At 60.9% G+C, this 54682-nt stretch carries 46 protein-coding genes, 1 pseudogene and 1 riboswitch; of the genes and pseudogenes, 10 read left to right on the top strand and 37 right to left on the bottom strand.

Annotation, left to right across the window (positions count from 1 at the left end):
- The 4 genes from mobQ to DV520_RS08085 all read right to left on the bottom strand — a co-directional run.
- Nucleotides 1–1209 (bottom strand): MobQ family relaxase (gene mobQ / locus DV520_RS08100; RefSeq protein WP_242984670.1); only part of this gene is annotated, 1209 nt, incomplete at its 3' end.
- Between the two features lie 2 nt (nucleotides 1210–1211).
- On the bottom strand, nucleotides 1212–1529 hold the full coding sequence (locus tag DV520_RS08095) for a DUF3847 domain-containing protein (protein ID WP_008816380.1): 318 nt from the start codon (nucleotides 1527–1529) through the stop codon (nucleotides 1212–1214).
- A gap of 286 nt (nucleotides 1530–1815) precedes the next feature.
- Entirely contained in the window at nucleotides 1816–2019 is a 204-nt protein-coding gene (locus DV520_RS12735; protein WP_004614949.1) for a hypothetical protein, read from the bottom strand.
- A gap of 147 nt (nucleotides 2020–2166) precedes the next feature.
- Nucleotides 2167–2391, bottom strand: a complete 225-nt coding sequence (locus DV520_RS08085; protein WP_005362423.1) for a helix-turn-helix domain-containing protein — start codon at nucleotides 2389–2391, stop codon at nucleotides 2167–2169.
- Nucleotides 2392–2693: 302 nt separating this feature from the next.
- On the opposite strand from DV520_RS08085, the gene DV520_RS08080 reads away from it, so the two are divergent.
- Nucleotides 2694–3734: a DUF6076 domain-containing protein gene (locus DV520_RS08080; protein WP_117142398.1), complete on the top strand. Its 1041-nt coding sequence runs from the start codon at nucleotides 2694–2696 to the stop codon at nucleotides 3732–3734.
- Between the two features lie 225 nt (nucleotides 3735–3959).
- Here the strand turns inward: DV520_RS08080 and DV520_RS08075 are convergent, their stop codons facing one another.
- From DV520_RS08075 to DV520_RS08030, 10 genes and pseudogenes are all read right to left on the bottom strand, one after another.
- Nucleotides 3960–6332, bottom strand: a complete 2373-nt coding sequence (locus tag DV520_RS08075; protein ID WP_117142397.1) for an ABC transporter permease — start codon at nucleotides 6330–6332, stop codon at nucleotides 3960–3962.
- Nucleotides 6333–6346: 14 nt separating this feature from the next.
- Nucleotides 6347–7012 carry an ABC transporter ATP-binding protein gene (locus DV520_RS08070; RefSeq protein WP_071422048.1) on the bottom strand — a complete coding sequence of 222 codons (666 nt, stop codon included), beginning with the start codon at nucleotides 7010–7012 and terminating at the stop codon, nucleotides 6347–6349.
- 5 nt (nucleotides 7013–7017) lie between these two features.
- Nucleotides 7018–7278 (bottom strand): hypothetical protein, encoded by a 261-nt coding sequence (locus tag DV520_RS08065; RefSeq protein ID WP_009244706.1) that lies wholly within the window; start codon nucleotides 7276–7278, stop codon nucleotides 7018–7020.
- Nucleotides 7279–7404: 126 nt separating this feature from the next.
- A complete protein-coding gene (locus DV520_RS08060; protein ID WP_117142396.1) occupies nucleotides 7405–9792 on the bottom strand; it encodes an ABC transporter permease in 2388 nt (795 codons plus the stop codon).
- 166 nt (nucleotides 9793–9958) lie between these two features.
- Nucleotides 9959–10990: a sensor histidine kinase gene (locus tag DV520_RS08055; protein WP_117142395.1), complete on the bottom strand. Its 1032-nt coding sequence runs from the start codon at nucleotides 10988–10990 to the stop codon at nucleotides 9959–9961.
- Nucleotides 10987–11679 (bottom strand): response regulator transcription factor, encoded by a 693-nt coding sequence (locus DV520_RS08050; protein ID WP_117142394.1) that lies wholly within the window; start codon nucleotides 11677–11679, stop codon nucleotides 10987–10989. The genes DV520_RS08055 and DV520_RS08050 overlap by 4 nt, the downstream gene beginning before the upstream one ends.
- A 217-nt stretch (nucleotides 11680–11896) precedes the next feature.
- Nucleotides 11897–12019: pseudogene (locus DV520_RS08045) on the bottom strand (helix-turn-helix domain-containing protein); the annotation flags it as partial.
- A gap of 792 nt (nucleotides 12020–12811) precedes the next feature.
- On the bottom strand, nucleotides 12812–14659 hold the full coding sequence (locus DV520_RS08040) for an ABC transporter ATP-binding protein (protein ID WP_117142392.1): 1848 nt from the start codon (nucleotides 14657–14659) through the stop codon (nucleotides 12812–12814).
- A complete protein-coding gene (locus DV520_RS08035; protein ID WP_117142391.1) occupies nucleotides 14659–16380 on the bottom strand; it encodes an ABC transporter ATP-binding protein in 1722 nt (573 codons plus the stop codon). The genes DV520_RS08040 and DV520_RS08035 overlap by 1 nt, the downstream gene beginning before the upstream one ends.
- A complete protein-coding gene (locus DV520_RS08030) occupies nucleotides 16377–16856 on the bottom strand; it encodes a MarR family winged helix-turn-helix transcriptional regulator (RefSeq protein WP_117142390.1) in 480 nt (159 codons plus the stop codon). Before DV520_RS08030 ends, DV520_RS08035 begins: the two co-directional genes overlap by 4 nt.
- 177 nt (nucleotides 16857–17033) lie before the next feature.
- Between DV520_RS08030 and ahpC the strand changes: the two genes are divergently transcribed.
- Both ahpC and DV520_RS08020 read left to right on the top strand, forming a co-directional pair.
- Nucleotides 17034–17597: an alkyl hydroperoxide reductase subunit C gene (ahpC, locus tag DV520_RS08025; RefSeq protein ID WP_021919730.1), complete on the top strand. Its 564-nt coding sequence runs from the start codon at nucleotides 17034–17036 to the stop codon at nucleotides 17595–17597.
- The gene (locus DV520_RS08020; protein ID WP_117142389.1) at nucleotides 17597–19219 is read left to right on the top strand and encodes an FAD-dependent oxidoreductase; all 1623 of its coding nucleotides are present in this window, start codon (nucleotides 17597–17599) and stop codon (nucleotides 19217–19219) included. Before ahpC ends, DV520_RS08020 begins: the two co-directional genes overlap by 1 nt.
- A gap of 61 nt (nucleotides 19220–19280) precedes the next feature.
- On the opposite strand, the gene DV520_RS08015 is transcribed toward DV520_RS08020, so the two are convergent.
- The 5 genes from DV520_RS08015 to DV520_RS12155 form a co-directional block, all read right to left on the bottom strand.
- Complete coding sequence (locus tag DV520_RS08015; protein WP_117142388.1) at nucleotides 19281–20240, bottom strand: DUF368 domain-containing protein; 960 nt, start codon at nucleotides 20238–20240, stop codon at nucleotides 19281–19283.
- A gap of 183 nt (nucleotides 20241–20423) precedes the next feature.
- Nucleotides 20424–22289: a heavy metal translocating P-type ATPase gene (locus DV520_RS08010; protein WP_117142387.1), complete on the bottom strand. Its 1866-nt coding sequence runs from the start codon at nucleotides 22287–22289 to the stop codon at nucleotides 20424–20426.
- Between the two features lie 154 nt (nucleotides 22290–22443).
- On the bottom strand, nucleotides 22444–22719 hold the full coding sequence (locus DV520_RS08005) for a metal-sensing transcriptional repressor (RefSeq protein WP_117142386.1): 276 nt from the start codon (nucleotides 22717–22719) through the stop codon (nucleotides 22444–22446).
- 61 nt (nucleotides 22720–22780) lie between these two features.
- Nucleotides 22781–26638 carry an EAL domain-containing protein gene (locus DV520_RS08000; RefSeq protein WP_165850072.1) on the bottom strand — a complete coding sequence of 1286 codons (3858 nt, stop codon included), beginning with the start codon at nucleotides 26636–26638 and terminating at the stop codon, nucleotides 22781–22783.
- Nucleotides 26639–26648: 10 nt separating this feature from the next.
- A complete protein-coding gene (locus tag DV520_RS12155) occupies nucleotides 26649–26882 on the bottom strand; it encodes a DUF6514 family protein (RefSeq protein WP_021919511.1) in 234 nt (77 codons plus the stop codon).
- 109 nt (nucleotides 26883–26991) lie between these two features.
- Nucleotides 26992–27082, bottom strand: a riboswitch (cyclic di-GMP riboswitch).
- A gap of 297 nt (nucleotides 27083–27379) precedes the next feature.
- Between DV520_RS12155 and DV520_RS07995 the strand changes: the two genes are divergently transcribed.
- Genes DV520_RS07995 through DV520_RS07985 form a run of 3 tightly spaced genes read left to right on the top strand, consistent with a single transcriptional unit; the run spans nucleotide 27380 to nucleotide 30346 of the window.
- The gene (locus DV520_RS07995; protein ID WP_117142384.1) at nucleotides 27380–28201 is read left to right on the top strand and encodes a transketolase; all 822 of its coding nucleotides are present in this window, start codon (nucleotides 27380–27382) and stop codon (nucleotides 28199–28201) included.
- Nucleotides 28198–29151 (top strand): transketolase family protein, encoded by a 954-nt coding sequence (locus DV520_RS07990; protein WP_205727607.1) that lies wholly within the window; start codon nucleotides 28198–28200, stop codon nucleotides 29149–29151. Before DV520_RS07995 ends, DV520_RS07990 begins: the two co-directional genes overlap by 4 nt.
- A gap of 7 nt (nucleotides 29152–29158) precedes the next feature.
- Complete coding sequence (locus DV520_RS07985; RefSeq protein WP_117142383.1) at nucleotides 29159–30346, top strand: transglutaminase domain-containing protein; 1188 nt, start codon at nucleotides 29159–29161, stop codon at nucleotides 30344–30346.
- A gap of 60 nt (nucleotides 30347–30406) precedes the next feature.
- Here the strand turns inward: DV520_RS07985 and DV520_RS07980 are convergent, their stop codons facing one another.
- A complete protein-coding gene (locus DV520_RS07980; RefSeq protein WP_021919515.1) occupies nucleotides 30407–31783 on the bottom strand; it encodes a TrpB-like pyridoxal phosphate-dependent enzyme in 1377 nt (458 codons plus the stop codon).
- A gap of 444 nt (nucleotides 31784–32227) precedes the next feature.
- Between DV520_RS07980 and DV520_RS07975 the strand changes: the two genes are divergently transcribed.
- Nucleotides 32228–32842 carry a GNAT family N-acetyltransferase gene (locus DV520_RS07975; protein ID WP_117142382.1) on the top strand — a complete coding sequence of 205 codons (615 nt, stop codon included), beginning with the start codon at nucleotides 32228–32230 and terminating at the stop codon, nucleotides 32840–32842.
- Here the strand turns inward: DV520_RS07975 and DV520_RS07970 are convergent.
- The 9 genes from DV520_RS07970 to DV520_RS07930 form a co-directional block, all read right to left on the bottom strand.
- On the bottom strand, nucleotides 32823–33473 hold the full coding sequence (locus DV520_RS07970) for a YczE/YyaS/YitT family protein (RefSeq protein WP_187422460.1): 651 nt from the start codon (nucleotides 33471–33473) through the stop codon (nucleotides 32823–32825). The genes DV520_RS07975 and DV520_RS07970 overlap by 20 nt on opposite strands.
- Nucleotides 33474–33554: 81 nt before the next feature.
- Entirely contained in the window at nucleotides 33555–34022 is a 468-nt protein-coding gene (locus DV520_RS12315; RefSeq protein WP_165850071.1) for a DUF4430 domain-containing protein, read from the bottom strand.
- Complete coding sequence (rnc, locus tag DV520_RS07960) at nucleotides 34019–34702, bottom strand: ribonuclease III (protein WP_117142380.1); 684 nt, start codon at nucleotides 34700–34702, stop codon at nucleotides 34019–34021. Before rnc ends, DV520_RS12315 begins: the two co-directional genes overlap by 4 nt.
- Before the next feature lie 65 nt (nucleotides 34703–34767).
- Nucleotides 34768–35004 (bottom strand): acyl carrier protein, encoded by a 237-nt coding sequence (gene acpP / locus DV520_RS07955; RefSeq protein ID WP_021919501.1) that lies wholly within the window; start codon nucleotides 35002–35004, stop codon nucleotides 34768–34770.
- A gap of 93 nt (nucleotides 35005–35097) precedes the next feature.
- On the bottom strand, nucleotides 35098–36135 hold the full coding sequence (gene plsX, locus DV520_RS07950) for a phosphate acyltransferase PlsX (RefSeq protein WP_117142379.1): 1038 nt from the start codon (nucleotides 36133–36135) through the stop codon (nucleotides 35098–35100).
- Nucleotides 36132–37463 (bottom strand): methylenetetrahydrofolate--tRNA-(uracil(54)-C(5))-methyltransferase (FADH(2)-oxidizing) TrmFO, encoded by a 1332-nt coding sequence (gene trmFO, locus DV520_RS07945; protein WP_117142378.1) that lies wholly within the window; start codon nucleotides 37461–37463, stop codon nucleotides 36132–36134. The genes plsX and trmFO overlap by 4 nt, the downstream gene beginning before the upstream one ends.
- Complete coding sequence (topA, locus tag DV520_RS07940; RefSeq protein WP_117142377.1) at nucleotides 37460–39850, bottom strand: type I DNA topoisomerase; 2391 nt, start codon at nucleotides 39848–39850, stop codon at nucleotides 37460–37462. The genes trmFO and topA overlap by 4 nt, the downstream gene beginning before the upstream one ends.
- 111 nt (nucleotides 39851–39961) lie before the next feature.
- Nucleotides 39962–41200, bottom strand: coding sequence for a DNA-processing protein DprA (dprA, locus tag DV520_RS07935; protein WP_117142376.1), 1239 nt, complete (start codon nucleotides 41198–41200; stop codon nucleotides 39962–39964).
- 36 nt (nucleotides 41201–41236) lie between these two features.
- Complete coding sequence (locus DV520_RS07930) at nucleotides 41237–42007, bottom strand: TrmH family RNA methyltransferase (RefSeq protein ID WP_117142375.1); 771 nt, start codon at nucleotides 42005–42007, stop codon at nucleotides 41237–41239.
- Nucleotides 42008–42642: 635 nt separating this feature from the next.
- Here DV520_RS07930 and DV520_RS07925 point away from each other — a divergent pair.
- The gene (locus DV520_RS07925) at nucleotides 42643–44445 is read left to right on the top strand and encodes an ABC transporter ATP-binding protein (protein WP_117142374.1); all 1803 of its coding nucleotides are present in this window, start codon (nucleotides 42643–42645) and stop codon (nucleotides 44443–44445) included.
- On the top strand, nucleotides 44445–46193 hold the full coding sequence (locus DV520_RS07920; protein WP_117142373.1) for an ABC transporter ATP-binding protein: 1749 nt from the start codon (nucleotides 44445–44447) through the stop codon (nucleotides 46191–46193). Before DV520_RS07925 ends, DV520_RS07920 begins: the two co-directional genes overlap by 1 nt.
- A 149-nt stretch (nucleotides 46194–46342) precedes the next feature.
- On the opposite strand, the gene lysS is transcribed toward DV520_RS07920, so the two are convergent.
- The 8 genes from lysS to DV520_RS07885 all read right to left on the bottom strand — a co-directional run bounded on the left by lysS (nucleotide 46343) and on the right by DV520_RS07885 (nucleotide 54064).
- Nucleotides 46343–48289 (bottom strand): lysine--tRNA ligase, encoded by a 1947-nt coding sequence (lysS, locus tag DV520_RS07915; RefSeq protein ID WP_117142372.1) that lies wholly within the window; start codon nucleotides 48287–48289, stop codon nucleotides 46343–46345.
- 31 nt (nucleotides 48290–48320) lie between these two features.
- Nucleotides 48321–48794, bottom strand: a complete 474-nt coding sequence (greA, locus tag DV520_RS07910) for a transcription elongation factor GreA (RefSeq protein WP_021919901.1) — start codon at nucleotides 48792–48794, stop codon at nucleotides 48321–48323.
- Between the two features lie 239 nt (nucleotides 48795–49033).
- On the bottom strand, nucleotides 49034–50200 hold the full coding sequence (locus DV520_RS07905; protein WP_117142371.1) for a S41 family peptidase: 1167 nt from the start codon (nucleotides 50198–50200) through the stop codon (nucleotides 49034–49036).
- A 104-nt stretch (nucleotides 50201–50304) separates the two neighbouring features.
- Complete coding sequence (locus DV520_RS12685) at nucleotides 50305–50430, bottom strand: hypothetical protein (RefSeq protein WP_021919903.1); 126 nt, start codon at nucleotides 50428–50430, stop codon at nucleotides 50305–50307.
- Nucleotides 50431–50457: 27 nt separating this feature from the next.
- Nucleotides 50458–51345 carry a permease-like cell division protein FtsX gene (gene ftsX / locus DV520_RS07900; RefSeq protein WP_021919904.1) on the bottom strand — a complete coding sequence of 296 codons (888 nt, stop codon included), beginning with the start codon at nucleotides 51343–51345 and terminating at the stop codon, nucleotides 50458–50460.
- Nucleotides 51335–52021, bottom strand: coding sequence for a cell division ATP-binding protein FtsE (gene ftsE / locus DV520_RS07895; protein WP_117142370.1), 687 nt, complete (start codon nucleotides 52019–52021; stop codon nucleotides 51335–51337). The genes ftsX and ftsE overlap by 11 nt, the downstream gene beginning before the upstream one ends.
- Before the next feature lie 76 nt (nucleotides 52022–52097).
- On the bottom strand, nucleotides 52098–53189 hold the full coding sequence (locus DV520_RS07890; RefSeq protein WP_021919204.1) for a PucR family transcriptional regulator: 1092 nt from the start codon (nucleotides 53187–53189) through the stop codon (nucleotides 52098–52100).
- A 173-nt stretch (nucleotides 53190–53362) separates the two neighbouring features.
- A complete protein-coding gene (locus DV520_RS07885) occupies nucleotides 53363–54064 on the bottom strand; it encodes a pseudouridine synthase (RefSeq protein ID WP_117142369.1) in 702 nt (233 codons plus the stop codon).
- A gap of 137 nt (nucleotides 54065–54201) precedes the next feature.
- On the opposite strand from DV520_RS07885, the gene DV520_RS07880 reads away from it, so the two are divergent.
- Nucleotides 54202–54682: DUF4830 domain-containing protein (locus tag DV520_RS07880; protein ID WP_117142368.1), on the top strand; the 481-nt coding region annotated here is incomplete at its 3' end.

Here is a 54682-nt window from a genome sequence, read left to right as displayed (position 1 = left end):
TGTTTCAAATTTCTCCCTCTGTTTCTTAAACTTGATATTGTTCAATTCCGTATGAACAGGTTTTAGCCGCTGGTAATTCTCGCCCTCCCGTATCAATTCCTGCAATTCCTTTATCCGGGCAGATTTCTTTTTCATGGAGTCGCTTAACGCTTCAAATTCTTCGTTGACAGAGGAAAGACGCTCCTGCAAATCCTCTAATGTGAGCAGCTTGTTTTCCGTCAGATAATTGACGGCTTCGGCAAACTGCTTTAAGTTTCCGATTCTGGCTTTATTGCTCCATGCCCCTGCGTTGCGCTGGTTATAATAAGCGATCAACAGGTCGGCAAGGCTCGGTGTCTGCGGTTTGGAAAGTTCTTCTTTTACCTCTGCCATCCAGACAAACAGGGCTTTGATCTTCTTCCTCACATCCTGCATGAGCCGGTTGGTGGCTTTAATCCAGCGGTTCAGTTCCCCTTTCTCGGTGCGGATGCCCTTTGCTTCCATCTGCCGGACATTAGCTCCCTCGTGGACAGTAGGTATCAGGTCAAGCCCCTGCCGCACATAGGAACGGTGGTCGATACGCACATCCAGCCCTTTTTCCTCAAATTTTGTATTAACGGCAGCCGCCCACTGCTCCCGCCAGTGTTCCAGCGTTTCCGGCTCATGCCAGTCTGTTGTATGGACAGCGTTAAACATATAATCGCCGTTTTTATCCCGGATTCGGTTTCCATCTTCATCAAGAAGATATTCCCGACGCTGTTTTTGTCCCCATGTGCCATCCGGGTTCAAAGGGCGCATGGTTGTCATCACATGAAAATGCGGGTTAGGGATGCCGCCGTCCTCTTTCTCCGGGCTGTGAAAAGCAAGGTCGGCAATCATGCCTTTTGTCACAAACTGCTCCTGTACGAACTTCCTCGCCAGCTCCATGTTTTCTTCCAGCGTCAATTCATTCTGCATGGCAATATCAAAGGAATAGGCAAGCTGTGCTTTTGGATGTTTCTCGCAGTTCTCCACAGCATTCCAGAGGGTCGCCCGGTCAAGATATATTTCCGGCGCATGGGGCGGCAGCATGATTTCCGAAGCGATCACGCCGCCCTTTTTGGTGTAGTCGCTGACTTCTCCATAGTAGCTGCTGTAAAGACGCTCCCCGGCTCGATAGGCTGCGCTGGCAATGGCGCTCTGACCGGCGCTGCGCTTGATCTGTGCGATTGAAAAATGATAAAGTGCTATCCTTAGTCACCGCCTTTCTCCTGCCCGGAAATACGGGCGTGGTTCTCTGTGGCAGACCGGATGAAATGCTCCGCCTGCGGCAGATTCAAAATGCTTTCCATGAGGGAATAAAATTCCGCTTCGGATAGCTCCTTTGTCTGTGGTGCAATGCTCTCAATAGCTGCCCCACGGGTAATCAGCCGGTGCGTCCTCTGTTTCCGGGAACCGCTTTCCAGATACGCCTGCCGGTTTTTCAAACGCTGCATTTTCCGTTTTTCCTGTTCCAGCAGGACAGTGGTTTTTTCATATTCCTGCTTCAACTGTTCCAAAGATTTTTCCATGTTCTCACATCCTTTGCTGATAAGATAAAGAAAGACCATCCGCAGACAGTCCGTGTGTCAGTGCTTCTATAAAACCCGATGAAAAGGGAAAACCGCAGAGCGGATTTCTCTTTGCGGCGGGTACACAGGGGATAGCCGCTTTAGCGGCGCAAGGGGGTGTAGCCACCTTGTCGGAGCGAAGCGAACGCAGACCTCGGATTGCTGATTTTATCAGCGGCAGAGGTAAGCTCCGCAGGACGCACGATACATGGTCTTTAGACTATGTATAGAAGTGCGCCCTTAGTTCCTAAGGGATTTTGCCGTTTCCGGCAGTCTTGTCCTTTTTCTTGGAACGCTTGGAAAGATACTTCGGGCAGTCAACCACAACCGCCCGGAAGCTCTGTTTACATTCGTGCTGGCATTTCCGGCACAGTTCGTTGTAAGTGATACGGCTGCGGTCATTTAAGAAGAAAGACCATTCCAACCGCCGCTTGTTACTCATTCTTGCCATAACCGGCTCCTTTCTCCGTTTCTATCTGATGTACGCAGATAGGCTGTTTTGATGTAGCGTCTCGGTATCATTTTTAAGTTTTTTTCCCTCTGTATGCCCCTTTGGAAAGTGCGGCAGTATTGCAAGTCAGGGAATGATACCTCACGCTTATTTGTCGCTTCCCGGTACGGTTTCGGAGCCTTTTGCCATCCATTCAAAGAAAGCAATTTTGCTGACCTTGATAAGTCTGCCCCTGCGGAACGCTGGAAAGCCGGGTGTGTGTACCAGCTCATAGGCGCTCGCTCTTGAAATTCCCATAATCCGCTGAATGTCCGCCACATCCAGAACCAGCGGTAAATCCTCGTAGCTGTTCAATCTCTTTTTATCGTTCATTCTGTTCCTCCCATAAATCAAATAGGTTAAAATGCTTCCTGTTGCCGTTCTCCCCAAAAGCCGTTTTCCTGCCCCATTCCTGCGGTGTTTCCCTGCATTGGTGCGCCGAATGCGTCACTTCTCCTGCCGGTCATATCCCTTTTGGACGGTCATTCACTTGTCAAGGTACTGTGCGGTACGAAATTACCAACCGCAATCATCATAGCGTACTATCCTTGACAAAACAATGATTCTGCGATACCATGAGTGTAACGGATATAACTAAATTATATAATTACCATAAACAAAGGCAGGGGATAGGGATGGAGAATCAGTTTATACGGCATGAGCCATGTTTTGAGAGGATTTTGTTTGTCCTGACGCTGGACAGGAAGAAAATGAAAGAGCGGATTTTGATTGGGGAAGAACAGCAGATCCGCTTCCGTCTGAACGGGAGCCAAAACGCAGAGGTGCTTTGTGATATGACACGCCCACTGGGAACTTTTTTGATAAACTTTGAGCGTGACACGGACAGAGACTGGAACTTATACGGGCTTTCTCCGCTGCGGCAAGCTCTCCACTCCAACCGATGGAAACAGCCGGAGCTGGAGCAGGCGGCAAGCGAATTTCTTTGGGAGAAATATCTTAGCAACGACCCTCTGAAAATGTATGTGGCGTTCCGTATCTGGAACAGCTATCTGCTTGCCAGAGAACCCCGTGACCGTAACGCTGCCTGTGACCGCTTCATGGATAAAATGAGCAGACTGACCGGGGTATTCCAAAACGAAACCATGAGCTTTGACAGGGAGACAGGAAAACCGAAACAATTTCAAGCTGGCAGCCTTTATTTCAAAGGCGCACCGTCAGAAGATACCCGGCTTGACCTCTGGTTCCCGGACAACCGGCGCACAGAAGAATGTGTGTCTGCCTATGCGTCCCTCTACCCGTTGATTACCTATTATCTGAACAGGCTGAATGACTGGGGGCTTTGCTTCCGGCGGTGCAAGGTCTGTGGAAAATATTTTCTGGCAAAGAGCCAGCGGTATGAGCTGTGCAGCGACAAGTGCCGAAAAGCACAGACGCTTCAAAACAAGCGGGAATTTGACGAGAGGTCAAGAGAAAATAACTATGACCTGCTTTATAAAAATGAATGCCAGAACTGGCGCAACAAAATAAACCGGGTAAAAAATACCGCAGGCTTTCCGGCTGACCGTCTGGAAAAAATACAGGCTTCCTTTTCCGACTTTAAGAAAGAAGCCTTACAGAGAAAAAAGGCTGTAAAAACAGGAACGGCCAGCCCGAAAGAATTTACGGACTGGCTGTATCAGCAGAGTAATGTAATTGTTGAGCTGACCGAGATATGAAAAACTTTCTATCGTCAATTTCGCATTATTGCAATAACAGATTGCTTCTTCCATGAATGGTAATATTATCATCAAACTTTTGGAAGAACTATAAATGTCCGAGGTGCCTTTGATTTCGACAAAAAAACAGGCTGAATTGTTACAACGCTCGGACATTTCAAAAATTTTTTTGAGAAATGGCGAAAAAAGCGGGGCAGCACACGCCGCCCCGCCGATCTCAAAGGGTTATTCCATCGCCCGCATTTGCTCAATCAGGGATTGTTTTTTCTGTCTGCGGATTGTCCATACAGATAAGATCAGCTCCATTCCGAACAATACCAGAATGAACAGACCCATTTCCAAAACCGGGAATTTGTAAGGCACTACTTTTCCGGCAAAAGCGCCTACACTAAATTTGCTACAAGCAAAGATGGAAGCCGGAAGCCCAACGATCAGCGTCGCCAATGTTGCAAAGAACGCATAGCACAGCCCCTCGCAGATATTCATTTTACATAGCTGCTTTTGGGTCAGACCGATGGAACGCAAAACACTGTTTTCCTGTTTTCTGGACATTTGATTAGAGAGGGTCGTGTTAATCAGGTTGATAACGCCAAAGAGGAATACCAGCCATGAAAGTACCTCCATACTGCCAAATACAAAAGAATTTATATTTTTTTCATACTCAATTATAGTGTCAATATTTTCTAACGCAATATCAGTATGAGTGGCTACAATATTTTTCAATTCAGACTCTACATTGTCCGCTTTTTTCGGATCACTTGCAATGTTCCATGAATAGTCAAACGAAGCTATTTCTGGATGTAATTCATGGAATAATGCTTCCGTTGCAAATTCAAGTGGAGAGTCAACTGGGACTGTTCCATGTCCATCAGTTGGTATGCTATCGTTGTCAAACACCCCTGATATAGTAACAGGAATAGTTGATTTCCCAGAGGTAACTTCAACCGTTTCTCCCACTCTTATATTATCACGATTACTTGTATGCGAATCAATTATGATGCTGTGTGCATCCGCTGGCATAGTTCCCTCTATCAATGCAGCTTCAACCGCAGAATAATTTTGTTCAGTTAGTATATCACACCAACCAGCCTCATCAATTCCGTTGGCACGATAATTTATATGAAGGCTTTGCCTTTTTGTAATCACATCGGTTACACCATCAATGGCCAAAATTTCCTGCTTCAATTTCTCATTCAATGGATTTCCCGCTGCCATAGCTTCTTCTACTGCCAACTCGGAATGTAAATAAATTTTATAGTCACCATACGGATAAATCTGCCTTGCAAGTGCCTCTGGGGAGCGCAGCAAAACCATGGAGGATACCACAAGCAGGATAATTCCGCCCAAACTCAAAGACGCTATAATAGAGATTGTCTTTTTGCGGTCACGCTTAAAATTCGCAATTCCCATTGAAACAGGATTGAGCTTGATATTCTTTTTCCGGCTGCGGATGTCCTTTTGCACCGGGGTAAAACGGACGGCTTCAATGGGGGAAATCCCTGCCGCGATTTTCACCGGCTTACGGATGGAAATAGACACCATGATCCAACTGCTTATGAGTGTCAGGGAAACCATAACGACATAGGAAACAGCGTTAAATCCCTTGGAAAACAGAAGAAAACCGCAGCATACGCCCAGCACTGTACCAACCAAAATTCCGATACTGCCGAGTTTGCGTCCCTCCCGCTTTACAATCCGCTTGATTTGCTTTGGCGTTGCACCAATCGTCCGAAGCTGTCCGTAGCTCCTGATTTTGTCATTGATGGAGATACGGAAGATACTCTGAATCACAATATAGCCGCCGATCAGAACAATAACAATCACACCAACAATCGGTAAAAAATCAAAGGATTTAGAAGCATAAGCAAAATACTTGTTGTTCATGCTGGGATTAGGAAGCTGATATTCCTCTGCAATCTCCCTGCAATAAGAGGTTATCAGTTCCTCGCCCAACTGGTCGCTGTTTTTGAAATGGACATAGGCGCGATACCCAGCCGGATCAAACCCTTTCCATTCTGTCAGGGCAGCTTTGGAAAGAATGATAGCGCAGGTATTCGCTTCTTTTTCATTTACGCTGTCCATAATGCCGGTAACGACATAATCACCATGAAAACTCTCGGTATCTAAGGTCACACTGTCCCCGATCTTGGCATTGTTTCCATAGGTGGAGAGAAAGTATTCGCTTACGACAACTTCATTTGCTTTTTGGGGCAGATTCCCCTCCAATAGCTTCATTTGGTCGCGCCCAATCTCCATCATTTCTGCGTCATTATATACATAAGAGGCATGATAGCCCTGTTCCGAAAGTTCCTCACCGAGCATATAGTAGCCGCCTACGCGCTCAAACTCCGGCAGTCCTTTCAGGGTTTCAATGTCGTTTTCCTCTACGCCCAGCCAGACCGCCTCATAAGTATCGACAACCTGATTGCGCTGCATTTGTGTCAGGGAAGTAGCTACAATTCCCGTAAAGCAGATCAGAAATGCCGCCAGCGCAACGGCGATCACTACCATCAGATTCCGGCGCTTCTCGCTTTGCAAACTTTTCTTTGCCAGCTTCTTTGTAATGGCGCTGGTATCATTTTCAAAAGGCCATGTCATAGCCTGCCACCTCCTTATTCCACAATCTTGCCATCCTCAATGCGGACAATCCGATCTGCAAGGCGGGCAATGTCGTTGTTGTGGGTAATCATCACAACAGTTTGCCGGAACTCCGCACTGGTACGCTTGATAAGCCCCAGCACCTCGGCGCTAGTCTTGCTGTCAAGGTTGCCAGTCGGCTCGTCGGCCAGCACAATAGCCGGTTTGGTAATCAGGGCGCGGGCAATCGCCACACGCTGCTGCTGTCCGCCGGAAAGATTGTTCGGCATATTTTTCAGTTTATCTTCCAGTCCCAGCAGGTGAACGATCTCGTCCAAAAACTTCTGATCCACCGTGTCCCCGTCCAGCTCCACCGGCAGGACAATGTTCTCATACACATTCAGAATGGGAACAAGGTTATAGTTCTGGAAGATAAAACCGATGTTGCGGCGGCGGAAGATGGTAAGCTGTTCGTCGTTCATTTTCGACAGCTCTTTGTCCCGGACAATCACATTGCCGGAAGTAGGGGTGTCCAGCCCGCCCATCATGTGAAGCAGGGTAGACTTGCCGCTGCCGGAGGTTCCCACAACGGCCACAAACTCGCCGTCATTTACGGAGAAGTTCACGCCGTCAAGGGCGCGGGTGATGTTCGGCTCTGTGCCGTAATACTTTTTCAGGTCGATAGTCTGTAAAATGCTCATAAAATTCAATCCTTTCTTTGTTTGTTGTAAATGTGGAACGCTGCTGCGCCGGTGGCCGCCAACTGCACCAGAATCAGCACAGCGAACAGACCGAAGCTCTCATAGTAGAACAATTCATCCCAAAATAGGAGAACATCACAGAGAGCAGTCAAGGCAACCGTCCAGCGGATGTGCCGGGCCAGCCATTGCCGGAACACCAGCACAAGGGCAACGGGCGGGACGATCAGCAGCGCCAGATTCAAAATCAAGGTCGGGGTCAGTTCCATTGCGTCGCCTCCTCACTTTTGTTGATAAGGGTATTGTAAAACCCAAATGTCCGCGAAATGTTACAGCGGCCAAAAATTTTCATTGAAAATCGGGGTGAAATGTTACAAAGCTCGGACATTTCAAAATCAGTTTGCCATTTTGATCCGTTCCACCAACGAATTTCTGCATTGAATTTTTAGACAGATAGCAGAAATTATAATAGGTGTTATTATTAAGCAGACACCGTAAATCAGTAATGGAATAAAAGGAAAAGCATATTGAAAATAAGTTAATCCATTCGCAGACAATATCCGTACTAACAAATAACCCATCAAGGTTCCTGCCACAACCGTAATAATCAAGCATGGAATAATCAGTAAGACACTTTCATGCAGCAGCATTTTCTTTATCTGTTTTTTTGTCATACCGATAGACTCTAATATTCCAAATTCTTTTCTCCTTGTACTGATACGACTAATCAAGGTGTTTGTCAGATTAAAAATGCTAAACATAATGACAAAGGCAGATACTCCATAAACTTGTACGCTGGTATTATGAATCGTATTTGCCGAAGATGCTTTTACCTCTTGTAAGGTTTCCATTACCAAATCAGGGTGTCGGGACAGTATTTTATTTAATTTGCTTTCTACTGATTTACCCACTTTTTCATATTCAGGTACGGACAAAGTTAAGGAAGCTGTTAAATCCATATCGCCCCACAACTTTTCTATGGTTTCTTTTGGAAGATAAAAGCCCTCATTCATACTTTTTTCGGAAGTACCGGCAATCAAAACATCTATGCTGTGTTCAGTTCCATCAAACCATCGTAATGTCACTTTTTCTCCTATTGACGGGCAAGTATGATAGACTTCTTTCTGTACGCTTGTTCCCAATATAACCATAGCGTCTTGTTCCACCAATGTTTCGTATGTCCAATCAACAGGAAACGTTTTCAAAATTTCTTCCTGATTATCAGGCGTAATCGGAATAATGGGAATTTCTAATTGTTCATTGTGATACTCAATAATAGCTGCGGTTCTCTCCGTAGCATAAATCTCTTTAACTTCCGGGATTTGTTGCAATTCTTCCATGAGTTCCTGTGAAAAAGGCGTATCAACTTGATACTCCGAAATACCATACGGTTTCGGATTGACTAATGTATTGTGGTTAATCGTAATATAATATTCTCCATCTTCCAAATTCCCCATTCTCGCAAAGGAATCTGGATTCCATGATGATATAAAAGTGGCTCCAACCATAAATAAAATCCCGCCGATTGCAAGCGAGGCAATCGTCAGATTGTGTTTTTTTCGATTCTGCTTTTCGCTCAATACGGCTAAAGAATACGGTGAGAGACGAATATGATTTTTCCTGTTGCACACTCTACTTTCTTTTAGTTCTGGATCGTTTCCAACATATTTTGTTGCTTCAATAGGGGAAATATTTGAAGCTATTTGTGCGGGCTTGTATACGGAAATTTGTACGATGATAATACCTAATATTATTGCAAAAATACTTGTGGCTATGGCATTGATAATCGTTATTCCATTCGGCTCTAACAAATATGCAAATATGATACCTACTGTAATACCGGCAGGTATTCCGAACAGGCAGAAACGATACCCCTCTTTACGAATCATCCGCTTAATCTGTTTTTCTGTCATGCCAATAGTTTTGAGCTGTCCAATCTGCGACACTTGATTTGATACCGAAAGGTAGAACACACTGTATATGACAATTCCGCTTGAAAATGCAATAAAAAGAGTAGCTAAAAGAACACCTCCCATTCCTGATCCACTAATAAGTGAGGAACAGAATTTGCTATTAAAATAAAGTTGGTTCCTGCTTATGTCTTGGGATAAAGCCAGACGATATACTGTATTCTCAAAATCAATAAGTCCCATTTCCGTGGCACCATTTACACGAATCAAGGCACTATATGGAATATCAGATAATAACACACCCTGTTCTGCATACGCTGGGGAGACATAAAAGTAAAATGTTCCTGTTTCCACATTATCAGTAAAACCAGTAATGATGAAATCCTCTGTTTTACTCCCCGCCGTTGGTAAAGTGATGGTATCTCCTATATTTAGCTGATACCCCAGCTCTAATTGAACATTTTTATCAATTACAATTTCATTGTACTGTTCTGGACAGGTTCCACTGACTAATTCATAGGATTTTATAATTCCAAAACCAGTCGGCATATAAACCGCTTCAAATTTGATCCCATCCATCAGAAAACTATCACTATGCTTATAGGGTACAATATCTTCAAGATCAGGTTCTTTTTTCAGAACTTCTATCTGTTCTGCTGTAAGCCCCCCGATGGTAGCTTGCTGCATTTGATTCAAAATCTTTTGTTCACTAATTTTGCTGCCTTGTTGGAATAAGGAGATTCCCACAATCAAACTAATTGCCAGCGCAATGGTCAAAACATTAAAAAAGCAAAAAATACGATTTGAAGATACATTGCGTTTTGCTAATTTCTTTACAATGACGCTGGTATCGTTCTCAAAAGGCCATGTCATAGTTGTATCACCTCCATATTTGATAAGGGTATTGTAAAACCCAAATGTCCGCGAAATGTTACAGCGGCCAAAAAATTTCATTGAAAATCGGGGGGGAAATGTTACAATGCTCGGACATTTCAAAAAAATTTACGGCGGGCAGCCGGAAATGGCCGTCCGCCGCGTTCTATTTTGTAGGCAGCATAATGGAAAATTCCGAACCCTTGCCCGGCTCCGAAATCACCTTGATATAGCCGCCCTGCCGCGTTACGATCTCGCGGGCCAGATACAGGCCAATGCCCACGCCCTGCTGTTCGTGTACTTCTTCCTCACGATAAAATCGCCGGAAGATGGCGGCCTGATTGCTTTCGGAAATGCCCTTGCCGGTGTCGGTCACTTTGATCTCTACATACATTTCCCACAGCACCACCAACACAGCGATTTTCCCGCCTGCCGGGGTGTACTTTACCGCATTGTCCAGCAGGTTAAAGAGGGCTTCGGATGTCCACTTGCTGTCATGGGAAACGGTCAAATCCTCCGGGCAGTCCACGGACACGGCAGTTTCCTTTTTCTCCGCTGCATACACGATCCCACTCATGGCCTGCGCCACGGTATCAAAGAGGCGGCCCGGCTTCTTATCCAACTGGATCACGCCCGTTTCCAGACGGGAGGTTTTCACAAGGGCCTGAAAGAGAAAGTCCAGCTTATCCGTCTGGCTGCGGATTCCCCGGATAAAGTCGGTGCGCTCCGCCTCGGTCATAGGCTTTTCCAGCAGGGTGTCCGTCGCCATTTTCAGATTGCTTACCGGCGTTTTCACCTGATGGGAAATATCTGATACAAGGGTCTGTAACTCCTGCCGTTCCTCGTCCACCCGGCGGCGGTTCTCCTGCATGATCTGGTAAAGCCTTGCCAGCCGGTGTCCGATTCTGGCAAGCTGGGTTTCGCTGTCCTCCGGGCGCTGGGGCGCTTCATTTCCGGCTATCATGTGGTCTAAGGTCTGGCACAGGTCAGCGGTAAACTGCGACAGCCGCTTTCCAAACGCCTGCGTCAGTACAAAAATCCCCACAAGAGCGCACAGCAGCAGCGCCCCGCCTGTCAGCAGCACCGCCGTCTGTTTTGTCACAAGAAACAGGGCTATGGTGATCCCGGACATGGAAAGGACAAGTCCTATTGCCACCCGGCCAAACAGCCGCTTTACCGATAGGTTTTGAAACTTCATTTTGCCTCGCCCCCCGTCCATTGATAGCCCATGCCGTAAACGGTCTTGATGTAGGGCGCGCCGCCGTCGGCTTCAATCTTGCTGCGAATCCGGCTGATGGAGGTTGTCAGGGTGTGTTCGTCCACAAACCTTTCGTCTATATCCCACAGCTTTTCCAAAAGCCGCCCACGGGTCAGCACTTGCCGGGGATTTTTGCGGAACAGGTTCAGCATTTTATACTCCATCGGGGATAGGGTCAGGGGCTTGCCGTTTAAGGAAGCCGTCTGCTCCGAGAAGTCCAGAAACAGCCGCCCGTCGTCGTAAATGTCCTTGGCCGGTTTGTGGTGTTCCAGCATGGCGAACATAGCTTTGATTTTTCGCTGCAAGGCCCCGATCACAAAGGGCTTTGTGATGTAGTCCACCGCGCCCACCTCATAACCCCGTATCTGGTCGCTCTCCTGATCGTTGGCGGTCAGGAAAATCACGATGGTGTCCGGGTGCTGGGGCTTTATCAGTTTGCACAGTTCAAAACCGTTCCCGTCCGGCAGGTTGATGTCCAGCAGCACTAAATCAAATTCCCGCTGGCGGATGGCTTCGGCTGCGGTTCTGGCATTTAGGGCAGAAGTCACGCCGTAGCCGTCTGCGGTCAGGTTATAGTCTAACATCTTATTCAAAAAACTGTCGTCCTCGACAATTAAAATCTGCTCCATATTCTCACTTCCTTTGCTTTTTGCAGATAGTATAACAGGCAAATGTCCGAGAATTGTTACAAGGACAAATATATTTATCATTTTACAGCTTTTTTATGTGTACTGCAATTTTATAAAAGAAAGGACAGCAGTATCATCAAATTGCTGTCCTTGCGGTTTATTATAGCTGGTAGTGTATAAGCGTGGGTTCATCATATTTGGTGTGGTATCTTTAACTATGGGAAACTCCCCGCTCCCATTTGCTCACCGCCGGGGCAGACACCCCCAGGGCCGTGGCCACCTGCTCCTGGGTCAGCCCCTGGGCGGTCCGTTTCTCTCGGATGACCGAACCGATCTCCATGGAATCGCCTCCTTTGTGTTCTCTGCTGTATAGGATACCACAGCCGGGGGCCGGGGGCCATGGCTGTGTGGTTTTCTTTGGGGGGCGGGGACTAAACCAGTGGTTCTATTGGGGGTGGTTTTTGGCCGGGGGGTGCGGGTTTTCTCCGGCGCCGTTGGAACGGGGCTCTCCCGAGCGGGGCGCGTTGCAGGTTTTTTCCTACGCCGTTGGAACGGCAGGGAACCTTGGCTTGCCCAGCCGGGGCCCCATTTCTTGGGAAGAAATGGGGGAAAGAACCCCAGAGGGAAGAGGTTCTTCCCTCTGGACTCCCTTCTCTGGTGGGGTTGTGTGGGGGGAAGTTGTACTTCTCGCTGGTTACCTGGCCTGCGGCCCTCACATTGAAAGGCCCGTAACGGCCCGCCCACCGGCTGGGCGGGCTGGGGACGTGGATGGATACCCTTTGGGAAAAGGCGGAGAGTAACCTTTTCGGTTTCCCGCTTTCTCCTCCCGTCAACAAACCACTTCTCCCGCCCGCCCGAGCCGGTGGGCGGGCCATGAGGCGTTGGTTTTAGAGGCCGCAGGCCAGGCCCCTACCTGACGGAACCACCTTCCCCCGTTCCTCCCACCAGAGAATGGGGTTCCAAGGGGAAGGAGGTTCCTTCCCCTTGGTGTTCTTTCCCCTATTTCTTCAAAGAAATAGGGCCCCGGCTGGGAAGCCCCCGTTCCCCGCCGTTCCAACGGCGCAAGGAGAAAACCCCCACCGCGCAAAAGGACCGCCGGTTCCCCCGGCGGCCCTCGTCCAGTCCCCTTCGGTCAGCTCCCGGCAAACTGGCTGTTGTACAGCGCGGCATACGCGCCCCCCGCCGCCAGCAGCGCCCGATGGGTTCCCTGTTCCATGATGTTCCCCTGGTCCATCACCAGGATCAGGTCCGCGTCCACGATGGTGGACAGCCGGTGGGCGATGACAAAGCTGGTCCGCCCCCGCATCAAGGCCTGCATGGCCTTGCCGATCTCGATCTCCGTGCGGGTATCCACGCTGGAGGTGGCCTCGTCCAGGATGAGCACCGGCGGGTCCCGAAGGACCACCCGGGCGATGGTGAGCAGCTGCCGCTGCCCCACGGAGAGGTTCTCCGCCTCGCCCCCCAGCACCGTGTCATACCCCTTGGGCATGGTGCGGACAAAGAAGTCCACCCGGGCGGTCCGGGCCGCCGCGATGATCTCCTCCCGGGTGGCCTCGGGCTTGCCGTAGGCGATGTTCTCCGCGATGGTGCCATCAAAGAGCCAGGTGTCCTGGAGGACCATGCCGAAGTTGTCCCGCAGGTTCTCCCGGGTCATGGCCGCCGTGTCCACTCCATCCAGGAGGATCTGCCCCCCGTCCACCTCGTAAAAGCGCATGAGGAGGTTGATGAGGGTGGTCTTTCCCGCCCCGGTGGCCCCCACAATGGCCACCTTCTGCCCCGGCCGGGCGGCAAAGGAGATGTCCTTCATCAGCGGCCGGTCCGGGGTGTAGCCAAAGGACACGTGGCGGAACTCCACCTGCCCCCGGGCCCGGTCCACCCGCTGGGGCAGGGCGGGGTTGGGCCGCTCCTCCGGGGCGTCCAGCAGCCGGTACACCCGCTCGGCGGAGGCCAAGGCGGACTGCATGGAGTTGATGACATAGGAGGCCTCGGTGAGGGGCTCGGCGGACTGGTTCACATATTGGAAGAAGGCCTGGAACACCCCCACGGTCAGCTGGCCGCTGAGCAGCTGCCAGCCGGCAAAGACGGCAATGCCCATCTGCCCCAGGCGGTTGACCAGCCGGACGGTGGGGTTGATGGCGTTCATCATAAAGTCGGCCTTCTCCGTGGCCTGGGCCAGTTCCTCGGTGGCTCTGTGAATCTCCCCGGCGCTGGCCTGCTCCCGGCAGAAGGCCTTGATGACCACCCGGCCGCTGTACGCCTCCTCCACCAGTCCGGTCACCTGGCTCAGGGCCTGCTGGCGCCGGCTGGCCCGGCGGAGGGTGACCCCGGAGAAGAGCTTGGTCACCACCATGGACAGCAGGGTAAAGACCAGAAACAGCAGGGTCATGACCACGTTGAACCGGAACATCATCACCACCGAGCCCACAATGAGCACCACGGAGGTCACCAGGCGCAGGATGCCGTACTGCATGGCCTCCGACATCTTGTCCATGTCGTTGGTGAAGTGGCTCAGGGTGGCCCCGGTCTGGTGGCTGTCCAGATAGGACAGGGGCAGGCGGTGGAGCTTCTCACTCATCTCCCGGCGCAGCCGGAGGTTCAGCTGCTCGGCAAAGCCCACCATGAGGTAGGACTGCAAGGTGTAAAACCCCCAGGAGCCCAGGTAGAGGAGCAGGAGCACAAAGATCTCCCGTCCCCCCTGCCGCCAGGTGACCACAAAGGCCTCCCCCAGCCCCTGGGCCCGCTGGATGTTCTCCCACAGCAGGTCCACAATCCCCGCGCTGTAATAGGGGGCGGCGATGGCCAAGGCCGTGTAGCAGACCACCGACAGGACCACCACCAGCAGCCGCAGGTGCTGGTCCTGGGCGGTGTGCCAGAGCCGCTTGAGGGTGGCCCAGGGGCGCTCCGGCACGGCGGTGTCGAAGCCCCCGTCAAACAGGGAATCGCCCCCTGCCTCCCCCTGGGTCTTCTTCTGTTCCTCCATCAGCTCTCCCCTCCTTTCCCTTGGGATTGGGCAATCTCCCGGTAGACCGGGCAGGTCTCCAGCAGCTCCTCATGGCGGCCGATGCCCACCGCCCTGCCATCCTCCAGGACAATGATCTGGTCGGCGTGGGCGATGGTGCTCACCCGCTGGGCGATGATGAGCACGGCGCTGCCCGCCACCTCCTGGCGCAGGGCCCGGCGCAGGGCCGCGTCGGTCTGAAAGTCCAGGGCGGAGAAGCTGTCGTCGAAAATGTACAGGTCGGCCCGCTTGGTCAGGGCCCGGGCGATGGCCAGCCGCTGCTTCTGGCCCCCGGAGAAGTTCCTGCCCCCCTGCTCCACCCGGGCCTGGAGTCCCCCGGGCAGGCTGTCCACAAAGCCCGCCTGGGCCACCGCCAGGGCGTGGCGGAGGTCCTCCTCCCCCGCCTGGGGGTTGCCGTGGCGGAGGTTCTCCGCCACCGTCCCGGAGAAGAGCCAGGCCTTCTGGGGCACATAGGCGATCCGCTGGCGCAGGTCCTCCTGCCGTAGGGTCCGGAGGTCCGCCCCGTCAAAGCAGATGGCCCCCTGGGTCACGTCGTGGAACCGGAGCAGGAGCTTGGCGATGGTGGACTTGCCGCTGCCGGTGCTGCCGATGATGGCGGTGGTCTGGCCCCGGCGCAGGACAAAGTCCAGGTCCTGGAGGGTGGCCTCGTCGGCGTCGGCAAAGCGGAACCAAGCGTGCTGGAAGGCGCAGACCGCCTCCCCTTCCGTCTGGGGCAGGCTGCCGGCGCCGTCGGTGATCTCCGGCCGGTGGGAGAGGACGGCGTCAATCCGCTCCAGACAGACCTTGGCCCGGGGCAGGAGCATGAGGACCATCTGGGCCATCATCACATAGAAGAGGATGAGCACCGCGTACTCGGTCAGGGCGGTGATGTCCCCGATCTCCATAAAGCCCCCGCCGATGCGGTTGCCCCCCAGCCAGAGGATGGCCACCACGCAGAGGTTCAGAAAGAAGATGGCCAGGCTCTCCAGCACGAAAAACAGGGTGTTGGCCTGGATGGCCGCCTGGGCGTAGTCGGTGAAGGAGCGGCGCATCCGCCCCGCCTCCCCCGTGGCCTTGTTGAAAGCCCGGATCACCCGGGCCCCGGTGATGTTCTCCCGGACCACCACGCTGATCCGGTCCAGAAACCGCTGGGCCCGCGCAAAGATGGCCGAGGCCCGCCGGGTCACCAGCACCGCCCCCAGGATCACCACCAGGGTGATGCCGATGAGCAGCAGCCCCATGACGTGGTCGATGGAAAAGGCCATGAGCACCCCGATGACGCACATGAGGGGCACCGGCAGCACCATCTGCACGCTCCAGACAAAGGCCTGCTGGACCACGTTCACGTCGTTGAGGGTGCGGGTAATCATGGAGCCCGTGCCAAACCCCTCAAAATCACTGGCGGAGAAGGTCAGGGACTTGTCGTACAGGGCGTTGCGCATGTCCCGCCCGATCCGGGCGGAGAGCCGGGCGCACAGGAAGCACCCCATTAGGGTGCCCCCGCCGGAGACCAGGGCCACCCCCAGCATCAGCCCGCCCTTGCGCAGGATAAAGTCCAGGTCCCCCCCGGCCACGCCGATGTTGATCATGTCGGCCACGATGGTGGGCAGGTACAGCGCCCCCGCCACGTCCAGGGCCATGACCAACAGGGTCAGCAGGCAGAGCCCCCGGTAGGGCTTCAAAAATCGCAGAAAGGTTCTCATGGGTTGTCGTCGTTCTCCTTTTCCTCCATTTGTTTGGCAAAGCTGTCCCGCAGGCACCGGCCGAAGTAATCCACGGCCTCCACCAGGGCGGCCACCACCGCCGGCCCGTACCGGTCCAGGGTGGCCTGGAGGGCGGCATCCTCCGCCCCGTAGATGGGGCGGAGGACCTGGCGGGCGTAGGCCTGGCCGGCGGCGGTCAGGCAGATCTGCCGCTCCCGCCGCTTCCCCGCGATGGGGACGAGGGTCAGATACCCCTTGGCTTCGGCCTGCTTCAGGGTGGTGTTCAGGGTGGTCTTGGGCAGCCCCCACTCCTGGCAGATCTGCTTCTGGGAGTGGGGCGCCCCGTCGTCCAGGGCGTACAGCAGCCACAGCTCCGACGCCTTCACCCCGATCCGGGTCACATCGTCGCAGTACATCTGGTCAATGCGGTTCATGGCCGTGGCCAGCGCGCGCATGATCTGTCGGTTCTCCTCCATCGGGCCCCCTCCTCAGGTAAAAATCCGGTTTCGGACCATACTATAATCCGAAACCGGATTTTTGTCAAGGGGGATTTTCCTTTTTCTTGACATCTGTCCTCGGACCATGCTATACTCCCATTAGTTAGCTTTTGCTAATTTCATAATCTCATTCGTTTTCAAAGGAGGGTCATACCCATGTCCATGATTCAGAAAGAAATCAGCGATTTCCGCGTCCAGGCCTACCACCAGGGGGCATTCCAGACGGTCTCCAAGGCCGATGTCCTGGGCAAGTGGGCGGTGTTCTTCTTCTACCCCGCCGACTTTACCTTCGTCTGCCCCACGGAGCTGGAGGACCTGGCCAACAAGTACGCCGACTTCCAGGCCGCCGGCTGCCAGGTCTACGCCGTCTCCTGCGACACCCATTTCGTCCACAAGGCCTGGCATGACGCCTCCGAGCGCATCCAGAAGATTCAGTACCCCATGCTGGCCGACCCCACCCACGCCCTGGCCAAGGACTTCGAGGTCTATATCGAGGCCGACGGCGTGGCCGAGCGGGGCACCTTTGTGGTGAACCCCGAGGGGAAGATCGTGGCCTATGAGGTCAACGCCGGCAACGTGGGCCGCAACGCCGACGAGCTGCTGCGGAAGGTCCAGGCCCTCCAGTTCGTCCACGAGCACGGGGACGAGGTCTGCCCCGCCAAATGGCAGCCCGGCGCCGAGACCCTGAAGCCCAGCCTGGACCTGGTGGGGCAGCTGTGATGGACCAGAGCAGACTCTACGACGTCATCGTCATCGGGGGCGGCCCGGCGGGCCTCACCGCCGGGCTCTACCTGGCCCGGGCCCGGTACCGGGTGCTGGTGGTGGAGAAGGAGCGCTTCGGCGGCCAGATCACCATCACCGAGCAGGTGGTGAACTACCCTGGCGTGGCCCACACCAGCGGCACCCAGCTCACCGAGACCATGCGCCAGCAGGCCCAGTCCTTCGGGGCGGAGTTCCTCCTGGCGGAGGTCACCGGCCTGGACCTGGCGGGGGATGTGAAAACCGTCCGCACCAGCCGGGGGGACCTGTCCTGCTTCGGCGTCCTCTGGGCCACCGGGGCCCACCCCCGGATGGTGGGCTTCCAGGGGGAGGAGGCCTTCCGGGGCCGGGGGGTGGCCTACTGCGCCACCTGCGACGGAGAGTTCTTCACCGACAAGGAGGTCTTTGTGGTGGGGGGCGGCTTTGCCGCCGCGGAGGAGAGCGTCTTCCTCACCAAATACGCCCGCCATGTGACCATCCTCATCCGGGGGGCGGACTTCTCCTGCGCCCAGTCCACCGCCCAGGCGGCCCGGGACCATGAAAAGATCACCGTCCTCCCCCACACCCAGGTGGAGGAGGTGGGAGGGGACGACGCCCTGCGCTACCTCCGCTACCGGAACACCGAGACCGGCCAGGTCACCGAGTACCGGCCCCCCGCCGGGGAGACCTTCGGTCTGTTCGTCTTTGCCGGCTACCAGCCCGCCACGGAACTCCTCCAGGGGGTGGCGGACCTGGACGAACAGGGCTATGTCCTCACCGACCGGGGGCAGAAGACCTCCGCCGACGGCCTCTACGCCGCCGGGGATGTGTGCCAGAAGCCCCTGCGTCAGGTGGTCACCGCCGTGGGTGACGGGGCCCTGGCCGCCACGGAGCTGGAGAAGTACGCCGCGGCCGCCCAGCAGAGGACCGGCCTGCGCCCCCAGGCCCCTCAGGCGGCGCCCCCTGCCGGCGCCCAGACGGCACAGGGACAGGGGACGGAGGCGGGCGGCCTGTTCCCCCCGGAGATGGCCGCCCAGCTCCAGACGGTCTTCTCCCGGATGACCGCCTCCCTGGTGCTGGAGCTCACCCTGGACAGCACCCCCCTGTCCCAGGAGCTGGAGGCCTATATGCAGGCCCTGTGCCGGTACACGGACAAGCTCACCCTCCGCACCGATGGTACCGCCCAGGACGCCCCCTGCGTCCGGGTGTGCCGGGCCGACAGCACCTGGACCGGCCTGGCCTTCCACGGGGTGCCGGGGGGCCACGAGTTCACCTCCTTTGTCCTGGGCCTCTACAACGCCGCCGGCCCGGGCCAGGCCCTGGACGAGGCCACCATGGCCGCCATCCAGGCCATCCAGCAGCCCACAGACCTCCAAATCCTGGTCTCCCTGTCCTGCACCATGTGCCCCGAGCTGGTCACCGCCGCCCAGCGGCTGGCGGCGGCCAACCCCCACATCACCGCCCAGGCCTATGACCTGAACCACTTCCCCGCCCTGCGGGACCAGTACAAGGTGATGAGCGTGCCCTGCCTGGTGGTCAACCACGGCCAGCAGGTGAGCTTCGGGAAAAAATCCATCGCCCAGCTGCTGGACCTGCTGTCCTGAGCCCAGCTGAAAAAAAAACGAAGCAGGAGAGAGTCAAAGACTCTCTCCTGCTTTCTCTCTGTCAAGCAGGTCCTTGGGGGCTGCCGCCGCTCTGGGCCTCCTCTTCCCCCTGGGTCCCGTCCTCTGTCTTTTCCGCCCGGGCCTCCCGCCGGGCGATGAGGAGCTTCAGCCGCTCCAACCCAATGAGAATCCCCACCCCCAGGACAAAGCCCCCCAGGTGGAAGGTCTCCAGGTGCAGGGCCTGCTGGGGGGGAGACAGGGTGGTGGGTCCCATGACAATGGCATAGAGGGACCCCGCCATGAGGCCCAGGATGAAGTAGAGCATCTTGGCCCGGTTCCGCCGCAGGGCCGCCCGAATCCACCGGATGGACACCCCCACCCCCACCAGCACCCCCAGGGCCAGGGCGAACAGCCCGGGCAGGACCGCCAGGTCCAGGGCCAGCAGCCGCCGCAGGGCGTACAGGGTGGGGGCGTACACCCCGAAGATCAGCAGGAGGGTGGACCCGGAGATCCCCGGCAGCACCATGGCCATAATGGCCAGGGCCCCGGCCACAAAGAGGTAGAGCAGCTCCCCCACCCCCAGGCTCCAGTAGTCGATGACCCCGCCCCCGGAGGCCGCCCCCCGCACCAGGGACAGCCCGCAGACCAGGGCCACCCCCAGCAGGGTATAGGGCAGGTAGCGCCCCTTCCCCTTCAGGGCCCACCACTCGGTGCGCAGGATGAAGGGAAAGGCCGCCGCCGTCAGCCCCAGAAACAGGGAGCTGAGGAAATAGGTCTTGGTCTGGAACAGGTCGTTCAGGGCCACCACTGACAGGCACAGCCCCAGGCACCAGCCCACCCCCAGCTTGGCCAGGTAGAGCACCGCCACCTTCCGGGCCCCGTTGTCCTTGCCGAACAGGCCGTGGAGGGCGTCGATGAATTTTTCATAAAAGCCCAGGATAAAGGCCACCGTCCCCCCGGACACCCCGGGGACGCTGTCGGCCAGGGCCATGCAAAAACCGTGAAACATTTTAACAAGCATGGAACGTTCTCAACTTTCTCTATGGGGTCAGCCGTCCCCCGCCGGACGGGGGGGCGGTCTGCTTTCGTCAGACGAAAGTGATTATACCATAAATCTCCAGGAGAAGGGGGATTTTTAGAAAGATTTAAGAAAAAAAGCCGGAAAGCCAACGGCTTTCCGGCTCCGCGCCCCCTGGGGCAGGGGTCAGGCTTTTTTCTTCCAATGCAGCAGAAAGGCGGAGTTGATGATCACCAGCACCGACCCGGCGTTGTGGACCAGGGCCCCCACCACCGGGTTCAGAATGCCCCCTATGGCCAGGAGAATGGCCACAAAGTTCAGGGCCATGGAAAAGGACATGTTGCACCGGATGGTCCCCATCATCCGCTTGGCCAGCCAGAGCAGGTGGGGCAACTCCTGAATGTCGTCGCTTACCAGGGCGATGTCCGCCGCGTCCACGGCGATGTCGCTGCCCACCCCGCCCATGGCGATGCCCACATGGGCCTTCTTCAGGGCCGGGGCGTCGTTGATCCCGTCCCCGATCATGCAGACCGGCTCCCCCGCCTGCTGGCAGTCGTCGATGTAGCGGAGCTTATCCTCCGGCAGGCAGCCGGCGCGGACGGTCTGGATGCCCAGCTGCCCGGCGATGTGCCCCGCCGCGTTCTCGTTGTCCCCGGTGAGCAGCACAGGTTCCGGGCCGGCGGCCCGAATCCGCTGGATCACCTGGGCCGCCTGGGGGCGCAGGGTGTCCGACAGGGCCAGAAAGCCCGCCAGGGTCCCGTCCACGCCGCAGTAGATCACCGTGCAGCCCTCCCGCAGATGGGCCTGGGCCGCCGCCAGAACGCCCGGGTCCAGGGGGATGCCCGCCTCCTCCAGGAGCTTGGGGTTCCCCGCCACCACGGAGACCCCCGCCACCTTCACCCGGACCCCCCGGCCGGGGAGCATCTGAAAATCCTCCCCCTGAGGCGGCTCCTTGCCCACCGCCTGGCGGTAGCACCGGACCACCGCCTTGCCCAAGGGGTGCTCAGAGCGCAGCTCCGCACAGGCCGCGTAGGTGTACAGCAGGGTCTCGTCCACCGTCGCCGCCTCCACGGCCACCACCTGGGGGGTGCCGAAGGTCAGGGTGCCCGTCTTGTCAAAGGTCACCTTGGACACCCCGGCCAGCCGCTCCAGGGCGTCCCCTTCCCGGACCAAAAACCCGTGGCGGGTGGCGTTGCCGATGGCCGCCATGATGGCGGTGGGGGTGGCCAGCACCAGGGCGCAGGGGCAGAAGACCACCAGGATGGTCACGGCCCGGATGATTTCCCCGGAAATGAGCCACGTCAGGGCCGCCGCAGTGAGGGCGATGACCACGATCCAGGTGGCCCACCGGTCCGCCAGCCTGACGATCTTGGCCTTGCCCGCGTCGGCGGACTGGACCAGGCGGATCATCCGCTGGATGGCGCTGTCCTGGCCCACCCTGGTGGCCCGCATGTCAAAGGCGCCGAACTGGTTGACGGTACCGCTGGAGACCTGGTCCCCCACCCCTTTGTCCACCGGCAGGGACTCGCCGGTCATCACCGCCTGGTTGATGGAGGTCTGGCCGCTGGTGATAACCCCGTCCACCGGGACGGTCTCTCCAGGGCGCACCTGGAGCAGGTCGCCCACCTGGACCTCCTCCGCCGGGACCACCTTCTCCCCTGCCGGGGAGAGCACCCGGGCGGTGCGTGGGGTGAGGTGGACCAGCTTCTCAATCCCCGCCCGGGCCTTGGCCACTGTCAGGTCCTCCAGCAGGCCCCCCAGCTGCATGATGAAGGCCACCTCCCCGGCGGCAAAGTCCTCCCCAATGCACACCGAGGCGATGAGGGCCAGGGAGACCAGCACATCCGCCTTGATGTCAAAGGCCGTGACCAGGCCGATCACCGCCTCCAGCACGATGGGGACCCCGCACAGGACAATGGCGATCCAGGCCGGGTCAAAGGGCAGGGGGAGCCAGTCAAAAAGGCTGGCCAGCAGCGCCGCGCCCCCCAGCACCAGGCAGGCCACGTCCTTTCGCGTGCCCCCCCAGTCCAGGAGGGCTTCCAGTTTTTCCATGGATATCTCCTCTTTTCTGTTCCGTTTGCCGGGAAGGTTATCTTCCCCTAACTGAATACAGCCCCATTATACCCATAGGGGTATATGTTGTCAAGGGGACCCGCAAAAAAAGCCGGCGGGAGGCTGTCTCCTCCCGCCGGCTGGGCCGGTGTGGTCAGTTCATGTTGGCAAACCGCTCCACCGCCTTGGTGAACTTGGCGATGGTGAGGTCCGGGTCCCCGTGCTCCAGGCCGTCCCGGACGCAGTGCTTGATGTGTCCCTCCAGCACCACCTGGCCGGCCTTGTGCAGGGCGGATTTGGCGGCGTTGATCTGGGCAAGGATGTCCTCGCAGGGGATGTCCTCGTCGATCATCCGGTCAATGGCCTGCACCTGTCCGATGATCTTTTTCAGGCGCCGGTGCAGATTGTCGGAATCCATACACTGCCTCACGCTGCTTCCCTCCCAACCCGTGGATTTTGTAGCCCCATTATCCGGCAAGTTCCCCCATTTGTCAAGGGTCATTCCCCGGGCCCGCCAGGTACTTCCGCTCGAAGTCCGGGACGGGTATGGGCTTGTTGTAGAGGTAGCCCTGGGCATAGGTACAGCCAATGTCCTCCAGGATTTGGAGCTGTTCCCGCTCCTCCACCCCCTCCGCCACGCTGTCAATGCCCAGCTGGCGGCAGATGTGGATCAAATGCTCCACCAGGATACGGGTATTCTGGTTGGAGTAGAGGTCGTTGATGATGCTCATGTCAATCTTCAGCTCACTCAGCTGCAGGCTGGAGAGAATGGACAGGTTGCTGTACTGGGCCCCAAAGTCGTCCAGGGAGAGGCAGTAGCCGTCCCCCACAATCTCCCGGCTGATCTCCTCCAGGATGCGCCGTTCCACATCCCCAATGGACTCGGTGATCTCCAGCTTCAGCAGCCGCCGGTCCACCTGGTACCGGCTGGTGATCCCATTGATCCGGGCCAGAATCCCCTTCTCCATCAGGGTGTACCGGGAGAGGTTCAGGGAGATGGGGATGGGCTCCACCCCCTGCTCCCGCCACCGGCGGAGGGTCCGGCAGACCTCCTCCAATACAAACAGGTCGATGTGACGAATAAGCCCCGACCGCTCCAGCTGGGGGATGAACTTATCCGGTCCCACCACCCCGTGTTGGTCATCCCGGTACCGGATAAGGGCCTCGGCCCCCCGAATCCGCCCGCTGGCAATCTCCGCCTTGGGTTGGAGGTATATGTGAAAATGCCCCTTGGCAAAGGCCTCCTCCAGACCCCAGAAGGCCTGCTGTCCCCAGGCCCCCTTCCCCTTTCCATGGCGCTGCTTTTCCAGCTGGAGGGCCTCTCCCGCGTGGTGGACCATCCCCTGGATCTGAATGTCTTGGTCGGCCCAGGTCCAGCCGAAGGCCACCGCCCCGGGGGCCTGCTCCTCCAGCAGCTGCTGGCAGGCCTCCACATCCCCGGCAAACTTGCGGTAGGTGACATCGGTGCGGAAGACCACAAATTCATCCCCGTTTATCCGGTAGACATTTCCCGGCCCAAACCGCCGGCGCAGCACCTGGGCCACATGGCAGACCATCCGGTCCCCCGCCTCTTTGCCCCGGCGCTGGTTGAGCTCCGCCAGCTGATTCACATCCGCCCGAAGCACCCCCAGGGAGGAGGAGACATCATTGGAGAAGGCCACCAGATAGTCGTTGTACCGCTCCCAGTTCAGGCAGCCGGTCAGGGCGTCGTGGCTGCGGAGGAAAGCGTTCTGGGCCTTCCCCTCCCGCTTGCTCCGCTCCCCCATCAGAAAGTGGGACAGGGAGAGAAGCATGGTGGTGCACTCCAACCGCTCCCGGGGGTTGTCGATGCCCAGGTAACCCCGGAGCTCCCCCTCCTCCAGCAGGGCCACGGCGTAGAAGGACCGTACCCCCCGGGCCCGCATGTCCCGGTACTTCTCGGGAAAGACCTGCTGCAGCTGCTCCACGTCGTGGCAGGCCACCAGGTGGCGGGCCTTGAGATGCTCCAGCCACCCGGCCCCCTCCAGGGTCTGGGCGGCGGCGTTCCCCCGGGCCTGGAGGGCAGGAGACTGCCACTGCTGGGCCGCCTGAAAGGTCCTCTCCCCCAGTCTGGCCTGGACCACGTAGCACCGGTCCGCCCCATAAAAGCCCCCCAGCCGCTCCAGGGTGCCCTGGATGCCGTCCTCCAGGCTCTCTGCCGACAGCAGAAGGCCCGCCATCTCCAGCAGCACGTGTTCGGCGTTCTCCCTGGCCTCCTCCTGGGCCGCCGGGGCCTGATAGATCTCCAGCCGGGCAGGCCGGCCGTCCCACTGAATGATTTTGTCCCGGATGAGGAACCGCCGGTGAAGGCGGACATTCTGGTTTTCCCAGGTCTTGAATCCCTGCTCACTGGGCAGGTGGTTCTGGCAGAAGACGCAGGGCTGGGAAAAGCCCTGGAGAACCTGGTAGCACTTTCTGCCCGCGTACGCCCCCTCCTCATACCCGAAGGCGGCCCGGGCCGGGGCATTCATATAGCGCATCTCGTAGGTCTCCAGGTCGATCACAAAGAGCATGTCCTCCAGCGCATCGAGCATGCAGTGGGTGCCCAGGTGCTCCTTGGCCGCGCACTGGAGGGAGGTCACCGTGCCCTCCCCCTCCAGAAAGCCCTCGTCCCGGCAGCAGCTGTACCGGGCCTTCCCCTGCTGCTTGGCGTGGTAGAGGCCGGCGTCGGCCTGACGGAACAGCTCCTCATACTGGGCCTGGCTGTGGGGGGCCAGCCCCACGCCGATGGAGGCCGACACCGGGACATGGTCCTCTGCGGCCTCATAGGCGATGTTCAGCATCCGGCACAGGGCGTCCGTCTGCTCCAGGACCCACTGTTCGCTGGGGATCTCCCCCAAAAACAGGACGAACTCATCCCCTCCAATCCGCCCCACCAGCCCCTTTTGCTGGAAGGAGGCGTGGAGAATGTGGCCGATCTCCTGAAGGAGCTTGTCCCCCTGAAGATGGCCGTAGCGGTCGTTGACCTGCTTAAAGTTGTCCAGGTCGATGACCAGCAGGGCGCACTGGCCGCCGCTGCCTCGGCGCTCCTGGAGAATGCGCTGGATCATGGTCTGAATGGTGGCCTTGTTGTACAGGCCCGTCACCCCGTCCTTTTCCGCCCGCTCCAGCAGGGCCAGCTCCGTCTTTTTCCGGCTGTCGATGTCCCGGACGTAGCCGAACAGGAGGATATCCCCCGTCTCCGGGTCCTCGTGTATGGTGGCCCGGAGGGCGGCCCACAGGATCTCCCCGTCAAAGTTCACGCACCGGTACTCCCCCCAGATTCCCCGGTCCCCCGCCCGGTACTTGGCCAGCAGGGCCTGCCGGCGGAAGAGCGCCCGGTACCGCTTGCGCTCCTCGGCGTTGGCCAGATACTCCCCCATGAGCTGGAAGAGGCCGTCGCAGTCCTGCACCTTTTGAAACGCCGCCGGAAAGGACCGGTGGCCCCACAGCTCCTCCACCTGGTTTTTGGTCAGGTTGACCTTGCCGGAGATCAGCACATCCACCGACAGCATCTCCCGGAGCTGCTCCTCCTGCATGCAGCGGCGCTCGGCATACTTTTGGTCGGAGACATCCTCCACAATGGCCACCGCCCAGACCGGCCTCCGGCGGTCGTCAAACAGGGTGGTGTAATGGATGCGCTCCCAGCGGTAGCCCCCCTGGGGGGAGCGGACCTGCACCACACAGCTGGCGGTGGGCTCCCCCCGGTGGAGGGCCTCGTGCATCCCCTGAAACTCCTTCACCCCGCTGGGGTGAACATAGCCGCTGTCGATCAGGCTCTGGGGGACCTGCTCCACAACAGGGCAGGCCTCCCCATGGCCCTGGGTGGAGACCGAGGAGTAGAGCCTGCGGGCCGGGATGTCATACTCCCACACGCTGATCCCCGCCTGGCGGACCGCGATCTGAAACCGTTCCTCACTCCGGCGGAGCCGGTCCTCCATGGCCTTGCGGGCGGTGATGTCCAGAATCATCCCGCTTAAAACCATGCCCCCGTCCTCCTGGGACAGCCCGGCGCTGATGAGAAGCCACACCACCGCTCCGTCCCGGCGGACGATCCGGTACTCAAAAGAGACGGTCCCCTGGTTTTCTGCCAGGGCCCGCCGCAAGTGCTCGCTGACCCACGCCACATCCTCCGGGTGCACCAGCCCCACCGCCTGCCCATGCATCTCCTGCTCCAGCTGGCCGCGGGTGTAACCATGGATGGCATAGTAGCTGTCGTTGGCATAGAGGAGGGTAAAGCCCTCGTCCATTCTCGCCTTGAACAAGCCCCCCAGGTCACTGCGGGCAATGGACTGCAACGCGTCCTCCTCCTGCTGGGACAGGGATCGGGACCCCTCTCGTTTCTCTTCCATTTTTCTCACCTCAACCCGCAATCGTTCGCATCGGTTCCCCCTGTTCCCATAGAAAATCCTGCACCACATCCTCCAGATGGATGGGGTCCAGCTCCAGGGTGTTGCAACGTTCCACCAGCCACTCCACTGCCTGGCGATTGTGGGAGAGCCCAAGAATCTCCCGCCATCGGCAACCGATGCCGTATCGGATCAAGCGACAGCCCGCTATCTCCTGGCTCTCCTTCGTCACGTAATACGTGCCCACTTCCTCAATACCTCCTTATTTTTTCCTGCAAAAAACCCACAAGACGAAAGCTTGCAGGCCCTTGAGTAAAAAACAAGGCATACCGATTCCCCTGGAACCGGTATGGGATTGCTGCAACTGGCTGTCATGCTTCCGTGCGGAGAAACGTAGACCCTATAGCTTTGCGTCACCAGCTTTCACTGGGTTTGCCCAATATTCCCTTGTAAGTCTTTGCAATGGTTAATATTACGCCGATTTGCTCCATTGTCAAGTTCTTTTCCCCATAAAAGGGTTTCTTTTGTACAACTTGTCACTTCCTCCCATTCTCCCGCTAAAAAAACGGCAATCTTTAGGAAATTTTTTGTGGATTTCACCTGCCCGCCCGACAGGGTTCGACCCGTTTCTCCCACCGTCTGGGGACACAAGACCAGCGGGCCGCCCGCTGATTGACAATCTCCGCCCACTATGGTACTTTTTTCTTAGTAAGTTTTTCCATCACGGACCCAGGAGGTTTTTCCATGACACACGACCTGCCCGCCCTCTGCCGGCAAATCCGGCGGGACATCCTGTCCATGACCCATGCCGCCGGCTCCGGCCATCCCGGGGGCTCCCTGTCGGCGGTGGAGATTCTGGTCAGTCTCTATTTCGGCCAGATGCGCCTGGACCCCGCCCGCCCCGACGACCCCAACCGGGACCGGTTCCTGCTGTCCAAGGGCCACGCCGCCCCCCTGCTGTACAGCGTGCTGGCCCGCCGGGGGTATTTTGACCCCGCCCTGCTGCCCACCCTGCGCCAGCTGGGCTCCCCCCTGCAGGGCCATCCCCACATGGCCAAGCTCCCCGGCCTGGACTGCTCCTCCGGTTCCCTGGGCCAGGGTCTGTCCATCGCCAACGGCCTGGCCCTGGCCGCCCGGCGCACCGGCCGGACCTACCGGACCTACTGCCTGCTGGGGGACGGGGAGCTCCAGGAGGGCCAGGTGTGGGAGGCCGCCATGACGGCGGCCCACTTCGCCCTGGACACCGTCTGCGCCATTGTGGACGACAACGGGGTCCAGTTGGACGGCCCCACCTGTGAAGTGATGAATGTGGCCCCCCTGGCGGACAAGTTCCGGGCCTTTGGCTGGCAGGTGCTCTCCGTGGACGGCCACAGCCTGGATGCCCTGGCCGAGGCCTTCCGGCAGGCCGCCGCCACCCGGGGGCGTCCCACCGTGCTGCTGGCCCGCACCGTGAAGGGCAAGGGGGTCTCCTTCATGGAGGGCCAGCCCGCCTGGCACGGCAAGGCCCCCAACGACCAAGAGCTGGCCGCCGCCCTGGCAGAGCTGGCGGAAGGAGGTACCCTATGAACTGGAACCAGATTCCCCGGATTCCCCAGCGGGACGGCTACGGCCAGGGCCTGCTGGACCTGTGCGCCGCCCGCCCCGACGTGGTGGTGCTGGACGCCGACGTGGCCGCCTCCACCCGCACCAACTGGGTGCGGGACCGGTTCCCCGACCACTTTTACAACCTGGGCATCAGCGAGCAGGACCTGGTGGGCACCGCCGCCGGCCTGGCCCTGGGGGGGCAGATCCCCTATGTGTCCACCTACGGGGTTTTCCTCTCCGGCCGGGCCTTTGACCAGATCCGCACCACCGTGTGCTACAACAACCTCAAGGTCCGCTTTGGCGGCGCCCACGCGGGGATCTCCGTGGGCCCTGACGGGGCCACCCACCAGGCGCTGGAGGACCTGGCCCTGGCCCGGGTGCTGCCCCACATGACGGTGATCGCCCCCTGTGACAGCGCGCAGACCCGAAAGGCCGTCCTGGCCGCCGTGGACTGGCCGGGGCCGGTCTACTTCCGCTTTGGCCGGGAGGCCGTGCCGGTGATCACCGACGAGACCACCCCCTTTACCATCGGCAAGGCCCGCCTGGTCCAGAGGGGCCGGGACTGCGCGGTGCTGGCCTGCGGGGCCATGGTCTATGAGGCCCTGGTGGCCGCCCAGGCGCTGGCGGCCCAGGGCATCTCCCTGACGGTGGTGGACCTGCACACCATCAAACCCCTGGACGAGGCCGCCATCCAGGAGGCCGCCCGGTCCTGCGGGGCCTTGGTCACCGCCGAGGAGCACCAGCTGGCCGGCGGACTCTTTGGGGCGGTCTCCGAGGTGGTGGTCCGCACCTGCCCGGTGCCCATGGAGGCTGTGGCCGTCCAGGACACCTTTGGGGAGAGCGGTCCCCCCGAGGCCCTGCTGGTCCGGTACGGCCTGAACGCCGACGCCATTGCCCAGGCGGTCCGCCGCTGTCTGGCCCGGAAGGGGTGAGGCGGCCATGAGACGCGCCCTTCCCCCTCTGCTGGCCCTGGTGCTGGCCCTGGTCCTGCTCACCGGCTGCGAATTCTCCCTGGAGCGCCTGGCCCACGGCGGCGCCCTTCCTCCGCCCCCGGAGGACTACACCGGCCTCCAGGACGGCTTCCGCTACACCAAGACCACCCTCACCGGCCAGGAACGCTACCTCTACGACCAGCTGCTGGCCGGCCTTCAGAACCAGGAGGAGACCATCGGGGACCTCTACCCCGACACGGAGATGATCCAGACCGCCATCGACGCCATCGACCGGGACTATCCCGAGCTCTTCTGGTTCTCCGGCACGGGGCAAATTGAGACCACCCTGCTGGCGGGCAAGCCCCTGGAGGCGGCCTATACGCCGGTCTACACCATGGACCAGGCCCAGCGCCAGGCCACCCAGGCCCAGATCGACCAGTGGGCGGCGGACTGCTTTGCCACCATCCCCCAGGGGGCCTCGGACTATGACAAAGCCCTGGGGGTCTTCACCTACATCATCCAGCACGCCGACTACCAGGTGGTGGACAACAACTCCATTGTCAACATCATGGTGGGCGGCGCGGGCCTGTGCGGCTGCTATGCCAAGACCACCCAATACCTGCTGGGCCTGCTGGGGGTGGACACCGCCTACATCACCGGCCAGGCCCAGGGGGAGTCCCACGCCTGGAACCTGGCCTGGCTGGACGGCACCCCCTGCTGGATCGACACCACCTGGGGCGACCCTGTCTTCACCGGCGGGGACGACAGCCAAGGGCCGGCCTATGAGTACTTCGGCCTCACCACCGACGACCTGCTGCGCACCCACACCATCGACGACAAGGTCCCCGTCCCAGACTGCACCTCCAACAGCAACAACTACTTCTTCCGCAACGGCCTCTACTTCTCCGCCTATGACCCCGACGCCCTGACCGCCCTCTTCCAGCGGGCCCTGGCCGCCGGGCAGCGCCAGGTCAGCGTCCGCTATGCCGACGCGGCCTACCCCGCCGCCTGCGCCGCCCTGTTTGACCAGGGCCAGCTCAACACCCTGCTGGGCCGGGCCAGAGAGGCCCTGGACAGCCCCGTCTCCCTGGCCGGCTCCCTCTGGTATACCCGCAATGAGACCATGGGCACCCTGTCCTTCCTGCTGCCCCTGTCCTCATCCCCCGGCGCCGCGCCGGAGGGTTCCGCCCCATAAAAACCGCGCCCCGGACCGCCATGGGTCCGGGGCGCGTTGGGTTTTGGGCGGCGGGGGCGCTCAGTCCACCTGGGGCAGGCCGGCAAAGCCCTGGGCCAGGTCGTCGTCGGTGGGGATGTAGTCGTTCATCTCCCCGTTGTTGAACTTCTCATAGGCCACCATGTCAAAATAGCCGGTGCCGGTGAGGCCGAAGACAATGGTCTTCTCCTCCCCGGTCTCTTTGCACTTGAGGGCCTCGTCGATGGCCACCCGGATGGCGTGGCTGGACTCGGGGGCGGGGAGGATGCCCTCCACCCGGGCAAAGTAGGTGGCCGCCTCAAAGACCTTGGTCTGCTCCACACTGGTGGCCTCAATGAGGCCGTCGTGGTAGAGCTGGCTGACCACCGGGCTCATGCCGTGGTACCGCAGGCCGCCGGCGTGGTTGGCCGAGGGGATGAAGCCGGAGCCCAGGGTGTACATCTTGGCCAGGGGGCAGACCATGCCCGTGTCGCAGAAGTCATAGGCGAACTTGCCCCGGGTGAGGCTGGGGCAGGAGGCGGGCTCCACGGCGATGATCCGGTAGTCGGCCTCCCCCCGGAGCTTCTCCCCCACAAAGGGGGAGATGAGACCGCCCAGGTTGGACCCGCCCCCGGCGCAGCCGATGACGATGTCCGCCTGGATGCCGTACTTGTCCATGGCCGCCTTGGTCTCCAGGCCGATGACGCTCTGGTGGAGCAGCACCTGGTTGAGCACCGACCCCAGCACATAGCGGTAGCCCTCCTGGCTGGTGGCGGCCTCCACCGCCTCAGAGATGGCGCAGCCCAGGGAGCCAGTGGTGCCCGGGTGCTCGGCCAGGATCTTCCGCCCCACGGCGGTGGTCTCCGAGGGGGAGGGGGTCACCGAAGCGCCGTAGGTCCGCATGACCTCCCGGCGGAAGGGCTTCTGCTCATAGCTCACCTTCACCATGTACACCTGGCAGTCCAGGCCCAGGTAGGCGCAGGCCATGGACAGGGCGGTGCCCCACTGGCCGGCGCCGGTCTCGGTGGTGACCCCCTTCAGGCCCTGCTTTTTGGCGTAGTAGGCCTGGGCGATGGCGGAGTTGAGCTTGTGGGAACCCGAGGTGTTGTTCCCCTCAAACTTGTAGTAAATCTTGGCCGGGGTCTGGAGCTTCTCCTCCAGGCAGTAGGCCCGGACCAGGGGGGAGGGGCGGTACATCTTATAGAAATCCCGGATCTCCTGGGGGATGGGGATGTAGGGGGTGTGGTCGTCCAGCTCCTGCTCCACCAGCTCCTGGCAGAACACCCCGCCCAGCTCCTGGGCGGTCATGGGCTGGAGGGTACCCGGATTCAGCAGGGGGGCGGGCTTGTTCTTCATGTCGGCCCGGACATTGTACCATGCCTGGGGCATTTCGCTCTCTTCCAAGTAGATTTTGTAGGGAATTTTTGTCTCATTTGCCATGGTATTTGGCTCCTTTCTCATGTGCAGGGACAAAAAAAGCTCCTGTCCCTTGCAGTATTTTGCAGGGACAGAAGCGACAGCTTCTGCGGTGCCACCCGGCTTGGCGCAGTATTTGCGCCCACTCAGCGCACTCCAACAAGTGCCGGCACGTGGTAACGGCGTGCTCTCCCCCGTCTCCCCTACTGGCGCCTGGGCGCGTTCGGTTTGCCCTCCCGGGACCATTCCACCGGCTCACACTCTACCGCGCTCACACCGCCCGCGGCTCGCTTGGAAAGGCGAGGTCCTGTGTACTCTTCCCGTTCCTCGGTTTATGTCCGTGAGTATAGCACCTGCCTCCCCCCTTGTCAAGTCTTTTTTTTCCTTTTTTCACGTTCCGCCGTTGCCGCCGCCGGCGGGGTGTGCTATCATAGATGCCATCGTTTCCCGTGCAGGAGGTCTTTTCCCATGCCATCCCTTCACCTTCGCCCGGCGGTCCCGGAGGACGCCGGGGAATTGCTGTCCATTTACCGCCCCTATGTGGAGCACACCGCCGTCACCTTCGAGTACGCCGTGCCCACCCCGGCCCAGTTCACCCAACGGGTGCGGGACACCCTGGCCACCCACCCCTACCTGGTGGCGGAGGCGGAGGGGACCCTGCTGGGCTATGCCTACGCCGCCCCCTTTCACCCCCGGGCAGCCTATCAGTGGGCCGCGGAGACCACCATCTACCTGCGGCAGGACCAGCGGGGCCGGGGGCTGGGCCGCCGGCTATATGGGGCCCTGGAGGCCCTGCTCACCGCCCAGAACGTCCTCAACTGCAACGCCTGCATCGCCCTGCCCCAGGTGGAGGACGAGACCCTCACCCTGGCCAGCCTCCGCTTCCACCAGCGCCTGGGTTATACCCCGGCAGGGCAGTTTCATCAGTGCGGCTATAAGTTCGGCCGGTGGTACCACATGGTCTGGATGGAAAAATTCCTGGGGGCCCATTCCCTCCCCCCGGCCCCCTTCCTGCCCTTCCCCCAGCTGGGGGAGCGGACCGCCGGCCTGCTGGCCCCCTGGGCTACGGCAGCCGTTTGGTAAACCAGGCCTGCAAGGGGGGCTGGAGCCGTTTGGCTATGAGCCCCACCCCCAGGGCGGCGGCCAGGGTACCCTCCCGGACCCCGTACAGCCCGTGCAGGCACAGCAGGGAGAGCAGGCTGGCCACCCCCACCAGCAGCACGTCAAAGGCCACCTTCAGGTTCCCAAAGGGAAAGGGGGTCACCCGGCACACCGCCAGCACGAACCCCTCCCCGGCCAGGGTCACCACCCCGGCCACCACTTCCAGGGCCACCCCGACGCCCACCAGGAACACCCCCGCCAGGCACAGCAGCCACCGCACCCCATAGGAGGGCACCGGGATGCCCTGGATCACCCAGACCCCCAGGTCGGTGAGGTACCCAAAGACCAGGGCCACCGGCAGCTGCAGCAGCTGGACAGGGTCGTACCGCCGGCGCAGGATTAGGAGCTGCAGCAGGATCAGCACCCCATGCAGGCAGATGGTGGCCGTCCCCACGCTCAGGGGGGTGAGCAGGCTGACCACATAGGGCAGGCTGGAAATGGGGGAGGTCCCCAGCCCGGCCTGGATGGAAAAGGCAATGCCAAAGGCGGTGATCAGCAGCCCCAGGCCCAGCAGGCCATACCGCCGGACCGTCTCCTGTCTGGTTGGTTTCACAGAAATCTCCGCCTCCTCTCTCCGGTGCCTGGGGAAAGACCCGGACGCGCTCCTCTGCTGCGCGTCCGGGTCTTGTCGCTGTTATGTCCAGGCGGTCACATAGGTCCACAGAATCTGGTCCCCCGCCTGGACCGTCCGTGTGTCGCAGCTGTCCATCACCATCTCGCCGTTGACGGTATAGGTCCAGCCCGAGGCCTCCCCATGGGCCCCGGCAGCCAAGTCCCCGATGGCGGTGACGTAAGCGGGGCTGCCCTGGGTGGTCACCGGGCAGCCGGCAGCTTTGGCGGCGGTTTTCAATGCCTCCAGTACCGTGCTGTTCTCCGTCACCGTACAGGGAGTGGAGAACAGGGTCCCATCCGCCTCCAGCGCAACCCCTGCCGCCCTGAGCTCCGGCAGGGCCTCCGCCTGGCAGGCCACCGTCACCGTGCAGGAGACTTCCTCCCCTGCCGCCGGGGCCAGGGCCTGGCGGATTTTGGGCCAGAAAGGCAGCACCAGCAGCACCGCCAGCAGCACCACGGCGATGACAATGTTTCTCCGGCTGGCTTTCATGGCGCCTCCCCTTCCAGCGTCAGCACCGCCGCCTTGGCGGCGGCCTGCTCGGCTTCCTTCTTGCTTCTGCCCTGGCCGCTGCCGATAACCCCATCGTTGAGAAGGACCTCCATGGCAAAGACCTTGGCGTGGTCCGGCCCGGACTCTCCGGTTAAGCGATAGGAGAGCACCTGGCCGTTCTCCCGCTGGACCAGCTCCTGGAGGGCGGTTTTATAGTCCCGGCCGGCGGCGGTCTTCTCCTGCTCCTGGTCCAGAACCAGACGGTGGATGAGCTTGCGCACCTGGCCGATGCCCCCGTCCAGGTAGACGGCGGCCAGCATGGCCTCCACCGCGTCGGCCTGGATGGAGGGGCGGGCCCGGCCGCCGCCATGGTCCTCCCCCTTGCCCAGTTTTAGGTAACTGCCCAGGTCCAGGGCCTGGGCCACCTGCACCAGGCTTCCTTCACACACCAGGGCGGCCCGAATCCGGGTCAGGTCCCCCTCCGGCAGGTCGGGCCGGGTGCGGTAAAGGTGGTCGGCCACCACCAGCCCCAGGATGGAGTCCCCCAAAAACTCCAGCCGCTCGTTGCTGGGTACCCCGGCGGCCCGGTGCTCGTTGGCGTAGGAGCTGTGGGTCAGGGCGTTTTCCAGCAAGCTCCGGTCCCGGAAGGAATAGCCGATCTTCTCTTCCAATGTCTTCATTCTCTTCCCCCTTCAACACACAACCCCCGGCCACTGGACGGGGGTTGCAGGCAGTCTTGCCAATTTTACATATCGAGTTTGCCCTGTAAGTAGCGCACCAGATCCCCCACGGTTTTGATGCCCGCCAGATCCTCCTCGCTCATCTCACCAATGTCAAATTCCTCTTCCAGGGCCATGGATAACTCCACGATATCCAGAGAATCAACGCCCAGATCTTCCTCAAAGTTGGTGTCCATGGTGATGGTATTGCCGTCCACGCCCAACTGATCCGCAATCAAGCTCTGTAATTTCTCTAAAATCATATCGAACTGCTCCTTTTTGGAATCCATTTTACTGGGGATGCTGTACTTAATATAGGGACTATTTCAGGTTCTGTCAATAGCAAATTGGAAAAATTACCCCTCTTTCTCCCCGGGTTCCAGGCGCATGTGGGCCACGTTGGCCGCGATGTCGCCCACAATGTCCGCCTGGGCCACCACCTGGGCCTGGCGGATGGCGTTGAAGAAGGCGTAGGCATTGGAGGAGCCGTGGGCCTTGATGACCGGCTGAGAGATGCCCAGCAGGGCGGTGCCCCCCACCTCGTTGGCGTCAAAGCGTTTCTTGAAAGCCCCGATGCTGTTTTTCAGCAGCAGGGCGGCCAGCTTGTTCTTGGTGCTGCCCAGGAGCATGTCCTTTAGGGCGTGGCTGAAGAGGGAGGCCGCCCCCTCCACGGTTTTCAGGAAGATGTTGCCGGTGAACCCGTCGGTAACCAGCACGTCTGCCGCCCCCTGGCTGATGGCCTCCCGGCCCTCGATGTTGCCCACAAAGCGGATGCGCCCGGCCTCGTGGGCCTGGGTGAGCAGAGCGTGGGCGGCCTTCTGGAGCTCCATGCCCTTGCTTGGCTCGGTGCCGATGTTCAGCAGGCCCACCCGGGGGTTCTCGATGCCCAGAAACCGCCGGGCGTAGTAAGCGCCCATAAAGGCGAACTGGAGCAGGTACTCCGGGGTGCCCTCGGCGGTGGCCCCGCAGTCAATGAGGACCATGTTCCCCCTGGCATTGGGCACCACCGGGGCCAGGGCCGCCCGGCGGATGCCCCGGATGCGTTTGATGAGCAGGGTGGCCGCCGACAGCAGGGCTCCGGTGGAACCGGCGGAGACGAAAGCCTCCCCCCGGCCCTCCTTGAGCAGGCGCAGGCCCACGGTCATGGAGGCGTCTGGCTTGTCCTTAAAGGCCCGGGCGGGGTTGTCCTCCATCTCAATGACCTGGCTGGCGGGGGCGATCTCCACCCCCGGGGGCGGGGCGGTGTGGCCCAGCTTGGCCAGGCAGGCCCCGATCTCCGCCGGCCGGCCGGTGAGCAGAACCTCCACGCCCAGCTCCCGGACCGCCCGCAGGGCTCCCTCCACAGGGGCCTGGGGGGCGTTGTCGCCCCCCATGGCATCCACGATGATTCTCATAGGTACGCCTTCTTTCTTGTTCCAAGTTCTTCCAACCCCGCCAGGATCTCCAGGGACCGCTGGGACAGGGCGGCGTTTTTATTCCGTTTCCCCTTCACCCGGTAGCCCAGGGGGGGCATGATGCCGAAGTTGATGTTCATGGGCTGGAAGTGCTCCACCGTCTCGTTGCTCACATATAGGGCCAGGGCCCCAAGGGCGGTCTCCGGGGGAAAGTCGATGGGCGCCTTGCCCTCCAGCCGCCGGGCCAGCTCCAGGGCGGCCACAAAGCCCGAGGCCGTGGACTCCACATACCCCTCCACCCCGGTAATCTGCCCGGCAAAGACGATCCGGGGCTCGGTGCGCACCCGGTAGTACCGGTCCAGCAGCCGGGGGGAATCCAAATAGGTGTTCCGGTGCATCACCCCGTAGCGGACAAACTCCGCCTGCCGGAGGGCGGGGATCAGGGAGAACACCCGCTTCTGTTCCGGCCAGGTCAGGTGGGTCTGAAAGCCCACCAAGTTGTAAATGCTCCCGCCGGCGTTGTCCCGGCGCAGCTGCACCACGGCGTAGGGCTCCCGCCCTGTCTTGGGGTCCCGGAGGCCCCGGGGCTTTAAGGGGCCGTAGCACAGGGTCTGCTCCCCCCGCCGGGCCATGACCTCCACCGGCATGCAGCCCTCAAAGACGTTCCTGTCCTCAAAGCCGTGGACAGGGGCCTCCTTGGCCGCGCACAGTTCCCGCCAGAAGGTCAGGTACTCCTCCTGGGTCAGGGGGCAGTTGATGTAATCGGCGGTTCCCTTGTCGTACCGGGAGGCAAACCAGGCGCTGTCCATGTCGATGCTCTCAAAGGTCACCAGGGGAGCCGCCGCGTCGTAGAAGTGCAGGGCTGTGCTGCCCGGAAAGCGCCGGGCAATGTCCCCGGCCAGGGCGTCGGCGGTGAGGGGGCCGGTGGCCACGATGACCTGCCCGGTCTCCGGCAGGGCGGTGACCTCCCCCTCCTCCACGGTGATGAGGGGATGGCTTCGGACCGCGTCGGTGACAGCCTGGGCGAAGGCCGTCCGGTCCACCGCCAGGGCGCCCCCGGCGGCCACCCGGTGCTCGTCGGCACACCGGAGAATGAGGGAGCCCAGCCGCCGCAGCTCCTCCTTGAGCAGGCCCACGGCGTTTTCCAGCTGGTCCGAGCGCAGGGAGTTGGAGCACACCAGCTCCCCAAACAGGTCGGCATGGTGGGCGGGGGTCTTTTTCCGGGGCTTCATCTCCCGCAGCACCACGGGGATGCCCGCCTGGGCCAGCTGCCAGGCGGCCTCACAGCCGGCCAGCCCGGCGCCGATGACGGTGACAGGCTCTCTCATGGCGTCTCCTCCGGCTCTCCCGGGGTCTCCTCCGGGGCTTTCTTGGTCTTCTTGGCGGCGGTCTTTTTGGCCGCCGGCTTGGCCTCCCCGGCCTTGGCGGTTTTCTTGGCCGCCGGCTTTTTCCCGGCGGTCTTCTTCTCCCCCGCCGCCTTCTTGGCGGTGCGCTTCTTGGCCGGGGCCTTCTCCGCCGCCTCTTCCGCCGGGGCGGTCTCCTGGGCGGGGGCGGCCTGGTCCTCGGCCTTGGCCTCCTCGGTTTTCTTTTTGCGGTAGCCCCCCCGCTTCTCCTCGGGGACAAAGGCGGGGCAGGCCTCGTTGATGCAGAAGGGCTTCTTAAAGCCCCGGCCGGACTTCTTGAACATGGTCTGGCCGCACTCGGGGCAGGTCTCCTTCACCGGCACATCCCAGGTCATAAAGTCGCAGGCCCGGCCCAGTTTGTCCCCGTTGTGCTCACAGCCGTAGTAGGTGTAGCCGTTGCGGGAGGTCTTTTTCAGCAGCCGGCTGCCGCACTTGGGGCACTTGCCAGGCATCTCAATGACCAGGGGCTTGGTGAAGGTACACTCGGGGAAGCCCGGGCAGGCCAAAAAGCGGCCGAACCGCCCGGATTTCACCACCATCTGCCGCCCGCACACGTCGCAGACCTCGTCGGAGACCTCGTCGGGGACCTTGATCCGGGTGCCATCCAGATCTTTTTCCGCCTGGTTCATCTCCTGGCTGAAGTCCTGGTAGAAGTCCCGCAGGACCTTTTTCCAGTTCTCCTCCCCGCTCTCCACCTTGTCCAGGCGGCTCTCCATGTCGGCGGTGAAATCATAGTCCACAATGTCGTGGAACTTGTCCTTCATGAGGCCCGTGACCACCTCCCCCAGGGGGGTGGTGTGGAGGTACTTGCCGTCCTTGACCACATACTCCCGGTTCATAATGGTGGTGATGGTGGGGGCGTAGGTGGAGGGCCGGCCGATCCCCTTCTCCTCCAGGGCCCGGATGAGGGTGGCCTCGGTGTACCGGGTGGGGGGCTGGGTGAACTTCTGCTCGGGCTTGGTGGCCGCCTTGGTCAGGGGCTCCCCCTCCTGGAGGTTGGGCAGGCGGGTCTGGAGCTCTCCCCCGTCCTCGTCCCGCCCCTCCTCGTACACCGCCAGAAAGCCCGGGAACTTCACCTCGGACCGGCTGGCCTTGAACACATAACCGGCGCTGGTCACCTCGATGCCCACGCTGTCATAGACCGCCGCGGCCATCTGGCTGGCCAGAAAGCGGCTCCAGATGAGCTTATACAGGCGGAACTGCTCGCTGGTCAGGTCCTTCTTGATGCTCTCCGGGGTGAGCTCCACATTGGAGGGCCGGATGGCCTCGTGGGCGTCCTGGGCCCCGGCCTTGGCCTTAAACTGCCGGGGGGCCGCCGGGAGGTAGTCCTGGCCATACCGGGCCCCAGCAAAAGACCGGGCGGCGGCCACCGCCTCGTCGGACAGGCGCAGGGAGTCGGTTCTCATGTAGGTGATGAGACCCACCGTCCCCTCCCCCTCGATGTCCACGCCCTCATACAGCTGCTGGGCGATGGACATGGTCCGCCGGGGGCTCATGTTCAGCTTCCGGGAGGCCTCCTGCTGGAGGGTGCTGGTGATGAAGGGGGGCGCCGGGGAGCGGTTTTTGTCCTGCCGCTTGATCCGGCTGACCGAAAAGGGGGCGTCCTGGATGGCGGCCAGGACCTCCTCCACCTGCTCCCGGGACTTGAGCTCCAGCTTCTTTTCCCGGCCGTAAAACTGGGTCTTAAAGCTGCCCTGGTTGGGGGCGATCCGGTCCAGGGTGACCTCCAGGGTCCAATACTCCTCGGGGACAAAGGCCCGGATCTCCTCCTCCCGCTCGGCCACCAGACGGGTGGCCACCGACTGGACCCGGCCGGCGGACAGGCCCCGGCGGATCTTCTTCCACAGCAGGGGGGAGAGCTCATAGCCCACAATCCGGTCCAAAACCCGCCGGGCCTGCTGGGCGTCCACCAGGTTCTGGTCAATCTCCCGGGGGGCGGCGATGCTCTCGGTGACCACCTTTTTGGTGATCTCGTTGAAGGTCACCCGGCTGGTCTTGTCATCGGGGAGCTCCAGCAGCTCCTTCAGATGCCAGGAGATGGCCTCCCCTTCCCGGTCCGGGTCGGTGGCCAGGTAGACCTTTTTGCTGTGGTCCGCCGCGTCCTTGAGCTGGGCGATGGTCTCCTCCTTCCCCTTGATGGGCTGGTACTGGGGCTCAAACTCCCCGGTCTCCAGGTCCACCCCCATCTTGCTCTTGGGCAGGTCCCGGACATGCCCCATGGAGGCCAGCACCTGATAGGTGGGCCCCAGATATTTTCCAATGGTTTTCGCTTTGGCCGGTGACTCTACGATTACTAAGTTTGCTTTCGCCACACGATTCCCTCCGAATTTCTGTTCTGCCGGTACCAGGCGTCTCCCGGCGCCGGCACAATGGTTCCGCGGGGTTCAGGGGGCGCCGGCCCCGCTGTCCCCGCCTGTATGGTCTCATCCCCTGGGGGGATGGGTACGGTCTTCTTTCAGCTCCACCAGGGTGGTGAACCGCCGCCCCGCCTCCGCCACCCACTGGCGGACCTGGAGCAGGGTGAGGGCGGAGAGCACCCGCCGGGCGGGAATGCCCGTGGCCTCCACCAAGTCGTCGGCGGACTGTTCCCCCCTGGCCTGCAGCGCCCGGAGCAGGGCGGCCTGGTCGTCGGTGAGGGCCTCCGGGTCCTTGCCCAGGTCCACCACCAGGCGGGCCGGGGCGGGTTCCTTCTGCTGGGGCGGTACTGGGGGCGGACTCTCCCGCCCCTCCAGCCGGGCCCGGGCCGCCCCGGGGGCCAAGGGTGTCTTTGGATGCAGTTTATCCGGGTAGAGGGCCGCATATTCCTCCACCACGTCCCAGGCGTCCTGGATCAGCTTGGCCTCTCCCCGCCGGATCAGGCCGTTGGGCCCCTGGCTCAGGGGGGCGTCGATCCCCCCGGGGACGGCGAACACATCCCGCCCCTGCTCCAGGGCCCATCGGGCGGTGATGAGGGCGCCGCTGGTCTGGCTCCCCTCCACCACCAGCACCCCCAGGCTCAGGCCGGCGATGAGGCGGTTACGCACAGGAAAATGGGGGCCGGTGGGCGGGGTGCCCGGGGGATACTCGCTGAGCAGCGCCCCGGCCGCCGCCACGTCCTCATAGAGGTCCCCATGTCCGGCGGGATAAATCACGTCAATGCCGCTGCCCAGCACCGACACCACCCGGCCGCCGCCCCGCAGCGCCCCCCGGAGGGCGGCGGCGTCCACCCCCTGGGCCATGCCGCTGACCACCAGGGCCCCCTGCCGGGCCAAATCCAGCCCCAGCCGGCCGGCGGCCATGATTCCATAGGGGCTGGCCTGGCGGGCCCCCACCAGGGCCACGGCGGCCTCCTGGTCCATCTGGGGCAGCCTTCCCCGGCCATAGAGCACGCAGGGAGCGCTGTCCAGCTGGCCCAGCCGCTGGGGATAGGCCGCGTCCTGGCAGGTGAGAACCCAGATGCCCAGGGCCTCGCACTGGGCCAGAATCTGGTCCGCCTGGGACAAGTCCTTGTCCTCCAGGGCCTGCCGGACCTTCTCCGGGAGGCCCGGACAGGCCTGAAGCTCCTCCCGCCCGGCAAAGTAGGCCCCCTCCGGGGTGCCAAAATGATGCAGAATCCGGGCAGCGTACATCCCCGGGGCAGGTCCCCGGGTGCTCAGCCAAACCCAGTGGCGCAGACTGCTCAACTGCCGCCCCTCCCTTCTGCCGATGGCACAATATCCTCATCCCACCGGGCCGAACCCCATCTGCCACAGCACCACCGTGCCGGCGGCCGCGGCGTTGAGGGACTCACAGCGCTCTGTCATGGGAATTTGCAAGGTCTTTTCACTGGCCGCCAGCACCGCCGGCGACACCCCCCGGCCCTCGCTGCCGATGACCACCGCGGCCCGGCCCAGAGGCAGGGTGCGGATGTCCTGGGTGTCCTCCCCCAGGGCAGTGGCATACAGGGGAAGGCCCGCCCGGGCCAGCCGGGGCAGCAGGTCCTCCAGCTTCCCCTCCCACACCGGCAGGCGGAAGCAGGCCCCCATGGTGGCCCGGAGGGTCTTGGGACTCCAGGGATCGGCGCAGCCGGGCAGCAGAAGGAGGCCGTCGGCCCCAAAGGCGTCCGCCGTGCGCCACAAGGTTCCCAGGTTCCCCGGGTCCTGGAGGCCATCCAGCACCAAATACCGGCTGCCGGTCAGCTCCTCCGGCAGGGCCCGGGCGGGCAGACGCGCCAGAAAGAGGACCTGCTGGGGCGTCTCGGTGGGGGCCACGGACCGCAGCAGGTCCCCGGGCACCTCCACCTGGCGGACCCCCTGGGGAATCCCAGCGGGGGGATGGGTCCCGGTCTGCCACAGAATGGTCTCCAGCCCGGCCCCCCACCGGAGGGCCTCGGCCAGCATCTTGGGCCCCTCACACACCATGACCCCCTCCCGCCGCCGGTACTTTCGGTCCCCGGTCAGCTTGCGGATGCGGGTGATGAGGGGATTGGTTCTGCTTGTAATACTCTCCATCGCTCCTCCAACCGCCTCTTGGGCGGGGAATGCCACAACATACCGGCAGAATCCCTGCCGGTATGCTGTATTGTTGATATTTCCATGGGACGGGGCCCCGGGCACGCGCCATACCGCTTGCGCCTGGACCCCGCCTGACCGCCTGCCCCGTTCCGGCATGGCAGTCAGGTTTGACAAGATCACGGACCTGGTGATCCGTGGAATCATACAAAGACAACTATAGCATAAGCCCCCCGAATATTCAAGTCAACGGTTTTTCGCATACTTTCTATTTTTTCATACCTTATATATAAAAAGAAGATCATCCAGTCAGAGGATCAGCTACAAATTAAACAGGCGGGCAGGGCGCTGCACCATTGGTCCGTCCACCGTCCCGCCTCCCCGGCAAATGGCCCCGCTCCTCGAAACAACGGGAGGCATCTGCCTCCCCGGCAACGCTGAAACCCCCGATTTCTATTGACCCCGGTGCTCTTGTGTGCTATACTTCGGTTAGCGTAAGCAAACTCCGTTCTGCGCCGCCCGGGCTGTGGTCGTGCAGGGGCTTTCGCGGCAGGCGGCAGACTTCCGCAGGGGCAGCGGCCCCTATCTTTTTTGATTTTAAGTTAGCTTAAGCTAACCAAAAAGGAGGTTTCTCAATGAAGGAAAAAAAGAAGAGCAGTGTGGCAATCCTGCTGGACTATGCAGGCAGCCACAAGGGGCTGACCTTCCTGGGCCTGGCTCTGTCGGCGGTGTCTATGCTGCTGAGCATGGTGCCCTACCTCTGTATCTGGCTGGTGGCCCGGGACCTGATCGCCGTGGCACCGGACTGGACCCAGGCACAGGGCATCACCCGGTACGGCTGGCTGGCCTTTGCGTTTGCGGTGGGGGGCATTTTGCTGTACTTCGCGGGGCTCATGTGCACCCACCTGGCGGCCTTCCGCACCGCGTCCAACATCCGCAAGCGGGGGGTGGCCCACATGATGCAGGCCCCCTTGGGCTTTTTCGACACCAACGCCTCGGGCCTCATCCGGGGGCGGCTGGACGCGGCGGCGGCGGAGACGGAAACGCTGCTGGCCCACAACCTGGCGGACATCGTGGGCACCATCACCCTGTTTGTGTCCATGCTGGTGATGATGTTCCTCTTTGACTGGCGGATGGGCGCCGCCTGCCTGCTGGCGGCGGTGATCTCGGTGGCGGCCATGTTCTCCATGATGGGGGGCAAAAACGCCAAACTGATGGCGGAGTACCAGGCAGCCCAGGACCGCATGACCAAGGCGGGCACGGAGTACGTCCGGGGCATCCCGGTGGTCAAGATTTTTCAGCAGACGGTCTACTCCTTCAAGGCTTTCCAGCAGGCCATTGAGGCGTACAGCAGCAAATCGGAATACTACCAGGACAAGGTGTGCCGGGTCCCCCAGTCCCTCAACCTGACCTTCACCGAAGGGGCCTTCGTGTTCCTGGTGCCGGTGGCGCTGTTCTTGGCGCCCAGCGCCCTGGCCGGCGGCGATTTTGCCGGATTTGTCACCAATTTCGCCTTCTACGCGGTCTTCTCCGCCATCCTCTCCACGGCCCTCGCCAGGATCATGTTTGCCTCCGCCGGCATGATGCTGGCCAGCACCGCCCTGGGCCGCATTGACCAGGTCATGTGCGCCCCCACGCTGAAAAAGCCTCCCCGGCCCCAGAAACCCCAGGACAGCCGCGTGGAGTTTGCAGACGTGAGCTTCACCTACGACGGCGCGGCCTCCCCCGCCCTCTCCCATCTCTCCTTCACCGTGGAGCCGGGGCAGACGGTGGCCCTGGTGGGGCCCTCCGGCGGCGGCAAAACCACCGCCGCCAGCCTGATCCCCCGGTTCTGGGATGCCACCTCCGGGGTGGTGAAGGTGGGCGGCGTGGACGTGACGCAGATAGACCCCCATGTGCTCATGGACCAGATCGCCTTTGTCTTCCAGAACAGCCGCCTGTTCAAGACGTCCATTCTGGAAAATGTCCGGGCCGCCCGCCCGGAGGCCACCCGGGCGCAGGTGGAGGCGGCGTTGATGGCCGCCCAGTGCGGGGATATCCTGGAAAAACTGCCCCAGGGCATGGACACCCAGATCGGCTCCGAGGGGACCTACCTCTCCGGCGGGGAGCAGCAGCGGGTGGCCCTGGCCCGGGCCATTCTGAAGGACGCCCCCATCGTGGTGCTGGACGAGGCCACTGCCTTTGCCGACCCTGAGAACGAGGCACTGATCCAGAAGGCCCTGTCCGAACTGACCCGCGGCCGCACGGTCATTATGATCGCCCACCGCCTGTCCACCGTGGTGGGGGCGGATCAGATTCTTGTCCTGGACAAGGGCCGCATCGTGGAGCAGGGGTCTCATTCGGTGCTCTCCACCGCAGGCGGACTGTATGCCCGGATGTGGGCGGACTATAACCAGGCAGTCCAGTGGAAAATCACCAGCGAAAGGGAGGTAGAGTAATGTTCGGTCAAAACTTTCAGCGCAAATACGCCTTGACAGACCAAGGCGTGCGGAACACCAAGAAGGGCACGTTCTGGACCTTTCTGGTCAACCTGATCGTCATGGGCGGCATGGGCATCCTGTACCTGCTCATGTACAAGCTGATGGACACCTTAACAGAGGGCCGGCCGCTGCCCAGCGCCCCTCCACTCCTCGGCCTGGTGGTTCTGTTTGTTCTCCTGTCCTTCCTCACCCATTTGCAGCAGTATAAGGCAACCTACGGCCTGGTCTACAACGAGGTCAAGGCCACCCGCCTCAGCCTGGCCGAGCGCCTGCGGAAGCTGCCCCTGGGCTACTTCGGCAAGCGGGACCTGGCCGACCTCACCGAGACCCTCATGGGGGATGTCAACCGCATGGAGCACGTCTGGTCCCATGTGCTGGGCTATCTGTACGGCTCCTACCTCTCCACGGCGCTCATCGCGGTGTGCCTGCTGGTGTATGACTGGCAACTGGCCATCGCCTGCCTGTGGGGGGTGCCCGTGGCCTTCGGCCTGCTGTTCGGCACCCGCAGGCTCTCCGCCCGCAGCTCTGAGCGGACGAAAAAGGCCGCCGTCCGCGTCTCCGATGGCATCCAGGAGGCCCTGGAGAATGTCCGGGAGATCCGCGCCACCAACCAGGAGGTCCGGTATCTGGCCGGGCTGAACCAGAAGATTGACGACCACGAGAAGGTCACCATCCAGGGCGAACTGGGCACCGGCATCTTTGTCAACGCCGCCAGCGTCATCATGCGTCTGGGCGTGGCCACCACCATCCTGGTGGGCGCCGACCGGATTCTCTCCGGCCAGATTGACTTCATGCTGCTCTTCCTGTTCCTGCTGGTCATCACCCGGGTCTATGCCCCCTTCGACCAGAGCCTGGCCCTCATCGCGGAGTTGTTCGTCTCCCAGGTGTCCGCCGACCGCATGACGGAAATCTACAACACGCCGGTGGCGGAGGGCACCGCGCACTTCCAGCCCCAGGGGCACGACATTGTGTTCCGCCAGGTGGGCTTTGCCTACGACAAGAAAAAAGTCCTGGACGGTGTGAGCTTCACCGCCAAGGAGGGGGAGGTCACCGCCCTGGTGGGCCCCTCCGGCTCCGGCAAGAGCACCTGCGCCCGGCTGGCCGCCCGGCTGTGGGACGCCACCGAGGGCACCATCCAGGTGGGTGGGGTGGACATCTCCACCGTGGACCCGGAGGCCCTGCTGCGGGATTACTCCATGGTGTTCCAGGATGTGGTGCTCTTTGACGACACCGTCATGGAAAACATCCGGCTGGGCCGCCGGGGGGCCACCGACGAGGAGGTGCGGACTGCGGCGGAGGCCGCCAACTGCGGGGAATTCATCCGCAGGCTGCCCCAGGGCTATGACACCCCCATCGGGGAGAACGGAGCCAAGCTCTCCGGCGGGGAACGCCAGCGCATCTCCATCGCCCGGGCCCTTTTGAAGGACGCCCCCATCGTCCTGCTGGATGAGGCCACCGCCAGCCTGGATGTGGAGAACGAGACCAAGGTCCAGGGCGCCCTCTCCCGCCTGCTGGCCGGCAAAACCGTGCTGGTCATCGCCCACCGGATGCGCACCGTGGCCGGGGCGGACCGCATCGTGGTGCTGGACAACGGCCGCGTGGCCGAGCAGGGCACCCCCGCCGAGCTGATGGCCCGCGGCGGACTCTACCGCCGCATGGTGGAGCTCCAGAGCCAGAGCGCCCAGTGGCAGCTGAACCAAGCGTAATCCCAGACAAAAAGACAACGCCGACAGCCGGGGACCCCTCACAGGGGCCCCCGGCTGTCGGCATATCGTGCCGTTTTTTCGTTCAAGCGGTGTAAAACAGGGGTAACATCGTGTGCAACGGGCCTGACAGGCCATGCGGCCCGTCCTGCTCAGTACAGCTTTGCCCCTGCCGGAATCCTGTCATCCACCATCAGCAGGTTCAGCCCTTCCCGGCCGTTTTCTTCATGCACCGCCGAAATCAGCATCCCCTCCGAATCAATGCCCATCATCTTTCTGGGGGGAAGGTTTACAATGGCGATGGCGGTTTTCCCCACCAGCTCCTCCGGTTCATAATACTCATGGATTCCGCTCAAAATGGTGCGTCTGCGTTCCGTTCCATCGTCTAATGTGAACTTCAGGAGTTTCTTGGACTTGGGCACCACCTCACAGGCCTCGATCTTCACAGCGCGGAAGTCCGACTTGGCAAACGTGTCGAAGTCAACCATTTCCTCAAAGAGGGGTTCTATTTTCACCTGGGAAAAATCCACCTTTTCCGCCACAGGCTTGGGCGCAGCGGCCCCCTCGGAATTGACGCTGTTTTCTTTCTTCGCGCTGTCCAGGGGCTTCATGGTCGGGAAGAGAATCACGTCCCGGATGGAGTCTGCCCCGGTCAGGAGCATGACGCACCGGTCGATGCCGATGCCCAGGCCACCGGTGGGGGGCAGGCCGTACTCCAGGGCGTTGATGTAGTCCTCGTCCATCATGCCGGCCTCCTCGTCTCCGCCGGCCCGGAGCTCCACCTGCTTCTGGAACCGCTGCTTCTGGTCAATGGGGTCGTTGAGCTCGGAGAAGGCGTTGCCCATCTCACTGCGGCAGATGAACAGCTCAAACCGCTCGGTGAGCCGGGGGTCCTGGGCCGACCGCTTGGCCAGGGGGGAGACATCCACCGGGTGCATGGTGATGAAAGTGGGCTGAATGAGCATCCCCTCCACCTTTTGGTCAAAGCACTCGTAGAGGGCGTGGCCCCAGGTGGGCTCCACCCCGTCCATGTCGATGCCCACGCCCTTGGCGGCGGCCACGGCCGCCTCGTCGCTGTCGATGGCCATGAAGTCCACCCCCAGGTACTGCTGGACCGCCTGGGCCATGGTCAGCCGGGGCCAGCCAGGGGCCAGGCTGATCTGCTCCCCCTGCCAGGTGACCTCATAGGTCCCCAGGATCTTCTGGGCGGCGGAGGAGAGGAAGGCCTCAAACAGGTCCATCATGTCGTGGAAGTCGGCATAGGCCTCATAGAGCTCCACGGTGGTAAACTCCGGGTTGTGCTTGGTATCCATGCCCTCGTTGCGGAAAATGCGACCGATCTCGTACACCCGCTCCAGGCCGCCCACGATCAGGCGCTTTAAGTGGAGCTCGGTGGCGATGCGCATGTACATGTCAAGGTCCAGGGTGTTGTGGTGGGTGATGAAGGGCCGGGCGGTGGCGCCGCCGGAGATGGTGTTGAGCACCGGGGTCTCCACCTCCATGTACCCCCGCTCGTCCAGGAAAGCCCGGAGATAGCGAATGAACTGGCTGCGGATCTCAAAGTTCCTGCGCACCTCGGGGTTCATAATCAGGTCCACGTACCGCTGGCGGTAGCGCAGCTCCTTGTCCTGCAGGCCGTGGAACTTCTCCGGCAGAGGCCGCAGGGACTTGGACAGGAGGGTGACGTTCTTGCACCGCACGCTCATCTCCCCCCGCTGGGTCCGGAAGACCTCGCCTTCCACCCCCACCAGGTCGCCGATGTCGTACTTTTTGAAGGCGTTGTACACCGCCTCGTCCATCTCATCCCGCCGGGCGTAGAGCTGGATGCGGCCGGTTTTGTCCTGCAGGTCGCAGAAGCTCACCTTGCCCATGCCCCGCTTGGACATGAGACGGCCGGCCACAGTCACAGCCTGCCCCTCCATCTGGTCAAAGTGGTCCTTAATCTGCTGGGTGTGGGCGGACACGGTAAACTTGGTCTGCTGGAAGGGGTCCTTCCCCTCCTTTTGGAGGGCGGCCAGCTTGTCCCGGCGCACCTGGAGAATCTGGGACAGGTCCTGTTCCTGCTCCTGGGGGTTGTCCTTTCTGTTCTTCTCTGCCATGTTTCGCAGCTCCTTTATCTTTCTGGGTTGGTTATCTCTGGATCTCCACAATCTGATAGCGGATGTTGCCGGCGGGGGCCTCCACCACCACCTCTTCCCCGGCCTTCTTGCCCAGCAGGGCCCGGCCGAAGGGGGAGTCCTCGGAGATGCGCCCGTTCATGGGGTCTGCCTCCTGGGAGCCCACAATTTGATAGTGCAAGGTCTCATCAAACTCCAAGTCCTTCACCACCACGTTGTTGCCCACGTGGACCATGTCCATGTGGTTCTCCTGCTCCTCAATGAGGGTGTAGTTGGACAAAATCTCATCCAGTTCCGCAATGCGGGAGTAGAGCTTGCCCTGCTCGTTTTTGGCCTCGTCGTACTCGCTGTTCTCCGACAGGTCCCCGAAGGAGCGGGCCTCCTTGATGAGCTCCGCCACTTCCTTCTCCCGCACGGTTTTCAAATACGTGAGCTCCTGCTTCAGTTCCTCCAGGCGCTCCGCGCTCAGTCTATATTCCTTTGCCATGGTGACACACCTTCCAATTCTTAATGGGGTCGCGTTACAATGGGACGGCCCGGGGGCCATACACATTATAAATATAATACTCCGTTTACATGTCTAAGTATTATAGGAACTTTCTCCCGGTCTGTCAAGGGGATGGACCTGCCCTTCGGCAGCGTACCGGGTTTTTCCCGGGAAAATCGCAGGGTTCCCCAGGTTTCCCGCCGGGGAAGGGTCCCCTCCCGGCCGGCCGGACCGGGCCCTCACTTCTCCATGGCCTGAATGGCCGCCTGCAGCTGTTCGTCCTCCTGGGGCTCCAGCTGCCCGGCCAGCAGCTTCTGCTCATCCTCCTCCGACAGGGAGCACAGGGGGTCCGGCGTCAGCCCGGTGCCGATCAGGGAGACCCCGCCGCCGGTGTAGTACCGGGCGGTGGACAGCCCAATGGCGCTGCCGTCGGGCAGGTCGAAGAGCACCTGGGAGAAGCCCTTGCCGCTGGTCTGCTCCCCGGCCACCACCGCCCCGGCGGACTCCTGGAGCTGGGCGGCCAAGAACTCCGCCGCGCTGTAACTGTTCCTGTTCACCAGCACCGCCATGGGCAGGTCCACACAGTCGGCGTCGGAGGTGTAGACCGTCTCCTTCCCGTCGGAACTCCGGTTGATGAAAATTTTCCCCTCGGGCAGCAGGTCATCCAGGATCTCCGTGAGCTCGGTGACATATCCCCCCGGGTTATTCCGCACGTCAAAGACCAGGGCCCGGGCCCCCTGGGCCTGGAGCTCCGCCACCCCCTGCTTCACCAGGTCGGCGGTGCCGGCGTAGAAGTTCTGGATGGTCACCAGCCCCACCTGGTCCTCCAGCAGCTTCCAGGCGGCGGTGATCCCATGGACCTGTTTCCGCTGGAGCTCCACCGTCCGGCGGGTGCCGTCGGCGGCCTCCACCTCCAGGGTGAGCCAGGTGCCCTCCTCCCCCTTGATGGCCTCCACCGCCTCCTCCCGGGTCTCCGGCTGGATGGCCTGGCCGTCCACGGCGCGGATGATCTCCCCCACCTGCAAGCCGGCCTCCTGGGCGGGGCTGCCCGCTGTGACTCCCACGATCTCCAGCCCGTCCGACGGCTCTTGGCTCACGGTGACGCCGATGCCCACATAGGCGTTGCTCCGGGCCTCCCGGGTCCGCTGGGCCTCCTCCGGGTCCAGGTAGTAGGACCACCGGTCCCCCAGGGAATCCACCATGGTCTCCAAGGTGGCCGAGAGGTTCTCCGCCGGGTCATACTCCCCCACAAACCGCTTCTCAATGAGCTGATGGGCCTGGAGCAGGGTCCGCCCGTCCTGGCCCAGCAAGTGCCAGGTGATCCCCAGGGTGGCCACCCCGCCCAGCAGAAAGCAGAGCAGGCAGACTACTCCCTTTCCAACGATTCGTTTCGTGTTGCGCTGCATGGCGTTTCCTCCTTCTCGCCCCCCGCCGGCGGATGCCGGCGAAAGAAAAGCAAGCGGCGGCCGCAGCCGCCGCTTTGCCTGATGGGTTGTCGCTTTTCCCGGTCTCAATACGGCAGCACTGTGGCCACCAGGGAGAGCACCAGGGACAGGCACAGGACCACCGCAACCACTGCGGCAATGCGCTTTTGCAGGCGCATGGGGTCCCGGCGCTTGGTCTTTTGCTTGCTCATGGGCTGTGCGTCGCCTCCTTGACTGCGTTATACCTTCAGGAACTTCCGAATGGCCATCACCGAACCGCCGGCGCCGATGACGAAGCCCGCAGCCAGGAAGACCAGCAAAATCCAGTGGGACATGCTGGAGAAGGGCAGGGTGCTGATAATGCCCAGCAGGTCGCTCTGGTCAATGGCTTTGACGATGAGGCCATAAATGCCCCACTGGCAGAAGAAGGCGATGATGCCCCCGGTCAGGCCCAGGATCATCCCCTCCACCAGGAAGGGCCACCGGACAAACCAGTTGGTGGCGCCGCACATCTTCATAATGGCGATCTCCTCCCGCCGGGTGAAGGTGGCCAGCTTGATGGTGTTGGCGATGATGGAGATGGAGATGAGCACCAGCATCACCACCAGAATGATGGCCAAAGCGGTGGCCACATTGCGCAGCATGACAAAGCCGTCGGCAATTTCCAGGGAGGCCTGCACCTTGGCAATGCCATCAATGTCCTTCACCTGGTCCACCGTCTCCTGCATCAGCTGGATGTCCACCACATGAATTTCATACCGGTCCCGAAGGGTGTCGGACTCCACGTTGTCAAACAGGTCCTGCCGTTCCTGGTTTGCCTTAAAGTTGGCCAGGGCCTCCTCCTTGGTGACAAAGTGGATGTCCGCCACATTGGGTACGGCCTTAATCTGACTTTCCAGCGCCTGGGCCTGGGCCCGGGTGAGGGAGTCGTCAATGTACGCCAGGAACTGGTTGTCGTCCTCCAAATCGCCCAGCACATGGTTGGCGTTGATGGCGATCAGGGAGAAGGAACCCATAATCAGCAGGCAGGCCACGGTCATGCACACCGCCGCAATGGACATGAGTCCATGGGTAAATATACTCCGGAAGCCCTCCCGGATATGATACCAAATCTGTCTATCTCCCATTGCCGTAATACCCTCCTGCCGCGTCGCTGATGATCCGGCCGCTCTCGATGGCCACCACCCGCTTGCCGAACCGGTTGACCAGCTCCCGCTCGTGGGTGACCACCAGGATGGTGGTGCCCATGTCGTTGATCTTCTCCAGCAGGGACATGATCTCCAGGGAGCGGGCGGGGTCCAGGTTGCCGGTGGGCTCGTCGGCGATGATGACGCTGGGGTTGTTGGCCAGGGCCCGGGCAATGGCCACCCGCTGCTGCTCCCCGCCGGAGAGCTGGGTGGGCAGCCGCCCCCCCTTATTGGTCAGGCCCACCAGGTCCAATACATAGGGAATCCGCCGGCGGATCTCATAGGTGGTGGCGCCCACCGCCCGCATGGCCACCTCAATGTTCTCATAGACGGTCTTTTTCTCAATCAGCCGGAAATCCTGGAAGACCACGCCAATGGTCCGGCGCATCAGGGGAATCTGCTTTTCGCTGATGTCGTTGAGGTTGTATCCATTGACCATCAGCTTGCCCCGGGTGGGAGAGATCTCCGCTGTGATGAGCTTGATGATGGTGGACTTGCCGGAGCCCGAGGGCCCCACCAGAAAGACAAAGTCCCCGTCGTCAATCTGCATGCTGACCCCTTTCAGGGCTTTTGTGCCGTTTTGATACTCCTTATGAATGTCTCTCAGACGAATCAAAGTAACACTCCTTTATCTATCTTGTGCTGTATTCGGTTGTCCTCCCCCGCGCCCGGCGGGGCGGTGCCCCGAACCCTTACGACTCGATCCCCCGGGAGACCAGATACTTTTTCACCATCAGGGCCACCTTGAAGGTGATGGCGTCGTCAAACTCCCGCAGGTCCAGGCCGGTGAGCTTCTTGATCTTCTCCAGCCGGTACACCAGGGTGTTCCGATGGACAAAGAGCTTCCGGGCGGTCTCCGAGACGTTCAGGTTGTTCTCAAAGAACTTGTTGATGGTAAACAGGGTCTCCTGGTCCAGGGCGTCAATGGGGTTCTTCTTAAATACCTCCTGGAGGAACATCCCGCACATCACCGTGGGCAGCTGGTAGATCAGGCGGCCGATGCCCAGGTTCTCATAGGTGATGATGGTCTTCTCCGTGTCAAAGACCTTGCCCACGTCGATGGCCACCCCGGCCTCCTTGTAGGCCCGGGCCAAGTCCCGGATGTGGCTGACCACGGTGCCGATGCCGATGGTGGTCTTGATCTTCAGGTTCTGGGCCAGGGCGTCCTCAATGCTCTTGGCAATGCGGTAGATCTCCTTGCCGTCGCCCCCCTCAGTGAGGGTCTTGATGACAGCGATGTCCGTCTCGTTGATGGAGATGACAAAATCCTCCTGGCTGTCGGAGAACAGGCTCTGGACCACGTCCACCGCCGCGATCTCCGCCGAGCCCACCTGCCGGACCAGAAAGACCGCCCGGAGGGCCTCCGAGGCGAAGTGGAGCTCCTTGGCCCGGACGTAGATATCCCCCAGCAGGATGTTGTCGGAGATGATGGCCTTCACAAAGGCGGTCTTGTCGTGCTTCTCCTCATAGTAGGCCTTGGCGCTGTTCAGGGCCACCGTCACCATGGAGCAGATGAGCTTGGCCTGCTCGTCACTGCCCTGGACAAAGGCGGCATAATCGTAGTGGGACCCCCGGCTGACCAACGGTTTGAAGGTCTTGTCCCCGTAGATCACCACGGCGGACTCATTCACATTTAAGGCGGAAGCAGCGCCCTCCCATTTCTCACCGATCCAGGTCAGCTGGTTGCAGGACACCACGGTGCCCTGGTCGTCGATGACGCCGATGACCCGGTCCGTGCACTCCTTCATTTGGAGCACAATGCTTTGAAATACTCTGCTGGACATGTCTATTTCCTCCTCATATTTGCTCTCAAAAGGGGGTTTTTCCTGGTTTCTACGTACGAAAATTAGAATTCCCCATGATGGCATCATAGAATAGCCTATATTATAGCGGTTCCTTCGAGCGATTTCAATAGCTTTTTCGTGAATCTTTGTGGAAAATGCCGAAATAATTCCTTTTATCGTCCAAGACTGGCTTTTTCTTCCGGGGTCAACGGCCGCCAAGCCCCTGCCGGAAGGGCCGGGTCCAGGGTCAGGGGCCCCATGGACAGGCGTTTGAGATAGGTCACAGGCTTCCCTCGGGCGGCCAGCATGCGCTTGACCTGGTGATACTTCCCCTCCCGGAGGGTCACCAAGCCCTGGCTGGGCGGGTCCAGCACCGTCAGGTCCGCCGGCTGGCACACCGTCCCGTCGGCCAGGGTCACTCCCGCCTGAAAGGCCCGCCGGTCCTGCTGGTCCAGCCGGCCGTCCACCTCCACATAGTAGACCTTGTCCACATGCCGCCCCGGCGCCAAAAGGGCGTGGGCCAGAGGTCCGTCATTGGTGAGCAGGAGCAGCCCCTCGGTGTCCTTGTCCAGCCGCCCCACGGGAAACAGCGCCCGCCGCCGCAGATGCTGGGGCAGCAGGTCCAGCACCGTCCGCTCCCGGGGGTCCTGGGTGGAGGAGACCACCCCGGCGGGCTTGTGGAGCATCACATAAACCCCCTGCTCCGTGGCAATGGGCCGGCCATCCACTGTGACGGGGGTGCCTTCGGCCACCTTGTCCTCCGGTCCCTTGGGCCGGGCGCCCCCTACCTGGACCCGGCCCGCCTTGACCAACGCCTTGGCCTCTTTCCGGGACCACTGGCCCGTGGCCGCCAACAGCTTGTCCAACCGCTCCATGGTCTCTCCCCTCCTGTACCCGTTGTTTTCGCCATTGTATCATATTTTTTCCGCCGTGGACATAGAGTAAGGAGAAGATTTTCGCCGCCGGTCCCCTTTCCCGGCCGCCGGCGCCGCACTGAGAGGAGCTACCATCCATGATCATCATCACCAAGAAACTCCATCCCCGCCGCCTGGTGGCCGGCTGCGCCCTGTTCGCCCTGGCCCTGGGGGTTCTGGGGGCCGGCCTGGGACTGGTGCGGGACATCCAGAGCGCCGCGGCCGTGGCCGACCTGCAAGTGGACCCCCGGGGCATCAAAACCAACGCCGACCGGGTGGCCTTTCTGGAGGGCTACGGCTGGATCGTCTCCCAGGAGCCTGCCGCCGTAGAGGACATCCGCCTCCCGGACACCTTCGACGCCTCCTACGACGAGTACCTGTCCCTCCAGAAATCCCAGGGCTTCGACCTGTCCCAGTACGCCGGCAAAACCGTCAAACGCTATACCTATCAGGTCTCCAACTACCCCGGTTTACAGGAAAATATCTGGGCCAGTCTTCTCCTCTATAAAAAAGAGGTCATCGGCGGGGAGATCTACTCCAACGAGGGGGACGGCTTCATCCAGGCCCTGCCCTACCCCG

This window comes from Evtepia gabavorous, from assembly GCF_003425665.1.
GTDB lineage: Bacteria > Bacillota > Clostridia > Oscillospirales > Oscillospiraceae > Evtepia > Evtepia gabavorous.
This window is presented reverse-complemented; position numbering and strand designations above follow the sequence as displayed.

Bases quoted from the DNA above. Each gene is read 5' to 3' on its own strand.
- lysS (WP_117142372.1), bottom strand. From the start codon at position 48,289: ATGGCAGAGAAGAACAGAAAGGACAACCCCCAGGAGCAGGAACAGGAC.
- DV520_RS08060 (WP_117142396.1), bottom strand. From the start codon at position 9,792: ATGACATGGCCTTTTGAGAACGATACCAGCGTCATTGTAAAGAAATTA.
- DV520_RS12735 (WP_004614949.1), bottom strand. From the start codon at position 2,019: ATGGCAAGAATGAGTAACAAGCGGCGGTTGGAATGGTCTTTCTTCTTA.
- DV520_RS07920 (WP_117142373.1), top strand. From the start codon at position 44,445: ATGTTCGGTCAAAACTTTCAGCGCAAATACGCCTTGACAGACCAAGGC.
- DV520_RS07990 (WP_205727607.1), top strand. From the start codon at position 28,198: ATGAACTGGAACCAGATTCCCCGGATTCCCCAGCGGGACGGCTACGGC.
- DV520_RS08010 (WP_117142387.1), bottom strand. From the start codon at position 22,289: ATGGAAAAACTGGAAGCCCTCCTGGACTGGGGGGGCACGCGAAAGGAC.
- plsX (WP_117142379.1), bottom strand. From the start codon at position 36,135: ATGAGAATCATCGTGGATGCCATGGGGGGCGACAACGCCCCCCAGGCC.
- DV520_RS08015 (WP_117142388.1), bottom strand. From the start codon at position 20,240: ATGCTTGTTAAAATGTTTCACGGTTTTTGCATGGCCCTGGCCGACAGC.
- DV520_RS07925 (WP_117142374.1), top strand. From the start codon at position 42,643: ATGAAGGAAAAAAAGAAGAGCAGTGTGGCAATCCTGCTGGACTATGCA.
- ahpC (WP_021919730.1), top strand. From the start codon at position 17,034: ATGTCCATGATTCAGAAAGAAATCAGCGATTTCCGCGTCCAGGCCTAC.
- DV520_RS08000 (WP_165850072.1), bottom strand. From the start codon at position 26,638: ATGGAAGAGAAACGAGAGGGGTCCCGATCCCTGTCCCAGCAGGAGGAG.
- ftsX (WP_021919904.1), bottom strand. From the start codon at position 51,345: ATGGGAGATAGACAGATTTGGTATCATATCCGGGAGGGCTTCCGGAGT.
- DV520_RS12685 (WP_021919903.1), bottom strand. From the start codon at position 50,430: ATGAGCAAGCAAAAGACCAAGCGCCGGGACCCCATGCGCCTGCAAAAG.
- DV520_RS08080 (WP_117142398.1), top strand. From the start codon at position 2,694: ATGGAGAATCAGTTTATACGGCATGAGCCATGTTTTGAGAGGATTTTG.
- DV520_RS08095 (WP_008816380.1), bottom strand. From the start codon at position 1,529: ATGGAAAAATCTTTGGAACAGTTGAAGCAGGAATATGAAAAAACCACT.
- rnc (WP_117142380.1), bottom strand. From the start codon at position 34,702: ATGAAGACATTGGAAGAGAAGATCGGCTATTCCTTCCGGGACCGGAGC.
- DV520_RS08055 (WP_117142395.1), bottom strand. From the start codon at position 10,990: ATGAAGTTTCAAAACCTATCGGTAAAGCGGCTGTTTGGCCGGGTGGCA.
- DV520_RS07985 (WP_117142383.1), top strand. From the start codon at position 29,159: ATGAGACGCGCCCTTCCCCCTCTGCTGGCCCTGGTGCTGGCCCTGGTC.
- DV520_RS08065 (WP_009244706.1), bottom strand. From the start codon at position 7,278: ATGGAACTGACCCCGACCTTGATTTTGAATCTGGCGCTGCTGATCGTC.
- DV520_RS07975 (WP_117142382.1), top strand. From the start codon at position 32,228: ATGCCATCCCTTCACCTTCGCCCGGCGGTCCCGGAGGACGCCGGGGAA.
- acpP (WP_021919501.1), bottom strand. From the start codon at position 35,004: ATGATTTTAGAGAAATTACAGAGCTTGATTGCGGATCAGTTGGGCGTG.
- DV520_RS07995 (WP_117142384.1), top strand. From the start codon at position 27,380: ATGACACACGACCTGCCCGCCCTCTGCCGGCAAATCCGGCGGGACATC.
- DV520_RS07885 (WP_117142369.1), bottom strand. From the start codon at position 54,064: ATGGAGCGGTTGGACAAGCTGTTGGCGGCCACGGGCCAGTGGTCCCGG.
- DV520_RS08050 (WP_117142394.1), bottom strand. From the start codon at position 11,679: ATGGAGCAGATTTTAATTGTCGAGGACGACAGTTTTTTGAATAAGATG.
- DV520_RS08075 (WP_117142397.1), bottom strand. From the start codon at position 6,332: ATGACATGGCCTTTTGAAAATGATACCAGCGCCATTACAAAGAAGCTG.
- DV520_RS08030 (WP_117142390.1), bottom strand. From the start codon at position 16,856: ATGGAGGAGAACCGACAGATCATGCGCGCGCTGGCCACGGCCATGAAC.
- DV520_RS07930 (WP_117142375.1), bottom strand. From the start codon at position 42,007: ATGGAGAGTATTACAAGCAGAACCAATCCCCTCATCACCCGCATCCGC.
- DV520_RS08020 (WP_117142389.1), top strand. From the start codon at position 17,597: ATGGACCAGAGCAGACTCTACGACGTCATCGTCATCGGGGGCGGCCCG.
- DV520_RS08085 (WP_005362423.1), bottom strand. From the start codon at position 2,391: ATGAACGATAAAAAGAGATTGAACAGCTACGAGGATTTACCGCTGGTT.
- DV520_RS08070 (WP_071422048.1), bottom strand. From the start codon at position 7,012: ATGAGCATTTTACAGACTATCGACCTGAAAAAGTATTACGGCACAGAG.
- DV520_RS07980 (WP_021919515.1), bottom strand. From the start codon at position 31,783: ATGGCAAATGAGACAAAAATTCCCTACAAAATCTACTTGGAAGAGAGC.
- DV520_RS12315 (WP_165850071.1), bottom strand. From the start codon at position 34,022: ATGAAAGCCAGCCGGAGAAACATTGTCATCGCCGTGGTGCTGCTGGCG.
- DV520_RS07905 (WP_117142371.1), bottom strand. From the start codon at position 50,200: ATGCAGCGCAACACGAAACGAATCGTTGGAAAGGGAGTAGTCTGCCTG.
- DV520_RS07890 (WP_021919204.1), bottom strand. From the start codon at position 53,189: ATGTCCAGCAGAGTATTTCAAAGCATTGTGCTCCAAATGAAGGAGTGC.
- trmFO (WP_117142378.1), bottom strand. From the start codon at position 37,463: ATGAGAGAGCCTGTCACCGTCATCGGCGCCGGGCTGGCCGGCTGTGAG.
- DV520_RS08035 (WP_117142391.1), bottom strand. From the start codon at position 16,380: ATGAGAACCTTTCTGCGATTTTTGAAGCCCTACCGGGGGCTCTGCCTG.
- greA (WP_021919901.1), bottom strand. From the start codon at position 48,794: ATGGCAAAGGAATATAGACTGAGCGCGGAGCGCCTGGAGGAACTGAAG.
- DV520_RS08040 (WP_117142392.1), bottom strand. From the start codon at position 14,659: ATGGAGGAACAGAAGAAGACCCAGGGGGAGGCAGGGGGCGATTCCCTG.